Origin of the sequence: Nesterenkonia aerolata (assembly GCF_031470965.1) — a bacterium.
Classification (GTDB): Bacteria; Actinomycetota; Actinomycetes; order Actinomycetales; family Micrococcaceae; genus Nesterenkonia; species Nesterenkonia aerolata.
This window is the reverse complement of sequence record NZ_JAVKGR010000006.1, coordinates 1-55729: the sequence shown is the minus strand read 5'-3', so window position 1 is coordinate 55729 and position 55729 is coordinate 1. Positions and strand designations below refer to the sequence as shown.

Here is a 55729-nt window from a genome sequence, read left to right as displayed (position 1 = left end):
CCGGGTCCAGCGAGGGGCTCAGCCCGCCGAGGTCGTACCAGCGGCAGCCTGCGGCCAGGGCGTCCTCGATCTGACGCAGCTGCAGCGCCCGCGGGGCGTAGCGTTTCCGCTCCTCAGAGGATGAGGCCCCGTAGACGTACCAGGCGAAGCCGCCCTGCCGGACGTAGATCGCCGCAGCCAGGGGAGTGTCCTCGAGGTGGGCGAAGTAGAGCGTGCATTCGGTGTCTGCGGCGGCGTTGAGCTCGCGGTACATACGCTGGAAGTAGGAGAGCGGCCGGCCGGTGAAGTCGTCGCGCTCGGCGGTCTCCTCGTACAGCTTCTGCCAGGTGGGCAGGTCCTCCTCGGTGCCGACGGTGATCGTCAGTTCCGAACGGGTGGACTTCCGGGTCTGCCGCCGCGAGGTCTGGTCCATCCGCGCCAATACGGCCTCGACGTCGAGCGGGTTACCGCCGTCGTCGACCAACGGAATCCGAGCCTGATACTGCGGCTGCCCGGCCTCGAACTCCTCCGAAGACTTCGGCGGGGTCCAGCCGAGCTGCTCCAGCTGCGCATGGACGGCCGGGGTCTCCGCGTCCTCTTCCAGCGGGGTGAGCTCATGCATGCTCAGCTCCTCGCCCTTGGAGAGTCCGCGGCGCACGTCCTCCGCAGCCCAGCGGCGCACCACACCGGGCAGACCCATCCGGATCAGGAACGCGCCCTGAGACTTCAGGTGCTCCACCAGTGCTGGCAGCAGCGCTTCCAGAGAGATCCGCCCGGCGTCGAAGACAGGGCCTTCGGCCAGGTAGGCCAGTGACTTCGATCCCAGTACCGGCAGTTTCACCGGCAGGGGGCGGTAGAGCACCAGGGAGGCGGCGACCAGCTCGTCACCGTCGAAAGCGCCGACGGACTCACCCCGCCAGTCGGTCTTGACCTGCGGCCAACGGGGGTTCTGCAGGAACGAAGCGGTCGGATGCTGGGCGAGGAACGCCGAATGCTCCGACTCAGTCAGGGTGCGGATGGTCAGCGGCTGCGTGGGCTGGGCTGTGTTCACGGTGCCGATTCTACTGACCAGTCCGCCGACGACGGCGGTGCGGCGCGGCCCCGTCAGCTCCCGGCCCTGCGCTCGCCCTCGGCGATCCGCTCATCCAAGCTCAGCCGCACGGTCGGCCACTCGGCGTCGATGATCGAGAAGACCACCGTATCCCGCGGGACCCCGGCGAACATCTGATGGTGCCGCAGGATCCCGTCCTGCTTCGCACCCAGACGCGCCAGCGCGGCCCGGGACTGATGATTGTGGAAATGCGTGCGGAACTCGACGGCCAGGCAGCCGAGGTCCTCGAAGGCCCGGCCGAGCAGCAGACGTTTGGTGTGGGCGTTGATCCCGCTGCGCTGGGCGCTGCGCAGCAGCCAGGTGGAACCGATCTCCACCCGCGGTGTCCCGGCATCGATGTTCATATAGGTGGTCATCCCCACCGGCTGCCCGGTCACAGCATCGAAGATCGTCCACGGCGCCATCGAGCCGGCCGCCTGCAGCTCCAGACGCCGGGTGATCTCCTCCTCGACGCGATCCGGCGCCGGCACGATCGTGTACCAGGTGCGCCACAGATCATCGCCGTTCAGCGCCTCAGACAGGGCCGGGGCATGGGCGTGCGCGAGCTGGCGCAGCACCACCCGCGCAGATCGCAGCGTCACCGCGTCTGCGATACCAGTCTCCGCGATGCCAGCCTCCGTCATGCCAGCCCCCGGCCCAGACGCCGTCACTGCGCGTAAGCCCCGGTCAGCAGCACCCCACCGCCGTCGACGCCCTTGGCACCCTGGACGAAGTCCTCCCCGGCCCCGGCCACGTCCTCCTCACGGTACGCGGCCACGGTGCCCATGACCCAGGCGCTCTCACCGGACTCCTGCAGCAGCCGCACCGCCTCATCGGCACGATCCGCGGCCACCACCGCGACCATCCCGACCCCGAGGTTCAGCGTGCGCTCCAGATCCGCCTGCGGCACCCGCCCCAGCTCAGCCACAGTGCGGAACACCTGCGGCCACTCCCAGGTCGAACGGTCCACAGTGGCCAGCAGCCCGGCCGGCAGCACACGGGCCAGATTGGCCGCCAGCCCGCCCCCGGTGACGTGGCTGAAACCGCGCACTGCAGCCTCCGGTGAGATCTCAGCGGAGGCCGGGTCACCGTTGAGCTGCTCCACCAGGTGCAGGCAGGGAGCCGTGTAGAGCTTCGTCGGCTCCAGCAGCTCCTCACCCAGAGTGCGGCCGAACTCGGCGACCTCACGGTCATAGCTCCAACCGGCCTCGGACACCACCCGGCGCACCAGCGAATACCCGTTCGAGTGGATGCCCGACGACGCCATGCCGATGACGACGTCGCCCGCCCGCGCCCGCTCTGGGCCGAGCACCGCGGAAGCATCCACCACCCCGGTGGCCGCCCCGGCGACGTCATACTCCCGCTCACCCAGCAGCCCCGGATGCTCCGCGGTCTCGCCGCCGATCAGCGCGGTCCCCGTCTCGGCGCACGCCTTGGCGACACCGGAGACGATGCCGGCGATCCGGGCCGGGTCCACCTTCCCGCAGGCGATGTAGTCGGTCATGAACAGCGGCTTCGCCCCGGCGACGACGATGTCGTCGACGACCATCCCCACCAGGTCGAAGCCGATCGTGTCATGGATGTCCATCGCCTGAGCGATGGCGACCTTCGTGCCGACCCCGTCCGTGGAGGTCGCCAGCAGCGGCTTCGGCAGCCGCTTGAGCTCTGAGGCGTCGAACAGCCCGGCGAAGGAGCCGAACCCGCCCATGACCCGTGCAGAATGCGTGGCCTGGACGTGGGACTTCATCAGCTCCACCGCGCGGTCTCCCGCTTCGACGTCCACCCCTGCCGAGGCGTAGGTGATCGGGGTTCGCCCGCCGCTCTCAGTGCTCAACGCTCAGCCTCCGCCAGGGTCTTCTCAGTGGTCTCACCGGTGACAGCGGTCTCACCGGTGACAGCGGCCTCCTCGGCGGCAGCGCCGTCACCGGCGTCGGTGTTCTCGCCGGCAACCGGCCGGTCCTTCTCCAGCAGCATCTTCCCGCGCCGATCCTCAGCCGGCAGCTCGATCGGATACTGACCCGAGAAGCAGGCCGTGCACAGCGTGGAACGTGGCTGCTTCGTCGCCGCGATCATCCCGTCTTCGGAGATATAGGCCAGCGAATCAGCCCCCACTGACCGCGCGATCTGACCCATCGTCGCCCCATTGGCGATCAGCTCGGCCCGGGAGGCGAAATCGATCCCGTAGAAGCACGGCCACTGCACCGGCGGCGATGAGATCTTCACATGGATCTCCCGGGCCCCCGCCTCGCGCAGCATGCCCACAATCGCCCGTTGGGTATTGCCTCGGACGATTGAATCATCGACGACGACCACCCGCTTCCCCCGGACCACATGCTCCTGGACGTTGAGCTTCAGCCGGATCCCCAGCTGCCGCAGCGTTTGCGAGGGCTGGATGAACGTCCGCCCCACATACGAGTTCTTGATGAACCCCTGGGCGAAGGGCAGCCCGGAGGCCTCCGCATACCCCACCGCCGCCGGTGTGCCGGACTCCGGAACGGGGATGACGATGTCGGCGTCGTGAGTGTCCTCGCGGGCCAGCTGCCGGCCCATCTCCACCCGCGACTCGTAGACCGACCGGCCGTTGATGTGCGCATCCGGCCGGGAGAGGTAGACGTACTCGAAGACGCAGCGCGCCGGAGCCGACTCCGCGAACCGGCGGGAGCGGATCCCCGAAGAGTCAATCGCGATCAGCTCACCGGGCTCGATCTCCCGGATCACCGTGGCACCCACAGTGGCCAGGGCCGACTGCTCGGAGGCGACCACCCAACCGCTGGCCAGCCGGCCCAGCACCAGCGGGCGTACCCCCTGCGGATCCCGGGCAGCGTAGAGGGTGGATTCGGACATGAACACGAAGCAGAACGCGCCCTTCAGCGTGGGCAGCAGGTTCATCGCCTGCTCCTCGATGTCCTCGCCCTCCTGCTCCCGCATCAGTGCGGTGACCAGGGCCGTGTCCGTCGTATTGCCCTGCCGCATCTCCCCGTACCGGGTGCTCCCGTGGATCGCGGTCACCCGGTCCCGCAGATCCGCGGAATTGGTCAGATTCCCGTTATGGGCCAGAGCCACCGTGCCGTGCGGAGTGTCTCCGAGAGTGGGCTGGGCATTGGCCCAGTTGTTGCCGCCGGTGGTCGAATAGCGGCAGTGGGCCACTGAGATATGACCGCCTAGCGTGGTCAGCGTGGCCTCATTGAACACCTGGGAGACCAGCCCGACGTCCTTATAGACCTGGATGCGCGTGCCGTCGGAGGTGGCGATGCCGGCGGCCTCCTGACCGCGGTGCTGCAGGGCATAGAGCCCGTAGAAGGAGAGCTTGGCGACCTCCTCGCCCGGGGCCCACACACCGAAGACCCCGCATTCGTCCTGCGGGGCCGGATCCTCATCGAGCAGCGAATGGGACAGGCGACTGCGCTCAGCCATTCTCAGCGGTCCTCTCCGTCGTCGTCACGCGGTGCGGCGGACTCCACCCGGCGTGCGGTGACCTCGCGCCCGCGTCCGCGGGAGCGGCGCTCCAGCAGCAGCCACACCACGGCGCCGATCGTGACCCCGGGCAGGGAGAGCACGAAGGTCAGGTACCCGATGGAGGCTGCGATCGAATAGTCCTCCGACCGGCCGGTGCTGAAGACCACGATCGCCGAGACCACGAAGGCCAGGACGATCCCGGCCACAAGGAACGGGACGAGCTTAGGCACCGGGCGCACGGTCACCCGACGGGTCGCTTCGGGGGAGGACATGGACTCCAGTCTACTGCGTGGCGCCGGTGGCCGTGGCGGGGAGACGGCGGCCGGTCAGGCGCTGGTAGGCATCCAGATAGCGCTCGCGGGTGGCCTCCACGACTTCGGCAGGCAGCGGGGGAGGGGCGACGTCGGCGGACCGGGACCACCCGGACTCCGGGGAGGTCAGCCAATCACGGACGAACTGCTTGTCGAAGGAGGGCTGAGGGCGGCCCGGCTCCCACTGCTCGGCCGGCCAGAACCGGGAGGAATCAGGAGTCAGGACTTCATCAGCGAGGACCAGGGAGCCCTCAGCATCCAGGCCGAACTCGAGTTTGGTGTCGGCGAGGATCACCCCCGCCTCACGGCAGAGCCCCTCCGCCAGGGTGTAGACCCGCAGCGTGGCCTCGCGCAGCGCCTGCGCCCGCTCGGCCCCCACCCGGGTGCTCAGCTCCGCGAAGCTGATGTTCTCATCGTGACCCCCCTGGGCGGCCTTCGACGAAGGGGTGAAGATCGGCTCATCCAGCCGGGAGCCGTCGCGCAGCCCCTCGGGCAGTCGGATGCCCGTCACTGTGCCGTGTGCGGTGTACTCGGCGAGCCCGGAGCCGGTCAGATAGCCGCGGGCGATGCATTCGGCCTCCACCATCTCCAGGTTGCGGCAGATGACGGCGCGCCCGGCCACCGGCTCCGGTACCTCAGTGGAGATGATGTGGTGGGGGATCCCGGCGGCGGCGAGCTTCTCGAACCACCACAGGCTCAGCTGGGTGAGCACCCGTCCCTTATCCGGGATCGGGGTGGTCAGCACGTGGTCGTAGGCACTGATCCGATCCGTGGCGACCATCAGCACCACATCGTCGCCGTCCCAGGCGGAACCCGGCGCCGGGCGGTAGAGCTCACGCACCTTCCCCGAAGCCAGGTGTTCCCAGCCCGGCAGCTGGGCGGCGACGTGGATGCGCCCGGCCACCGCGGCGGCGGCGATATCGGTACGATGCTGGGCCCCGTCGAAGGTGATCCGGTTCACCCCCGCATAGGCGCGGTCAGTGGCCTGCGCCAGGGTGGCCCCGGTGCCGACCACCGCGAGCACCCGGCCCCCCGCGGTGACGATCTCATCGTCCTCTTTGGCCGGATTCGCCAGGGCGGTCCCGGCGTGGAGCACGGAGACGCCGTCGAGGGACTCAGCAGCATCGAGACCGGTGATGAGGTCACCCTTGCGCGGCGAATCGGGATAGTCCTTGGCCGCCATCACCACGTCGACGGCGTACCCTTGCGACCACTCCAGCTGCCGGTCCGCTCCCAGGCGCCCGGTAGCACAGTCGAAGAGCAGGGTCCCCAGCCCCGTGGCGAGGCGCTGGAGCACCGCCTGGGTCTCCGGGTCCCCGAAGCGAGCGTTGAACTCGACCACACGCACCCCGCGGGAGGTGACCGCCAGGCCGCAGTACAGTACCCCGACGAATGGGGTGCCGCGGCGGGCCATCTCCCTCAGTGCGGGCGCGGCGACGCGGTCCACCACGGTCTGGGTGAAGTCGCGGGTGACCCCGTCCTCGTGGGTCTCGGTGTAGCCGGTCAGCCAGTCTAGGGGAGTGTAGGCCCCCATGCCGCCGGTGTTGGGACCCTCATCGCCGTCGAAGATGCGTTTGAAGTCCTGAGCCGGGCTCAGCGGGACCAGGTTCTCCCCGTCGGCGAGGACGAAGAGGGAGACCTCAGGGCCGTCGAGGAACTCCTCGATGACCACAGTGCCGCCAGCGGCGAAGCAGGCCTGAGCGTGGGCGAGGGCGGCCTCGCGATCTGCGGTGACGACCACACCCTTGCCGGCGGCGAGCCCGTCATCCTTCACCACATAGGGGGCGCCGAAACGGTCCAGTGCTGCGGCAGCGGCCTCGGGGTCTGCGGCGTGGACTGCGCCCGCCGTGGGGACGCCGGCGGCCTCCATGACCTCCTTGGCGAATGCCTTGGAGGACTCCAGGCGCGCGGCCTCGCGGGAGGGGCCGAAGACGGGCACCCCGGCCTCGCGCACGGCGTCGGCGACCCCGGCCGCAAGCGGGGCCTCGGGGCCGATGACCACCAGGTCATAGCCCTGCTCCCGGACGAGTGCGACCACTGACTTGGGGTTCTGCGCCTCGACCTGCCTGCAGGTGACTTCCCGCGCGATCCCGGCGTTGCCTGGGGCCGCTTCGACGCGGGTGACGGACTCATCGCGCAGCAGGGCGCGGATCACAGCGTGCTCTCGGCCCCCGGGGCCCACCACAAGTACCTTCACGGTGTCAGACTACCGGGATCCCGCAGGCTGGTGGCGTTCAGCTATGGATGTGGTTCGAGCTGTCCATATGAGACAGTCCGAACCATATGCGTAGCTGAGTGGATCGCACTTCGCGGTATCGGCTCAGTCCTCAGCGTCCTGCAGCGCCTCGACGTCAGACAGCGCAGCATGCGGGGTCCCCTCGGGGATCTCCCCGTTGAGCCGCAGCCCGGTCTCGGCGTCGAAGAGATGGATGTGCTCCATCATCGGAGAGACCCGGACCCGATCCCCCTTCTGCGGAGGCCGCCGCCCGCCGACGCGGACCACCAGGTCCTGCCCGTGGCTGAGGTGCTGCGGTGTGCCGAAGATATGCGCATCAGCACCGAGCTCCTCGGTGAGCTCGACCTCCATCTCCAGGCCGTGGTCGGTCATCTCGATGTCCTCTGGGCGCACTCCGAGCACCACAGCGTCGCTGCTGGCCCGCTGCAGCGCTTCGGCCGGCGCATCGAACCGCTCATCACCGAGGAAGATCCCGCTGCCGTCATGCCGGACGCGGAAGAGGTTCATCGCCGGAGAACCGATGAACCCGGCGACGAAGAGGTTGGCCGGCTGCTCGTACAGCCGACGCGGTGTGGCCACCTGCTGCAGGACACCGTCTTTGAGTACGCAGACCCGATCCCCCATGGTCATGGCCTCGACCTGATCGTGGGTGACATAGACCGTGGTCACCCCAAGCCGACGAGTCAGCGCGGCGATCTGAGTCCTGGTCTGGACGCGGAGTTTCGCGTCGAGGTTCGACAGCGGCTCATCCATCAGGAACACCTGCGGAGAGCGCACGATCGCTCGTCCCATCGCCACGCGCTGGCGCTGTCCACCGGAGAGTGCCTTGGGCTTGCGGTCCAAGAACGGCTCAAGATCCAGCAGTTTGGCCGCCTCGCGCACCCGCGCTCGCCGTTCCTCTTTCGGTGTGCCCGCGATCTTCAGCGCAAAACCCATATTCGCCTCCACCGACATATGAGGGTAGAGGGCGTAGTTCTGGAACACCATGGCGATGTCGCGCTCCTTGGGTGAGAGGTGCGAGACGTCGTGGTCGCCGATGAGGATGCGCCCTGCGTCGATGTCCTCAAGGCCGGCGAGCATGCGTAGGGCTGTGGACTTGCCGCACCCTGAGGGGCCGACCAGCACGAGGAACTCGCCGTCTTCGATCTCCAGGTGCAGCCCGTCGATCGCCGGTCGTGCTCCTGAGGTGTAGACACGGGTTGCACTGTCGTAGGTCACAGAAGCCATGACTCGGCTGTCCTTCCGGAGCGGGGTGCGGGAAAAGGCCGCCGGCGGTGCAGAGGATTCGCCCGTGGCGCGGCACAGTCCACTAAGATACCTCCGTTGCATCTTGCCGAAAGAGATCCTCAGGTGAACACCTGGATAACAGCCATACATTCCTTGTGTGAGTCGGGATAGATAGAGGCTGTGTAACAGCTCATCATCGTGAGGATAATCACGGCTCATTTACTCGATCATTCTCTGTAGTGCGCACTCTGTTCACCCGCTGGGCACATCCCGGATGCTTCGGCGGTGTTGTCTGTGGAGGTCGCGGACGCTGCCCGACGCCAGTGCGTCGGCGAGCGTGAACACAGGCATCAGTGAGGGGTGGGAGATGACGAGGGCTACAACTGAGTCCCGCAGCGGGCAGGGCGGATCTCCCACTGAGTCCTCTGACTCTTCGGCCCTAGCTGGTTCCTCGACCACGGCAAACCACCAGCCTTCGGAGCAGGTGCCGAACCGGAACCGGTCTGCGGCCCGCCGAGCCGCCGCGCGTCGATGGTCGCTGTTCATCGCCTTCGCCGGTCCCAATATCGCCCTGATCTTGGCGTTCATCTACTACCCGCTGCTGTCCAATATGTACTACTCCACATTGGACTGGCGCCTGGGATCACGGACCGCCACCCAGATCGGGGCGCAGAACTACCTCGACTTCTTCACCTCCGACGACGGCCTCGAAGTCTGGCGCGTGACGTTGATCTTCACCGCAGCCACAGTCCTCGGGTCGATGGTCCTGGGGTTGCTGATCGCGCTGGTGCTCAATAAGAAGATCCCCGGACGTACCGTGGCACGTACCGCGGTCTTCTCGCCGTATGTGCTCTCCGGCGTGGGTGTGGCGTTGGTCTGGATCTTCATCTTCGACCCGGTGCGCGGTGTGCTCAGCCTGGCGCTGGGGCGCTTCGGCATCGATTCTCCCCAGTGGTTCAACAACCCGGACTGGTCGCTGGTCATGGTGATCCTGGTCTACGTCTGGAAGAACCTGGGATATTGCGCCGTCGTGTTCCTCGCAGGACTCCAGTCGATTCCGAAGGATCTTCTGGAAGCCGCCACGATCGATAAAGCCGGAAGCATCAGGAGATTCTTCTCCATCATCCTCCCGCTTCTCTCACCGACAGTGTTCTTCCTCTTCGTCACGAACATCATCTTCTCGATGACGAATGCCTTCGACATCCTGCGAGTCATGACTCCCACCGGAAGTGGCACCAACACCATCATTTTTGAGATATACCTGCAGTCCTTCGGGCAATATCAGCGCGCCGGCTACTCTGCGGCCATTGCTGTGGTGCTCTTCCTCACGCTGTTCCTGATCACCGTCGTCCAGATGCGATTCGTGGAGAAGAAGGTGCACTACTCATGAGCGCAGCACAGCAGACCGGTACACCACGTGCACGCCGGAAGGGACCCTTCAGCCCACAGAACCTGGCAGACACGGTGCTGACCGGCTACCTGCCGATCCTGCTGGCGCTGCTGATCATCGTGCTGCCGCTGCTGTGGATGGTCCTGTCCTCCTTCAAGCCCCCGCAGGAGATCCTCACCACCTCTCCCACGTTGCTGCCGCAGGAGCCGACGGCGGAGAGCTACGCCAATGTGGCATCCACGGTGCCGCTGATGACAGTGCTGGGCAACAGCGTCATCGTCACCGGCATCGGGTCATTCATCAAAGTGCTGCTGGCCATCACCACGGCCTACGCGCTGGTCTTCATCCGGGTGCCCGGCGCGAACATCATCTTCATCGGGATCCTGGTCGCGCTGATGGTGCCCCCGGAGGTCTCCATGCTGCCCAACTACCTGACGATCTCCTCGTTGGGCGGACGAGACACGCTCTGGGGGATCATCCTGCCCGGCCTGGGGACCGCGTTCGGGACCTTCCTGCTGCGCCAACAGTTCAAGTCGCTGCCCAAGGAGCTCATCGAGGCCGCCGACATCGACGGTGCCAGCCACTGGCGCAAACTGTGGACCATCATCGTGCCCGTCTCGGCCCCAGCGATCGCCACAGTGGCGCTGGTGACAGTGGTCAACGAATGGAACAACTTCCTCTGGCCGCTGATCATCATCGACAGCCCCTCGAAGATGACCCTTCCCGTCGGACTGAACATGCTCAACTCCGTAGAGACCCAGGCCGCCGGGTACGGCAACCTCATGGCCGGGGCTGTGCTGGTGATCGTGCCGATGCTCATCATCTTCGCCGCGCTGCAGCGCTATATCGTCGCCGGGCTGACCCAGGGCGCGGTCAAGTGACTGCCCCAGTTCCGACCCCTCACTGATCACCCACCTGATAAGGAGTACGAGGTATGACACCCGCCATCCGCACCTCCGCCCCCACTCGCCGCCGGACTGCCGGCATGACGGCGATCGCCGGTCTCAGCGCCGCCGTCCTCATGCTCACGGCCTGCGGCCCGGACACCTCCGGGGAGGAGGTCGAAACGGAGGCCGCCGAGTTCGACGACGTCGAGCCCGCGGACTCGATCACCTTCTGGACCAACCACCCGGGTGATTCGCATGAGATCGAGGCTGAGCTGATCGAACGCTTCACCGAGGAGACCGGGATCGAGGTCGACGTCGTCACCGCCGGCGCGAACTACGAGGAGGTCTCTCAGCGCTTCCAGACCGCCCAGGGCAGCGGTGACGTCGGCGATGTGGTGATCCTCTCCGACGCCACGTGGTTCCCCAACTACCTCAACGACTCCCTGGCACCGGTCGACGGGGCCCTGGAGGCCGCCGAGATCGATACCGACGGCTACCACGAGGCGCTTTACGCAGACTATGAGTACGAGGATGCCCACTACGGGGCCCCGTACGCGCGCTCGACGCCCATCTTCTACTACAACAAGGACCACTTCGCCGAGGCCGGGCTCGACGATGAAGCGCCCGAGACCTGGGAGGACGTCGCAGCCAACGGTGAGGCGATCATGGACGAGGACGTGACGAACGCCGGCTTCGTCTTCCCCGCCGAGGACGAATATCCCGGGTGGACGATGGCCAACTTGGTGTGGGCCTATGGCGGTTCCTGGTCCGATGAATGGGACTTCTCTCCGGTCTCCTCGGACGAATCCGTGGAGGCTCTGGAGTTCGCTCAGGATGCCACCGACGAGTGGGCGATGGTCTCCTCCGGTGACCCGGCCGACGACTTCGTCTCCGGTGCGGCCAGCCAGATGGTCGGTTCGACGGGGTCGCTTGCCGCGGTCCTGGAGTCCTCGGACTTCGAGGTCGGTGTCGGCTACCTTCCCGGCGGTCCGGCTGGTGAGGGTGAGACGCCGACCGGTGGGGCCGGTATGGCGATCTCGGCAGAGTCAGAGCCTGAGGAGCAGCTCGCCGCGGCGATGTTCATCGGTTTCATGACCAGCGCCGAGGCCACCGCCGACTTCTCGGAGGCGGTCGGCTACATGCCGGTGCATCAGGACGCGGATATGTCTGAACTCTATGAGGAAACCCCGGAGTTCGAGGTGGCGGTGGAACAGCTGGGGAATGCACGGGTGCAGGACAACGCTCGAGTGTTCATGCCCGGCGGAGACCTGACCCTGTCACAGTCTCTGCACAGCATCCTGACCTCTGACGTTGACGTGGCAGAGGAGATGGAGGCGCTGGAGGAGGAGTTCCAGAGCCTCTATGACTCGGACCTCAAGAGCGAGGTCGAGGACTGAGGGCGAGGAGCCACCTCACGTCACCTTCTCGGTGCCGGATCGCTAGGATTCCGTGGGCTGGTGGCGTTCAGCTATGGATGTGGTTCGGGCTGACTTATAGGGACAGCCCGAACCACATCCATAGCTGAGTGGATCGCACTTCGCGCTACCGATGATGTCTCCATCGCTTTCCACCACGGCTGTCCAGTGTTCGGTCCCGTCGGTGCTGAGCAGATGTGACATCGCCACGGTAGGGGGCTGAGTCCCCATAGACTGGGGGTATGAGTGCTGATCGCCCCGGACACACTGTGCACACTGCCGCCGCCTCGGACTCTGCGGAGCTGGCCTGGGTGACTCGTGCCGGGGTGGTCGAGTCACGGCACATCGGTTCGATGGTCATGGTCGCCCCTGATGGCAGCGTGCTGGAGGCATTCGGTGCGCCGGAACGGACGATCTTCCCGCGTTCCACGCTCAAACCTTTCCAGGCCATCGCGTCACTGCGCGCCGGCGCCCTGATCTCGCCGGAGGCGGTGGCATTGGCCTGCGGCTCGCACATCGGCACTCCGCGGCACCAGGAGGTCGCCGCCTCGGTGCTCGCAGCTGAGAAGCTCGACCCCTCCTACCTGAAGTGTCCGGCGGCCTATCCGCAGCGGGAGAAGGACATGGTCGAGCACGTCGCCGCGGGCAGGGAGAAGACCCGCCTGGCGTTCAACTGCTCTGGCAAGCACGCCGCGTTCCTCGCCGCGACCCGTACCCAGGGCTGGCGGCTGGCCACCTACGCCGAACAGCACCACCCGCTGCAGCGCACTGTGCTGCAGGTCATCGAGGAATACTGCGAGGAGACTCCTCAGGTCGTCGGTGTCGACGGCTGCGGCGCCCCTGCTCCCGCGGTGAGCCTCACCGGCTTGGCCCGCGGGTTCTCCAAGATCGCCTCGGCCACCTCCCGCCGCGACGCCGAGGTCCACGCCTTCACCGTCAACCAGGCGATGCTCGATTACGCCTGGGCCGTGCACGGCCGGGGCGAGGCGAACACTGTCGTCATGGAGGACCTCGGTGTGCTGGCCAAGCTCGGAGCCGAGGGGGTGCTGCTCCTCGGTGCCCAGGACGGCACCACCGTGGCGGTCAAGATCCTCGACGGCTCGGGCCGCGCGGCAAACCTCGTCGCGCTGAGTCTGCTGGCCGCCCGTGGGGTCATCGATGTGGAGGATCTTGCTCCGGTGCTGAAGAAGATCGTCCACCCGATCACCGGTGGAGCCGAGGGCGCCCAGGTCGGCTCGCTGCGCCTAGCCCAAGACCTGCTGGACCGGCTGTAACCCCAGGTAACGGGAGAGGCACTGATGGCTCGACGACGCATCACCCCTGCTGATGGCCGCGCCGCCGTCGAGGCGTGGGCCGGGGCTGACCAGCCTGACCGTCGCACCACAGCCACAGCGGTGCGGTTCCTATTGGAGGAGCTGGCTGAGCGTGCTCCCGGGAATTCTGTGGAGGTGCGGGTGCCACCGTTCGGGGTGACTCAGTGTGTGGAGGGGCCCGCGCATACTCGAGGGACCCCACCGAATGTGGTGGAGCTGGCTCCGGTGGTGTGGCTGGACCTGGCCACGGGTCACCAGCAGTGGCAGGAGGCGCTCGCCGCGGGGAACATCTCAGCCTCGGGCGTGCGCGCTGATCTCAGCGATCACCTGCCTCTGATGAGGGTCGAAGCCGCCGAGGGTCCGTGAAGGCTGATCGCCGTGCACGCGGTGGGGAATCGGGGGCGCTTTTTCAGTCACGCGCAGGGGTCTGTAGGGCCTGTTCAGGCCCCGGCGGTGACTGAAAAGTGGATCTCGATCTGCGGGGACAGCTTGAGCGGTCGATCTGCACGGGCGGTCCGTCGCGGTGATCTGCGCAGGCGGTCTTGACGGCCGGGATGCCCGGTACCGCCCTGAGCCAGAGGCCGAGGAGGCAGCCTCAGCCGCGCATCGTCTCCTCCCACGCCCGGTGCAGCCGGGCGTAGTACCCCTCACCGGCGGCAAGCTCCTGAGGAGAGCCGTCTTCGATGATCCGGCCGTCATCGACCACCAGGACCCGGTCGGCCACCGCCACGGTGGAGAGCCGGTGGGCGATGATCAGCGCAGTCCGTGATCCCAGCAGTCGCTGCAGCCCCTGCTGGACCAGCTGCTCGCTGGGCATGTCCAGCGAGGAGGTGGCCTCGTCCAGGATCAGCACTGTGGGATCGGCCAGGAACGCGCGGGCGAAGGACACCAGCTGCCGCTGCCCGGCAGAGAGCCTTCCCCCGCGCTTATTCACATCGGTGTCATAGCCCTCGGGCAGAGCTTCGATGAACCGATCTGCGCCGACCGCCCGAGCGGCGGCGGCGATATCCTCCGCTGAGGCGTCCGGGCGCCCCAGGGCGATGTTCTCGGCGATCGTGCCGGAGAACAGGAACGCCTCCTGGGTGACCATCGCGATATGCCGGTTCCGGTCCACCTGGGAGAGCTCGCGCAGGTCCACACCGTCCAGGCGGATGGCCCCGTCCGTGACATCATAGAACCGGGCCAGCAGCTTCACCAGGGTCGATTTCCCCGCCCCGGTACGGCCCACCACCGCCACCGTCTGCCCGGAAGGGATATGCAGATCCGTGCGGTGCAGCACCTCAGGAGAATCCGGGGTGTAGCGGAAGGTGACGCCGTCGAGATCCACGCGCCCGGTGCTCTGCGGCAGCGGCGTCGGCGCGGCCGGCTCGCGCACGCCGGGTTCCTCCTCCAGCAGCCCGGAGACCTTCTCCAGCGCGGCGGTGGCCGATTGCAGCGCGTTGTAGAACATGGCCATCATCTCCAGCGGCTGGAACACTCGACGGGTCGCCAGCACCAGCGCCACCAGCACACCGACCTCCAGCGCGCCGTCCAGCACCCGGAAGCCACCCCAGATCAGCACCGCCACCATGGTGATATTGCCGATGGCCAGCAGCGCCGGCTGCAGCACCCCGAACAGGCTCACCGAGGCCACGGTGTCACGCCGATAGTCCTCGGTCAGCCGACGGTACTGGGCCGCACGCGAATGCTCGCGCCGGAAGGCCTGCACCGCCCGGATGCCGGTCATCGTCTCCACGAAGTGCACGATCATCCGTGCCGAGGAGATCCGCGTCCGCCGGTAGGCGACCTCGGAACGGCGTTGATACCAGCGCACCACCATCGCGATGGGCACGGCCGCCACGACCAGCAGCAGCCCCGAGCGCCAGTCCAGGATGACGATGGACGCGGCCGTGAAGGACATGAACATCAGCCCCGAGACCAGCGAGTTCACCCCCTGATCGAGGAGCTCGCGCAGTGATTCCAGATCCGAGGTCTGCCGGGAGATCACCCGCCCGGAGGTGTAGTCCTCATGGAACTCCAGGCTCAGTCGCTGGGTCTTGCGGAACACCCGACGGCGCAGGGTGTAGAGCATCTGCTGCGAGACCTCCGCCGTGGTACGGGTATACACCCAGGTCAGCACCCCGGCAGCCAGCGCGCAGACGATGTAGGTCAGCCCGGGCAGCCAGAGCCCGGAGGCGTCGCCGTCGGTGGCCCGCGGAAGCCCCCAGTCGATGGCCCAGGCGATGACCAGGGGAGTGGCGGCCTGCGCGGCCTGGGCGATGGTGACGCACAGCGCGGTGATGAGCAGCTTCAGCCGCACCCCGCGGGAGAGCTCGACGAGCAGCCGCCAGGACCGCCGCCGGATGAACTGCCGCTCCGGCTTGTCCAGATCGACCTGGTCCTCTCCGGCGGTGCCGCGCAGATGCGCGAACCTGTCTTCGGCATCGGGGACCCGGCCCTCGGCGCCACCGGTGCCATCGGTGCCTCCGCTGTTCAGCGGCGTCATACCCGCTCACCTCCCCACAGGCTCTCGGCCGCGGGTTCCGGGCTCATCACCGCACGGTAGGTCTCGCTGCGTGCCAGCAGCTCAGCATGGGTGCCGACGTCGACGATGCGCCCCCGGTGGAGCATCGCCACCCGATCGGCCAGCGCCACCGTGGAGGGCCGATGCGCGACCAGCAACGTGGTCGTCTCAGCCAGCGCCTCGCGCAGCTGTGCAGTGACACGCTCTTCCGTGCGCACGTCCAGGGCCGAGAGCGGATCGTCGAGCAGCAGCACGGAGGGTTTCGCCGCGATCGCCCGGGCCAGCGCAAGCCGCTGCCGCTGCCCCCCGGACAGGCTCAACCCCTCCTCGCCCACTGCAGTCTCCGCCCCCTGCGGCAGCTCGGCGACGAACTCCGCATCGGCGATCCCCAGCGCCTCAGCCAGCAGGGTGTCGTAGCGGGAGGTCTCGTCATCGTCCGGAAGGTCCCCCGCTGAACCCTCTGCCTCCCTGAGGATATGCCGGGGATCCTCGGACTCACGGCCCCAGCCGGTCCCCAGCAGCACATTCTCCCGGACCGAGGCCGAGAAGAGCGTGGGATCTTCGAAGGCCACCGCCACCCGAGAACGCAGATCGGCGAGGTCGAACTGGCGCACGTCCACACCGTCGACCCGCACCGCTCCGGAGGTGACGTCGTAGAGCCGCGGCACCAGGTTCAGCAGCGTCGACGTCCCGCCCCCTGTCTCCGAGACCAGCGCCAGCGTCTCTCCCGGCTCCACGGTGAGGCTCAGCCCGGTGAACAGCGGTGCGGCCTCCTCCGAGCTCTCCGGAAAACGGAAGACGACGTCGTCGAACTCCACCCGGCCCTGTTCCGGGGCGGTCTGCGGGTCCGCCGGGGAGACGATCTCCGGGGTCAGATCGACGACGTCGATATGCCGGTCGATGGCGGTCTTGGTCACGAATGTCATACCCAGCAGCATGCCCAGCCCTTCAAGCGGCCCCTTCAGCACTGCCGCCGTGGCGAAGAACGCCGCCAGCGCCCCCACACTGAGCCCGCCGCCGACGGCCACCTGGTGCAGCCCCACCAGCAGGCAGAGGCCCAGTGCCAGTTCCGGCAGTCCGATCATGATCAGCTGGAAACGCGCCAGCGTGTGCGCCTTGGCGATCTCCCGGCCGCGCAGCGACTGCGCCTGCCCGAGGAAGGACCCCAGGGCGTGGTCCTCCCGGCCGAAGGCCTTGAGCACCCGGATCCCATGGACGGCCTCCTCCACGGCAGTGGCGACCTCACCGGCCTGATCCTGCGCCGAGCGGGAGAGCCGCATGTACTCGCGGCGGAACCGCGGCCCGGCGACCAGCAGCGGCACTGCGGCGACGAGGAAGATCAGCGTCAGCAGCGGGGAGAGCGAGAGCATCAGACCGAAGCCGACGAGCAGCGAGGCCGCCGAGGTCACCAGCATCACCGAACCGAAGGCGAACCACCGGCGGATGCCGTTGAGGTCGCTCACCGCACGGGACTGCAGCTGCCCCGCGCCCCAGGCGGCGTGGAACGCAGCCGGGAGCTCCTGCAGCACATCGAAGAGCCGGTTGCGCATCGCGGTCTCGGCCCCCGAGGCCGGCGGCAGGATGAAGAATCTGCGCAGATAGATCAGACCGGCCTGGGCGAGTCCGAGCACCAGCATCACCCCGCCGGCCAGCCACACCGCTGAGGTGACGGCGTCGGCATCGAGCAGCTCATCGACCAGCAGCTGCAGCACCTGCGGGATGACCAGGGCGACGACGGCGGCGAGCACCGCGCTGATGAGACCGGCAGTCCACCGCAGCCGGATCCCCTGCAGATACACGTCCAGCCGCCCCAGCGCCTGGCGCAGCGTCCGCTGGTCTTGCTGCCGGGCTCGGGGTGTGGTCTGTGATCTCGGGTGAGCGGAGATGGTGGTGTTCCTCGTGCGCGTCTCGGTGGGGGCTGGGTTGTTCAGGCTGGTCGGAAGGCCCGTTCAGTGGTGGGGCAGCAGGTCGATGACGCAGGCCTCCGGGGGACAGTTGAGCCGGAAGGGGGCACGGACGACGGTGCCGATCCCGCCGGAGACATGCAGTGCGGTCTGAGCACCGGAGGCAGGGCGCGCACCGGAGCCAGCACGCACCGTGGAGATTCCCTTGGCCTGCCTGCGGGGCAGATCGCAGTTGGTGGTCAGCGCCCGCTCACCCGGCAGGCACACCTGCCCCCCGTGGGTGTGACCAGCGAGGATGAGATCGGCCCCGGTCTCTGCGAAACGCTGCAGCACCCGCCGCACCGGCGCATGGGCCACACCGATCCGCACCCCGTTGCTCCGTGCCGTGCCTGCCGGCCACCCGGGGAAACGGTCCCGGTCGATATGCGGATCATCCACCCCGGAGAACTGCAGCAGCCGTCCGCCCACGCTCATCTGGTGAGAACGGTTGGTCAGGTCCACCCAACCCGAGGCGCTGAGCTGGGCGAAGAAACTCCGCCAGGGCAGCTGCGGCGGATCCGCGGCGAGCCGGGAGGGGCCCAGCAGGTAGGCCAACGGGTTCTTCCGCCGCGCGATGAAATAGTCGTTCGACCCCGGGACGAACACCCCGGGAAACCGGCGCAACGGCGCCAGTGCCTCCAGCACCTGCGGCACCGACTCCGGGTAGGAGAGGTTGTCCCCGGTGTTGATCACCAGGTCCGGCTCAAGCTCCGCCAAGGACTGCAGCCACTGTGCCTTGCCGCGGTCTCCCGGGACGAAATGGATGTCCGAGATGTGCAGCAGGCGCAGCGGCCTCGCTCCGGCAGGCAGCAGCTCGAGTTCGTGATGCTGCAGCCGGAAACGGCGTGCTCCGATCCACCGGCCATAGGCGAGGGCGCCAACGCCGACGCCGACCGCGGCACTCAGCCCGGCACCGAGCGCCGACGCCGTCCCCACCTGGCGCAGCAGTGCAGGCATCACGGCGTGCCGCCGTCGGCGTCTCCGCCGGGCGTGCCTTCGCCGTCGTCCTCGCCGCTGCCGTCATCGGCCTGGTCATTATCCGGGGTGTTGCCGCCTTCGCGCCCGTTTCCGCCCATGTAGCGGTCCGTGGAGTCGGGGTTCTGGAACGGCGAATTGTCCGGGCTGCGGAAATCGTCGGTGCTGTAGTCGTCGGCGATCTGGTTCATATAGTCCACCCACATCGGCATCGCGATGGTGGAGCCATAGACCTCGTCGTGCACCTGGCCGTTGATGTTCCGGTTGTTCAGGCTGGTCATATCCGCGTAGGAGCCCACCCAGCTGGCCGTGGAGAGACCCTTGGAGTATCCGATGAACCAAGTGGAGGACTGCTCGTTGTTCGTACCGGTCTTCCCGCCGACGGGGAAGTCGAAGCTGCTGCCGGAGTCCTGGGCGTTGTAGTCGGCGATGTTCGTCATCGTCTCGTTCAGCTGGGCGACGGAATCAGCTTCCATCGCCTGCTCGCACTGCGGACCGGCGACGTCGTACTCGTTGCCGTTGGCGTCGGTGACCTCAGAGATGGCCCGCGGACGGCAGTACTCGCCGTCGGCGGCGAAGGCCGCATAGGCGCTGGCCTGGGTCATCGGGGAGAGGTTCTCCGAACCCAGCACGAAGGACGGGTTCTGCGGGTTCAGCTCGGCGCCGTCGCCGGCCTGGGTGACACCCAGCCGGGTGGTGAGATCGGCGATGTCGCACAGGTCCAGCTCATAGGCCATGTTCACCGTGGCGGTGTTCACCGACCAGAAGAGACCGAAGTCCGCGGTCATCGGTCGTTTGGAGTTGTCCATGACGTTGTTGATGGACCAGCCGCCGTCATCGAGGACAGTGGCCGCGCCGTTGGGCAGGCAGGAGGCACGGAACTGCGAGCCCTGGGCGAACTGGTCGCGTCCGGCGTCGACGATCTCGTACATCGAGTGCCCGGCCTCGAGCCAGGCGGCGGCCACGTAGGGCTTCAGCGTGGAGCCTCCCTGGAAGCCGTTGCCGCCGCCGAACGCGGCATCGACGTTGAAGTTCAGCTCGGTGCTCCCCTCGCCCTCCTCGGGGGAGTATTCGGTGTTCTGGGCCATGGCTTTGATGTCGCCGGTGCCCGGCTCCACGGTGACCAGCGTGGCGGCAGCTCCGGAGACGCTGCCCGGGGTCATGGTGTCCTCGACCTCCTGCTGTGCGGCGCTCTGCAGCTCCGGGTCCAGCGTGGTGGTGATCTCCAGACCGCCGCGGTTGAGCAGCTGGTCGCGGGACTCCTGATCCGGGCCGAAGGTGTCATCGGCGAGGATCACACGGCGCACGTAGTCACAGAAGTAGGGGGCGGAGTCGGCCTCCACACATCCGGCGTATTCGGGGTGCAGATCGAGGTCCAGCGGAGCTTCGACGGCCTCGTCGTGCTCCTCCTGGGTGATGTATTCATTACGCAGCATGGCCCCGAGCACCACATTGCGGCGGGACTCGGCGGTCTCCGGGTTGTTCTCCGGGTTGTAGCCGTTGGGGTTCTGCACCATCCCGGCCAGCGTCGCGGCCTGGGGGATGTTCAGGTCAGCGGCGGAGACGCCCCAGTAGTACTGGGCGGCGGCCTCCACGCCGTAGTTCCGCCCACCGAGCAGGACGATGTTGAGGTATCCCTCGAGGATCTCCTCCTTGGTCATGTCCTCCTCCGCGGCCACGGCGAGCTTCATCTCGCGCAGCTTGTCCGCGTAGGTCTTCGAGCCGGAGATCGTCAGCCGGTCCTCCCCGCGCAGGAAGTCGGCGTTGATCAGCACGTTGTTCACGTACTGCTGGGTGATCGTGGAGGCGCCCTGTTCGCTGTCCGAGGTGACGTTGTGCACGATGGCGCGGCCCAGGCCGCGGGCGTCGACTCCGCCGTGCTCGTAGAAGCGCTCGTCCTCGATGGCGACGATGGCGTCGGTCATGTTCTCGGAGATGTCCTCGATGTCCACCGGGACACGGTTCTCGGCGTAGAAGGTCGCCAGTTCGTTGCCGTCGGCGTCATAGACGTGGGAGGGGACGCTCAGCGGCTCCTCCCGCAGTTCTGAGGGCAGCTCTTCGAGGATCTCTGTGCCGGCCGCCGCGGTGGCACCGCCGGTCGCCGCCAACGGGAAGATCAGTCCGGCTGCGAGCACCCCGCACAGCGCGCTCACACCGAGGAAGGACATGATCTTTCCGACAGTGGTCGCGGTGTCGAACAGGGGAGACTTGGATGACGCCATGAGCTACATCTTACCGGCCCCGGTCAAGCAGCCGGCGGTGGCTGTGCCGAGGCGCCCGGGCCCGGGCTATGGTGGGGACATGACTGATTCTGTGCGCCAGTGGGAGTACGCCACCATCCCGCTCATCATTCACAACACCAAAGCCATCCTCGACCAGTGGGGCGAGGACGGCTGGGAGCTGGTCACCGTGCTCCCGGGCCCCGACGGCAACGCCCCGGTGGCCTATCTGAAGCGTCCCAAGGCCTGAGGGGAGCGCGACGATGACCTCTGAGATCCCTCAGTCTTCTGCGTCCTCCGCAGTGGAGTCCCGGCTCGCCGAGCTCGGCCTCGTCGTCCCGGACCTCGTGCCCCCGGTGGCCTCCTACCAGCCGGTGGTCCAGGCCGACGGCGTCGTCTACACCGCCGGTCAGCTGCCGCTGGTCAACGGTGAGCTGCCGCTGACCGGGAAGGTCGGGGCTGAGGTGAGTGAGGAGCAGGCCGTGGAGCTGGCCCGCCGATGCGCCCTGAACTGCCTGGCCGCGCTCAAGCACGCCATCGGAGACTTGGATCGGATCACCCGGGTGGTGAAGGTCGGCGGGTTCGTCGCCTCTGACCCCGGTTACTTCGGTCAGCCGAAGGTCCTCAACGGTGCCTCGGAGCTGCTGGGGCAGGCCTTCGGCGAGGCCGGGCTGCATGCCCGCTCGGCGGTCGGCGTGGCGGTGCTGCCGCTGAACGCGCCGGTCGAGGTCGACCTGATCGCCCACGTCCGCTGAGCCGACGATGAGTTCTGACTTCATCCCGGTCATCGTCGGGACCGATATCAACACCTACCTCACCGGTGTCTGCTTCCATCAGGAGTACGGCATCCGTCCGTATCTGCTCGGCCGGGACACGATGGGGGTCACCCAGTACAGTGCGATCTTCGAGCGGATCCGCTATGACGCCGGCATCGAGGATCCTGATGGGCTGGTCGCCGCACTGCGCGCCTACGCCGAGGAGATCCCGCATGAGGGCCGGCCGCTGGTGCTGGTGGGGACCTCGGACAAATACGTCCGGCTGATCGTGGAGAACCGCGACCGGCTCGAGGACCTCTACCGGATGAACGTGCCGAGCCCTGAGATCAACGCCGCTCTGCAGGACAAGCATCAGTTCTATGCGCTGGCCGAGAAGCACGGGCTGCCGATCCCGGAGACCCATTTCCACCGAGCCGGGGATCCGCTGGATGTGGAGATCTCGCGGTACCCGGTGATCGTCAAGCCCAGCAACGGCATCGAGTACTTCCGGAACCCGTTCCCGGGCCAGGAGAAGGTCTACCGGGTCGATGATGATGAGCAGCTCCGCGCCGTCGTCGAGCGTATCGCTGCTGGTGGATACCGGGACCAGCTCATCATCCAGGACTTCATCCCCGGTGATGACACCGCCATCTGGGACTCGGTGCTGTACCTGAACTCCGCGGGGCGCGCGGAGTTCGTCACGTTCGGGCAGGTGGCTCTGCAGGAGCACACCGCCACGGCTGTGGGCAACTACACCGCCATCGTGTCCCGCCATGACCGGCCCATGATGGAGCAGCTAGTCGGGTTCCTCGAGGAGATCGGCTACACCGGCTTCGCCAATGCGGACCTGAAATGGGACTACCGCGACGGTGAGTACAAGGTGCTGGAGTTCAACACGCGGCAGGGCCGCTCCAGCTACTACGCCACCCAGCTGGGCCATAACCTGGCGCGCTACCTGGTCGACGACGTCGTCCATGCGCGGCGGAAGGAATTGAGCTACGTCGACGGTGAGGTGCTCTTCACCGTGGTGCCGCGCTATATCCTGCGCCGCTACGTCACCGATGAGACGGTGGCAGCCGATGTGCGGCGGCTCATCCGGTCTGGACGGTGGATGAACCCGCTGTGGTACCGCGGGGACAAGCACCTCAAGCGCCGGGCCTTCTTGCTGATGCGCGGCTACCGGTACGCGAAGAAGTACCGGGAGTCCACGTGGATCCGTGAGGGCGACGCCGACGCGCCGCCCTCACGTGACTGAGCGGTGAGGGCGGCGCGTCAGCGGGAGCGCTGGCGGATCCGCTGGATGTCGAGGATGACCACGGCGCGGGCCTCCAAGCGCAGCCAGCCGCGCTGAACGAACTCGGCCAGGGCCTTGTTCACCGTCTCGCGGGAGGCGCCGACCAGCTGAGCCAGCTCCTCCTGAGTGAGCTCGTGTGCCACCAGTACGCCGTCGGGTGCCGGGCGGCCGAAGCGGTCGGCCAGGTCCAGCAGGGCCTTGGCCACGCGCCCGGGGACATCGGAGAAGACCAGGTCCGCCAGGGACTCGTTGGTGCGGGTCAGTCGCTTGGCCAGCGCCTGCAGCAGCTGCACGGAGACCTCCGGGCTGGAGGCGATCACCTGGCGCAGGCTGTCGTGCTTGAGCCCGGCCAGCCGTGTCTCGGAGACGGCGGTGGCCGTGGCGGTGCGCGGTGCCGGGTTGAACAGTGCCATCTCACCGAAGATCTCGCCCGGGCCGAGGACGGCCAGCAGGTTCTCACGGCCGTCCGGGGTGGTGCGGCCCAGCTTGATCTTGCCGGAGACGATGAAGTAGAGCTGGTCGCCCTGGTCGCCCTCGTGGAAGATCGAGGCCCCGCGTGAGAGGTCCACCTCCGTCAGTTCACCGGTCAGCGCGGCGAAGACATCGTCATCGACAGTCGCGAACAGTGGGGCGCGACGCAGCACTTCAAGATCCATGGTCTACCGTTAATCCTCTCCGCGAGAACGATGGCACTCGCTGATCTCGAAAATATCAGCTCAGATGTGAACCAGGAAACGTTGAGGCTCAACTGAAGAGCAGTGTGCCATCCTGGAACATCCCCACTCCGCCGTGCGCCTCGGGCCGCACATGACCTGAAGAGGACGACGCTGATGGACTTCCCCGTGATTGACGTCGTGCTGGTGGTGACCCTGCTGCTCTTCTTCGTCGCCGGTGCGCGGATGGGTCTGTGGGTGACCGTGGGCAGCCTGGCCGGGTTCGTCATCGGCGCGGCGGCGGCGTTCTTCGCGATCCCCATCGTGGCTTCCTGGGTGGATGATCCGAGGTGGCGCATGCTGGCCGTGATCGCCGCGGCGCTGGTGCTGGTCTTCACCGGTCAGGGGGTCGGCGCGGCGGTCGGCAGAGAGATTCACCGTCTGTTCCGTTCACCGGCGCTGCGGACCCTGGGGTCGCTGATCGGCGGCGCGGTCAATGCGGCGGTGGCCGCCGTGGTCATCCTCGCGCTGTCCTTCTCCGTGAGCGCGCTGGGCAGCCCCACGCTGAACCAGCAGACCGAGGAGTCCCGGGTGCTCGACGGGATCAGCGCAGCGGTGCCCGATCCCGCGGAGGCGTGGTTCGCGCAGCTGCGCACGGTGGTGATGCAGGTCGACATCCCGGAGCTGGCCGAGCCGTTGGTCCCGCACACCGATTCTTCGCCTGCGGAGCATGATCTCACCGCGGCGGCGGAGGAGTCCGCACAGGCCGTCGCCCGGATCACCGGTGTGGCCGAGCAGTGCGATCAGACCCAGTCCGGCTCCGGTTTCCTCATCTCGTCCACGCGGGTGGTCACCAACGCCCATGTGGTCGCCGGGGTGGAGAGCCCGACGGTCGAGCTGCCCTCGGGGGAGCGGGCCACCGGGCGGATCGTGCATTTCGATACGGAGCGTGACCTGGCGCTGCTGGCCGTGGATGAGGTCTCCACTGCTCCGGTGTCAGTGGGCGATCCGCTGGACGCCGGGGATGCGGCCTTCGTGATGGGCTACCCGGGTGGTGGACCGTTCTCGGCCGGGCCGGCGGAGGTTCAGGCGCGCGGCGAGTCCTCGGTCAATGACATCTACGGAGACGGGGCTTCGGTCCATGAGATCTACCAGCTCAGCGCTGATGTGCGGCAGGGCAACTCCGGCGGACCGGTGGTGGACCCGGACGGCGACGTCGTCGGGGTGGTCTTCGCCAAGGCGATGGAGGGTGAGGATGTGGGCTTCGCGCTGACCGCCCAGGAGGCTGGGCAGGTGCTGACTGCGCCTGAGGGCTTCGGTGAGACGGTCTCCTCGGGGCAGTGTGTGGAGCGCTGAGGGACGCTACACACCGTGAGGGCGGGACACCTGCTGAGTGCCGGCTGCCGGGATGTGCCTGAAGCCTGTGGTGGCCGTGTTCCCGGCTCAGTCCGCGGTGAAGCCAGTGGCGAGCACGTCGATCGCGTAACGGTACCCGCGGATCCCGGCCCCGGCGATGACGGCGAGCGCATGGGCGGAGACGTAGGAGTGATGCCGGAACGCCTCGCGGCTGTGCACATTGGACAGATGCACTTCGACCACTGGCAGGCCCACCGCGCGCAGGGCGTCGGCGATGGCCACTGAGGTGTGGGTGTAGGCCGCCGGATTGATGACGATGCCGTCCGCGGTGCCCGCGGCCGCCTGGATCGCGTCTACGAGCGCACCCTCATGGTTGGACTGCATGACCTCGACGTCGAGGCCCTTCTCGGCACCGGATTCATGGCACAGGGCGACGACGTCGTCGTAGGTGTCTGAGCCGTAGACGCCGGGTTCCCGGGTACCCAGCAGGTTGAGGTTGGGGCCGTTGACCACCAGCACCCGTCGTCGCTGCTGCGTCTGTGCGGTTGCCTGTGCCACCACAGCACCTCCTCGCTCGCGGTCTCCTGCCTGCCTCACCCTATCCCCAACACCCCACCCACCCCGTTGACTCTGGAGTTGGTGCCCTTCTCACGCCGAAAAAGCGCTCAAAAGGGCACCAACTCCAGAGTCAACACGTGGGGGAGGGGAGAGGGTGGTGAGGTTCAGGCCTGGCCGTGCTTGGCGCGCATGTCTTCGGCGATCTGCTGCATCACGCTCGGGTCAGCGAGTGTGGAGGCGTCACCGGCCTCACGGCCTTCGGCGACATCCTTGAGCAGGCGGCGCATGATCTTCCCGGAGCGCGTCTTCGGCAGCTCCGGCACCACCAGCACATTGCGTGGCTTCGCGATCGCCCCGATGTCCTTGCCCACGTGGGCACGCAGCTCCTGCTCCACCTCGTCGCCGTCAGCGCCTTCAGCATCGCCGGTGAGGATGACGAACGCGACCACGGCCTCACCGGTGGTGGCGTCCTTCGCCCCGACGACGGCGGCCTCGGCCACCTTCGGATGCGCCACCAGCGAGGACTCGATCTCCGTGGTGGAGAGCCGGTGGCCGGAGACGTTCATGACGTCGTCCACGCGGCCCATCAGCCAGATGTCGCCGTCCTCGTCGGTGCGGGCGCCGTCACCGGCGAAGTACATGTTCCCGAACCGAGACCAGTACGTGTCCTGATAGCGCTCCGGGTTCTTCCAGATGCCGCGCAGCATGGCCGGCCACGGCTCGAGCACGACTAGCAGACCGGCCTCGCCGTCGCCGAGGCGCTCACCCATCTCATCGACCACACCGATGTCGATCCCCGGCACCGCCTTCTGCGCCGAGCCCGGCTTCAGGTGAGTCACCCCGGGCAGCGGGGCGATCATGTGGGCACCGGTCTCGGTCTGCCACCAGGTATCGACGATCGGTGCCGGGTGCTCCTTAGGCTCCTGGCCCGGCCCGTTGTTCGCGCCGATGACCTCCCGGTACCACATCCAGGCCTCGGGGTTGATCGCCTCACCCACGGTGCCGAGCACGCGCAGGCTGGAGAGGTCGTACTGGTCGGGGATCTCGCGGCCCCACTTCATGCAGGTGCGGATCAGCGTCGGCGCGGTGTAGAACTGGGTGACCCCGTAGCGCTGCACCATCTCCCAGAGCCGGCCCTTGTGCGGGGAGTCCGGAGTGCCCTCGTAGACGACCTGCGTCGCCCCGTTCACCATCGGCCCGTAGACGATGTAGGAGTGCCCGGTGACCCAGCCGACGTCGGCGGTGCACCAGTACACATCGGATTCGGGCTTCAGATCGAAGCTGTCCCGGTGGGTGACTGCGGTCTGGGTGAGGTAGCCGCCGGTGGTGTGCAGGATGCCCTTGGGCTTGCCGGTGGTGCCGGAGGTGTAGAGGATGAACAGCGGGTGCTCGGAGTCGTGGGCCTCGTAGGCGTGCTCGGTGGACTGCTGGGGCACCAGGTCATGCCACCAGGTGTCGATGGCGTTGACGGCGACGTCCTCGCCGTTGCGCCGGACCACGACGACGTTCTCCACTGTGTGACCGGGTGCGGAGAGGGCCTCGTCCACCTGAGGCTTCAGCGGTGAGGGCTTGCCGCGGCGGTAGGAGCCGTCGGCGGTGACCACGAGCTTGGCTTCGGCGTCGTCGATGCGGGAGCGCAGCGCGTCGGAGGAGAAGCCGCCGAAGACCACCGAGTGGATCGCCCCGATCCGGGCGCAGGCGAGCATGGTCACGATGGTCTCGGGAATCATGGGCATGTAGATGGCCACACGGTCACCCTTGGTCACGCCGAGGGACTCGAAGGCGTTGGCCGCGCGGGCGACCTCATCGGCCATGTCCTGGTAGGTCAGGGTGCGGGTGTCTCCGGGTTCACCTTCGAAGTGGATGGCCACCCGATCCCCGTGGCCGGCTTCGACGTGGCGGTCCACTGCGTTGTAGGCGGCGTTGACCTTGCCTCCGACGAACCACTTGGCGAACGGCGCCTCGGACCAGTCCAGAGTCTCGCTGAAGTCGGTGTCCCAGCTGAGCACCTGCCGGGCCTGATCCGCCCAGTAGCCCAGGCGGTCGGCGTCGGCGGCCTCGTAGCGTGCGGCGGTGGCCACGGCGTCGGCGGCGAACTCCTCACTGGGTGGGAACGTCCGGTCCTCCTTCATCATGGAGTCGAGCTTGTTCTCGGACGCGGGCGTCGGGGTCATGCGTTTCCTCCTCGAGGTGCTCGGGCGACGGCCACGGGGCGCGGCAGACGCCCCTGTGTCTGCGCTCACACTATCTCGCTCGCGCAGTCGATGGCGAGTCAGCCGTGAGTGCTCCGGCGGTGCTCAGTCGGTGCTCAGCGCGGACTTCTCGGTACCATGACGGCCATGATGATCGAGGAGACGCCACTGGCGCGCACCCGCCGGGCGCGCAAGATCGACCGGGTGCTGGGGCAGACCTACCCCTATGCCGTGGCGGAGCTCGACTTCGAGAACCCCTTCGAGCTGCTGGTGGCCACAGTCCTCTCCGCCCAGACCACCGATGTGCGGGTCAACCAGACCACACCGGAGCTGTTCCGTCGGTGGCCCGACGCCCACGCGATGGCTGTGGCTGATGAGCGCGAACTCTCCGAGGTCATCCGCCCCACCGGGTTCTACCGCTCCAAAGCGAAGTCCCTGCTGGGACTCTCGCACGCCCTGTCCGAAGACCACGACGGCGAGGTTCCCGGCACTGTCGAGGAGCTGGTCAGACTGCCCGGTGTCGGGCGGAAGACGGCCTTCGTGGTGCTCGGCAATGCGTTCGGCCGTCCGGGGCTGACAGTGGACACCCATTTCGGCCGGCTGGCCCGTCGTCTGGGGTTCACCGAGCAGGAGGATCCGGTGAAGGTGGAGCGTGAGGTCGGGGAGCTGTTCGAGCCGAAGCAGTGGACGATGCTCTCGCACCGGCTGATCTTCCACGGCCGCCGGATCTGCCACGCCAAACGTCCGGCCTGCGGTGCCTGCCCGATCGCGCGCTGGTGCCCGTCCTATGGTGCCGGGGAGACTGATCCGGAGCGTGCGCGTGCGCTGTTGAAGTATGAGCTGGCACCGGGCCGGGAAGACCTGTTGGAGAAGATGCGCGCGGGATGGACTCGCCGGCAGCTGCGTGAGGAAGGGTACAGCCTCAGTGCCTGAGTATTCGACGCCGGATTCCCCGCCGCCAGGTCCTCCGTCTTCCGGCTCTGCGGCGGGTCAGCTGCCTACTGATGCCGAGGCCCTGGCCCAGGTGCTCTCTTCGGTGCATCGCAGCGCCGGCGACTATGTGCAGCATCATCCGGATCACGCCGGACGCGGCGGCTGGTGGGCCTCGGAGCCGATCGTCAGCGCCGTCCAGCAGGTTCCGGCTCGGATGCGGTCGGCGCCGACGGACCGCCGCGCTGCCGTGCTGTCACTGTTCTCGGCGCCTTCTGCCCAGGCCGGGCCCTCGGTGCTGCTCACCGAGCGGGCCGCGCATCTGGGCTCGCATCCGGGGCAGATCTCCTTTCCCGGGGGTCGGGTGGAGGCCGATGACGCCGACGAGTCTGCTGCGGCGGTGCGCGAAGCCCACGAGGAGGTGGCCTTGGACCCGGCGCGGCTGCAGCTGCTCGGTCCGTTGCCCCCGGCGCCGATCCCGGTGAGCGGCTTCATGGTCACGCCGGTGCTCGCGGTGGCGGGAGACACCGGAGAGCTGGTCCCGGAGGCTGGGGAGGTGGCGCGTATCCTCCAGCTGCCGCTTGATGAGCTGCGGGCTCCGGAGAACCGCCGGATGTCGGCGCTGCGGCGTGACGGAGTGGTGGTCCGCAGCCCGGCGTTCGTGGTTGATGACGTGTTGGTCTGGGGCTTCACGGCGCTGCTGCTGGATCGGCTGATCAGCCGGAGCGGGTGGGAGATTCCCTGGGATCCGGATCATGAGGTGGACCCGCGCACCTGGCAGGACATCCCCTGAGCTGAGGGGGTCGGTCTCTTCCACAGCCACGGTTCAGCCGGTGCGGCGCGCCCGGGCCGTCCACAGATGGCTGTCCGTCAGTAGGTTTCCAGGTGCGCGGCCGAGCACAGTGGGGTGATGCGGACCCCGAGCCTTGAGGATGACGACCACGGCAGCTTCGCCCTGGTCACCGACGATCTCGCATTGAGCGAGGAGATCGCGGTGCTCGCCGCCGTCGTGGGCGGCCGACTGCATCACTACCGCCAGTGGAGTCAGGTGCCGACTGCGGATTCCAGTGGTCAGGAGTGGGCCGCGCTGCTCTGCGGTCCCGATGCCGCTCCGGGCGCCTCCCTGACCAGTCATCAGCTCAGGGCCCCGGTGGTGATGGTCGGTGAAGGGGCCGAAGCCGGGGGACGGCTCTGGCAGGCTGCCGCCGAGGTGCCGGGCGTTACTGCAGTGCCGCTGCCGGAGGGGGAGTCCTGGCTCCGTGAGCATCTCGCCGCGCGGCTGACCGATCAGGTGCCGGGACGCGCGGCAGCTTTCCTCGGCGCCTGCGGCGGTGCAGGCACGACGACGCTGGCCTATCTGGTCGCCGCGGAGTCTGCCGCGCGGGGCCATCGGACGCTGCTGCTCGACGCCGATCCGCGCCCTGGCGGGGGTCTTGGCACGATGACCGCGCTCAGGCAGCGCAGAGGGGCAGGCAGCGGTTCCGCGCGGGGTGGGCGGCGGGCTTCGGGCCGGGCTTCGCGGCAGGCACCGTCCCGGCCGATACAGTCTCGGGCAGAGGGGCTGACCTGGGATGATCTCGGTGCCGCGGAGGGGGACATCTCTGCGGCTCAGCTGCAGACTGCGGCCGTGCCGCTCGATGGTTTCGGTCTGATCAGCGGCGGGGTTCACTCGCCTGCCCCTGCGACGGCGGAGGCGGTGCTGCTGGCTGCGCGTCGAGCCGCCGACGTCGTGGTTGTGGACCTCGGCCGACGCCGTGAGCTGTGCGGTCTCGGCCGCGGTCGGTGGGATCTCGGCGGGGTCGTTGCTGCACCTGATGCCCGGGGGCTTCACGGTGCGGAGGCGATGGCGGAGGGCCTGGACCCCGGGACGTGGGGGTTGGCGATCAGTGGTGGGCGCCGTGGTGATCCTGTGCTGGAGCAGTTCCGCAGTGCAGCGGGCCTTGAGGTGCTCTTCATGATTCCGGAGCTGCGGTGGTTGCGTCGGGCTGACACGTTGCGCGTGGCCTATGAGCTGCTCCGCACCCGCAGCGGTGCCCGTGCGGTGGGGGAGCTGGTGGATCAGATGGTGGCGGCGGAGACCGCATATGGGGCAGGGTTCCGGTTGAGCGGTGCCGCGGGGCCTCTGGTGCGCGGGGGTGGTCTGCGTGGCTGAGCGGCGACTGCGGCAGGAGCTCTCGGAGCCGGTGTTGGACAGACTCCGTGAAGAGCTGACCTCCTCCGCCGAGCCCATCACTGCGGCGAGGATCGCCGAGACGGTCCGCAGCTGTGGTCTGGCGTTGGGATCGGGGACCACTCAGCAGCTGGTCCGCAGCCTGCGTGACGAACTTGTCGGGCTGGGGCCGCTGCAGCGTTTCGTCGATGCCCCGGGGATCACCGATGTGCTGGTGGACCCGTACCGGCGGCTCTGGACCGATGGCGCCGAGGGCCTTGTGGACACCGGCGTGCGGTTACGTGATGAGACCCAGGTCCGAGGCCTCGCGCGGCGTCTGATCTCGGCCTCCGGTGGGCGGCTCGATGAGGGAAATCCGTGTGCTGATGGCCGGTTGGGGGATTGCCGGATTCATGCCGTCATCCCGCCGGTGGCCGTGGGCGGCACGATGATCTCGGTGCGTGTGTCTCGGTCTTCGACGGCGTCGCTGGAGGATCTGGCACGTCAGTGGGATGACTCCCAGGCCTGGTTGGAGCTGATTCGGGGGATCGTCGATGCACGGTTGAACGTGCTGATCAGCGGGGCGACGGGCAGTGGGAAGACGAGTCTGCTGGCGGCGATGCTGGCCCGCTGCACTGCCGAGGAGCGGGTGGTGATCGTGGAGGACACGGCAGAGCTGCGCCCTGATCACCCCCATACAGTGCATCTGCAGGGTCGGCAGGGCAATGTGGAGGGCGCCGGGCGCATCGATATGGGGCATCTGGTGCGTCAGACCTTGCGGATGCGCCCGGATCGGCTGATCGTCGGGGAGTGCCGCGGTGCCGAGCTGCGTGACTTTCTCACTGCGATGAACACCGGGCATCAGGGTGCCGGCGGCACGGTCCACGCGAACTCTCCGGAGGCTGTGCCTGCCCGGCTCGTCGCGATGGGTGCGCTGGCGGGGCTGGCTCCGGAGGCGGTGGCGCTGCAGGCCTCAGCGGCGGTCGACGTCGTGGTGCATGTGGCGCGTTTCGGTGACCGACGTATGCCGGTGGCGGCCTCGGCGGTGCGCCATCATGACGGCCGTCTCACCACGGTGCCGGTGTTTCACCGTGAGGCATCAGGCGCTGCCCAGCGTGGCCCGGGGTGGCGGGAGTTCGCCGCGCGGGCGGCGTTGGGCGGTGAGTCAGGGGCTGAACCCGGCCCTGAACCTAACCCTGAACCTGGCCGTCAGTCCGGTGTTCAACCCGGCGTTCAGCCCGGTGCCCAGCCTGTTGTTGAAAGGGCAGTGCGATGACGTTCACATGGTTGCTGCTGTTGTGCGCAGTGCTTCTCGGCGTGGGGCTGTTGAGCTGGTCGGTGTCCTCGTCTCTGCGGGTTTCGGGAGGCTCGACGCCCCGGCTGTGGTCCTCCCTCCAGATGGTCCGCCGACGTCTTGAGACGCGGTTGAGCGCGGAGATGATCCGGCGGGATACCGCCCAGCTGTTGCGGCAGCTCTCTGCGCTGCTGCAGTCCGGCCGTGGCGTCGGTCAGGCGTGGGGAGATCTTCACGGGCATTGGAGCCGCCGGGCGCCGGATCATCCCATCGTGCGGCTCTGTGCTCATGCAGCTGCCGGGGATCGGGCTGGGCGCGGAGCCGAGGAGGGGTTGGCCACGTTTCTGCGTGTGCAGGGCGATCACCCACCGCGGCTCCTTGCGGAACTCTTGGCGCCGCCACCCTCTACACAGGCGTTCTCCACACAGCCGTTTGCCGCACCGTCGCACCAGCTGAGGGTTGGGGGAAGCCCATCGCGCGCCTTACATCCCTCGGATTCTGGTACTGCTGCGGGAGTGGGGGAGGAGCAGCTGATGTCTGCTGCGGCCTGCCGGGAGTTGGAGGGGACGGTGCATCGGCTCACCGGGGTCGCTGCGCTGTCCTCGCAGACAGGTGCCCCGCTGTCTCGGTTGGTCGAGCAGATCGCCGCCGCAGCCGATGACGCCGCCGCCCTGCACGCTCAGGTGCGCACGGCAGTGGCCGGACCACGGGTGACGCAGATGATTCTGGCGTTGTTGCCGCTGGGCGGGGCGGCGATCGGTCAGCTCATCGGTGCTGATGCGGCGGCGGTACTGTTCGGCTCAGTGTTCGGATGGTTCTGCCTGGTGGCGGGTGTGACGTTGATGGGACTGGGCTGGTGGTGGAGCAGCAGGATGATTGCACAGGTGGTGGACCGTGTCTGAGTCGATTCCTCAGCAGCTTCCCGGCAGTTCCGGGATGACGGCGCAGGGAGCTGAGCCTGAACCGGTTGATGCGGCCATGCTCTTGGATCTCACCGGTGCGCTGCTCAGCGCAGGAGTCGGGGTGGAGGCCGCCCTGGACCGTCTCTCCCAGACTGTTCCGGGTGCTGAGCCGCTCGCCGGCGTGCATCGTGCCCTGACGGCCGGTGCCTCCTGGGATGCCGCATGGGCCGGACTCGATGCCCAGGGGTCGGCTGCAGATGCCCTCTATGCGTTCGGAGACCAGCTGGCTTTCGCCTATTCCACCGGGGCTCCCACCTCTGAATTGTTGGAGGTCGGGGCTCGGCAGCTGCGTGAGGAGCGTCGTCATGCGGCAGAACGCGCGGCGGCCCAGCTCGGTGTGAAGATGGTGCTGCCGCTGGGCGCCTGCTACCTGCCGGCATTCGTCCTCATCGGTGTGGTCCCGGTGGCCCTGGGTCTGTTGCCGACGGCATTGGGTGTGGTGATCTGAGGGTGGTCGATGTCGCCGGGTCTCCCGCAGATATGTACGCAGGTCGAGTCTCACACGGGGCTTCAGGTCCAGAGAGCTTGGATCTCCGTGGCGGCTGCACCGGGACCGTCGACGTCGCGGAGTGCTGTGGCCATCTCCGCGGCTCGCTCGCGCATCCGGTCGTCAGCGAGAGCCTCGGCGATGAGGGCGGGCCAATCTACCCGACGTGCGCTTCGAGGGCTGATCAGCCGTGCTGATCCATAGTCCACACAGCGCTGGATGTTGAACCGCTGCTCGGCCTGCACGGGGATCCCGAGGAACGGCCACCCCTGCACGCTGGAAGTCTGCACGGTGCCCTCCCCGCCGTGGGTTACTGCCAGATCCACGGCATGGCCCAAGCGGTCAGCCGGCAGCCACCCGGTGACGTGCACGTTCTTGGGCACCTCTCTGACGTCCTCGGGCTTCAGGTGCTGGGCCACCGGGGCGAGTATGTGGCACGGTGCCTCACCGAGGCCTCGCAGTAGGGTCAGCACGAGGTCCCGGCCGCCGGAGGAACCCATAGCGACGTACACCAGCGGCTCCGGTGCCGCGGCCAGCTCCCGGATCAGCCCCGGCACCTCGCCCGGAAGCGAGGCGAAGATCGGGCCGACCACACGGTAGGACTCCGGCAGCGACACCCCTTCCGGCAAGAGATGCTCCGGTGTCGTGATCAGGTTCAGATCCGCATCCAGGACGTGGAGCGCCGTCTTCGGCAGCCTCACCCCGTGGCCTCGCGCCACTTTCGGAAAAGAGCGGGGCACCAGCGGGATGCGCGGCATCACCCTACGCACCGTCCCGGCGACGACGGCGTCGGCAAGTCTCTCCGAACGGGTTCGCCGGGGCAGCAACCCCGTGCTGCGCATCCCGGTCACATGCGGCTCGGAATAGGCGAAGGGTTTCACATAGACCAAGGGGACTCCCTCGGCGCGAGCCGAGATCAGTTGGCTCATCGTCGTACCTATCACCACCGCAGAGGCACCCAGCCGACGTATCAGGTCCCGCTCAGCGGCCACCCGCTGGGCCAGCATCGTCTCGGTGAACGGGTGCCGCAGTCCACGCCCCTGATCCAGGGCCAGCAGCTGCTCCGCCTGGCTTTCGGTCAGCTCCGGCTCGAGCATGGTCAGCGTGAATCCGGCCTCGGTGATCACCGTGGCATACCGGTGGGCATAGCCCATGAAATGACACTGGACCCCCTCCGGCATCCGGCGTGCGACCTCGACGCTCCGTGTCACCTCTGCCAGGTTGAACGTCTCCGGGGCGAAAAGCACCGTGCGTCCCGACGGCCCGGCCGTTCCGGAGGCGAGCTGCGCGTCAGTCATGCTCGAAGCCTACGGTTGACGGCTCGGCATCTGAAGATCCCAGGCCGGCTCGTCGCCTTCATCATGCCCCTCACCGCGTAGCACTTGGTGGCCCGGCCCGCGAGACGGCACGGGCCGGCAGCTCAGGCCGAGGAATCCCCTCCGGGACGAAGGCGATGCGCTCGCCGACGTCCACACTGACCTCCACGGTAAGTTCTGTGTCATAGTCACCACCGGCGGTGCAGCTGAGCATCTCTGCTCCGCCACGGTGCGCTGTCTCCTCGGCCGCCTGGCAGGGGCTCCCCGGGGCCAGACCGCGCGCGACGTCGGCGGCCGCCAGCGCGGAGAGATCAGCGGTCCGTGCGGCCTGTGCGGCAGCGCCGTAGGCCGCACCCAGCACATGAACCAGCCCCAAGAGCAGGACCAGCACGGAGATCAGCCCCAGGGCTAGCACAGTCCCGGACCCGTGATCGTCGTCGAATATCCGCCGCACAGCCCTCACCGCCCTCCACTGGGCAGCACCCGCTCAGTACGGACCGCCGCCTCGGCGGATCGGGTCGCTGAGATTTCGACTATGCCCCACAGCCGCACCGGGCGGGTTCCGGAGACACGGACGTACTCGCCGTCGTCGGTGACGTTGAAGGATGCATCCCCCGAAAGCCCCCGCTGGGCGCTTTCTACCGCGTGCGCGGGATCCTCTCCGCGGACGATCTCCCGGGCGGCAGCCCGGACCCCCTCTTCCAAGGAGACCTGCCCCGCGGCGTGGACACCCAGCCCCAACACCAGCGCCAGCACCATCAGCACCGCCGGCAGCGCAAGCGCGAACTCTGCGCTGACGGAACCGTCCTCCCGTGCGGACCCGTGATGCGGGGCCGGGCATCCCACCTGATCGGACATGCTGATCAGGAGGCCGCGTTCAGGGCCGTCTCCACCAGTGAGGACAGCATCGACTGCACCTCACCGGAGGAGAGCACGGCCACCAGAAGACCCGCGAACCCCACGGCGGCCACCGTGTGTCATCTGTGACGGGTCTATTTAGTACCAGGTGTTGCCAGCGCTTGACATCCCGTGCTAAGCTGGTCGCACGTCATTTGGTGAACTACCAAGGGCGACCGAAACCGAATAATCGAGTGTTGTCACTAAAAGATGGCTGCGTCGGTCGGGAGAAACGCCCCGGCCACTGACCTGGAAGATGCAGGGCAGTAAACGGCGGTAAGTAGAACATATCTGGGTATCCGGCTGGCCCAGACGTAATCGGGTCTGCGAAGCACTCCTCTTCACGAGGAGACAGCTGTGTCCATTTCCGCCGACAACAACTGGTTGCTTCTGAGGGATGTCGCCGAATCCCGCACCTACGGAGCCTATTCGACGCTCCGCAACTACATCGACCAGGGTCGCGTCCGCGCCAAGAAGGTCGCCGGCCGGATCAAGGTCTACGAGCCGGATCTGAAGGCTCTCGAGGAGGCCAGGTCTCCGAAGTCTGAGAAGGCCTACGCCCGAGCTGAGAGCGCTATCCGGCGCGTGGTCGACTCTGCCCCTGCCCTGACTGACGAGCAGCGCGAGCGGCTGGCCGTACTGGTCCGCGGCGGCAGCGCCAACGCCTCCAAGGAGCTCGCCTCCGCCGGGGGTGATGCAGGTGCGTGAAGCAGTGGCAGCGAACGATGACAACCAGATCGATGACGACGACTTCAACTCCTTCGCCACGCGCCTGACCCCTCTGCACGAGGTCGGTTACCTGACCATCGAGAAGGCGATGGGCTCGGACGACTTCGCCGATGAGATGGCCGAGACTGCCAAGCTGGGCCGCAGCGTTCACAAGCAGGCAGGCCTCTACCTCTTTGACGAGGTCAACCGCGGGATCGCCAAGGAGAACGCCCGCCGGAACTCCCCGGCTATGAAAGAGAGCGCGCTGCTGGCCGCTGGCTGGGTGAAGGCACCCGGCGGCGGCTACCTGCCCTTCCGCGGAGCCGCTGGTGACCCCCTGCCGCTGGGTCAGGCGCTGAAGGCCGCCGGCGTGAAGATCAAGGAGCTGGCTCAGATCGACAAGCTCGACGAGGCCATGACGATCCAGATCCTCACCGAGCTGGAGACGATCATCAAGATCGACCACACCGGTCAGGGTCGTGCGGACAAGGCTGCACTGGCTGTCTACGAGCCCGAGACCGGGCTCTACAGGGCCGATGAAGTGGTGATCGAGAACCTGATCCAGCGGGTGAACCCATCCATCAACGGCAGGGAACTCGCCTCTGCGGTCAGCCGTCTGCGTGCCTCCGCGCCGCTGAAGGCGAAGACCCGGGTCGTCCGCTACATCCCGGTCAACAACGGAGTCTTCGACCACACCGAGCAGGAGCTCCTGGAGTTCTCGGCCGACTTCGTGTTCCTCAACAAGTGCCCCGTGGACTACGACCCCCATGCGGAGTCGCCGGTCATCATCCAGCCCGACGGCACCCGCTGGGAGTTCGACGAGTGGTTGGGTGAGTTGGCCACTGACATCGAGACCGGCGAGGAGCTGGAGGGTGTGCGCGAGCTGCTCTGGGAGGTGCTCTCGGCAGTGGTGCGCCCCGGCGTGCGGTTCAACAAGGCTGCCTTCCTGTTCAGCCGCAAGGGCAACAACGGCAAGGGAACCTTCTGCGATGTGGCGCGCTCCCTGAAGGGAGAGCGCGGGCACACTTCGATCCCGCTGAGCGAGTTTGAGAAGCCCTTCTCGCTGACTCCGCTCATGGAGGCCGATGCAGTGATCACCGACGAGAACCCGGTGGGTGCGTTCGCCCGTGACCTGTCGAAGTTCAAGACCGTGGTCACCGGCGATGTGTTCACCCTCGAACGCAAGCACAAGGACGGCTACGAGGCCCGCTTCGACGGAATGATGATCCAGTGCATCAACGATCTGCCGAAGACCAAGGACAAGTCTGAGTCCCTGGCTCGGCGTCAGCTGTTCATCCCGTTCAAGAACCACTTCGGCGGCGACGGGGTGGAGCGCAAGTACATCAAGTCCGACTACCTGCAGCGCCCCGATGTGCTGCGGTACGTGCTGCGCCGATGCCTGCAGATGACTCATACCGAGTTCTCGAACCCGCCGGCCTGCCGCGAGCTGATGGCCGAGGCACAGGAGGCGAACAATCACGTGGTGGCCTTCTTCAACGAGAAGCACGAGGAGTTCGCCTGGGAGCGGGTGCCGGTGATCTTCGCCTACGACGTCTTCAAGAAGTGGTACCGCGATACCAACCCCGGCGGTGAGCCCATGAGCCGGGCGACCTTCGCCCAGGAGCTGCTGGCGTGTGCGGACGGCCACCCGGAGTGGCGCCCGCTCAGCGGCAAGGTCCGTGTCACCCAGGACATGCAGCGCTACGAGCCGCTCATCCACCGTTTGGGACTGAGCAAGGACCCAGACGGCACATCGAGCCGATGGGGCTTCGCAGCAGGCAGCCACAGCGTGGCTCATCCGCAGCAGTACACCGGCGCTATCGAGCGAGTTGTCGCGCGGTACAGCGACGACGACACGAAGCCGGGTGCGGGTGCGGTGAAGCTTGCGGCGGCTGAGGCTCCGAGTGCAGAGGGGGTCTGGGACTGATGCGCCGATCCCCCGAAGCACAGGAGCTGCTGAACAGCTACATGCGCTGGACGGACGTGAAGAAGTTCGTCCTCGCCCTGGCACTGCACGCAGAGCCGGCGACGCCGGAGGAGGTCGAGAGCTTCCTCAAGGAGAAGGCGCCGCCTGAGGTCTTCGTCCTGCTGGCGGAGATGACGCTCGATCCTGCATCTCCGAACGATCCGATGGTGGCGCTGGTCGTGGGCCTGCTGCTGCAGAAGCGGCTGCCGCTCACTCCACCCACCACCTGAGATCCCCCGGATGACGTGGTCGGGTCCGAACGGGCCCGGCCACCGATGGGGGCAGCATCGATCTACGACAAGGAAGTGATGACTGTGGAGAACACGTTGAATGAGACCGCCGAGAGGATCTGTACGAGGGACACCGTCTGGGAGGACGCCTGCAGGGTGAGCCTGGAGCTGGCGAAGTGGCACCGCAACACATGCCAGGACTGCACCTCCAAGACTGTGAGTCGGGAGGGGCGCCGGATTCGCAGTGACATGGAGCCTGACCCTGAGGGTGGTCTGGACATGATTTCTCTGCGTGATGGGTTTGGTTGGAGGGCCCACGATTACTTCTCATTCTGTAAGTGGGTCTTGGGCCGAGACGAGCTTCACGAGTTCGACGCCGCCTTCCCGGAGCCGGGAACGCACCGGGACGGGGCGGCGGAAGATTGGGTCACCATTGAGAATGAGAAGTGGGCCATTCTTAGCCGGGCACAGTGCGAAGTTGCCATCTGCGACGAATCCGTGGAGGGGTGGCTCAACTTCCTCGTGGAGTCAGGGAAGGCGTGCCGCGCGCTCGACTTCGAATTTAAGTTCGTCGAGTGCGAGCGGCACGCTGAGGAGAGCCGTCGGCAGTTGGACGAGGAGGTCCGCAGGCGACCCTGCCCTCGCTGCGGGGCTCCCGGCTGCAGGCTCGACTGCAGGCCGAAGGCCTGGTGTTGGCGTGAGGGTGACGAAGAGCCGCGTGACCACTTCTATGAACGGGAGTGCGACGGGGAGTGTGATGGCCGCTTCTTCCCCGGGGAGTGTTACGGCTGTTTCGAGGACGGACTGTGCCCTACCTACGTCAGCCCCCTATGCGTTGAGGGCAACGTCCCCTCCCTGGAGGTGAAGGAGTATGAGGGGTGCCGCCGCTACACCGGGAGTGATGGTTCCACGATCACCTTCGGGGAGTGTGTGGGATGCTTCTACGACACGTGCGCTGCCTACCTCGCCCGTCGTCCGAAGTATGGACAAGGCTGCCTCTACGAGAGCGATTTCTACTACGAGCTGGTTCGCGTCGGAACCATCTGCTGCGGTCTCTGTCAGACCGCAGGGTGTGAGGGTGATTGCGACGAATCTTATGAAGCCGCCATTCTGGCGCGCGACATCAAGTTCCTGGATGCGCTGCGTGGGTGGGAGACCGAGGCCGATCGTTGGCGCAGGGCTTGCGATCCCGAATCTGACCCCAAATACGAAGCGTGGCGGCATCTCTCCCCCCGAGAGCTGACCGACAAGGTCATCGAGCTGGAGGAGAAGCGGAAGGCTCTGATCAAGCACCCAGACCCCGAGACTCAGCCGCCACTGCTGTCCGACGAGGAGATCCAGCGTCGGCTGGCCCCGTACTCCGCCCCCGCTCCGGCGTAGGAGCGACATCTAGACCCGGGCTCTGACATCAGAGCCACATCTCGTATCCCCATCGAAGAGAGAGGAGCCCACCGTGGCTGCGAAGTTCAACCCCAAGGCACGCGCAGAGGAGATCGCCCGTCAGCTCAAGGAGGCTGAGGAGGCCAAGGCCGCCTACGACGCCGCGATCGACAAGGCCGTGAAGGACGCCGGCCGGACTCGCGCAGAGTTCGTCGAGATGGCCTACGAGTACTTCGGCATCGAGCCGGTGAAGGTCGAGCGCCGGGACAAGGAGACCAAGGAGCCGCTGCGTGATGATGAGGGCAACATCGTGATGGTCTCCACCGACCGTGACGAGTCCAAGCGGATCGAGCAGCTGGCCGAGAAGTTCGAGGAGATGGTCAAGGTCTACGAGGCCAGCCTTCAGTCGAAGCCTCACGCCGCCTGAGGCGAAGCTCAGATCGAAGAGCCCCGTCGCGGATCGTGAAGATCCCGGCGGGGTTTCTTCGTGCTTGGGGGCGAAGCAGGATCTGTGCAAGATCCATACAAGATCACGACAGAGATTCGACAGGATCGCAGCACGACAGTCTGACGACAGGATCGCTGCAGAATTACGACAAGATCCGCGCACGATCCGTGCAGCGGCTTCGAGCGGCTACAGAGATACTGCAGGATCTCGACAACATCTCCGCAGAGATGCGACAGCGCTTCGAGCGTCTACAGGATTACTACAAGATCCATGCAGAATCTCGACAAAGTCGTGATCCTGCGGCCTCACCGGCCGAAACGACGCCGAACAGGCGGGGTTCGGGCGGTGCTGGAGCCCGCAAAGCGGGCGCCATTGCCCCATGCGATGCAGCACTGTAGCGCGCATAGCGGAAGGCCCACTGCACGCCGGAGCCCGAAGGGCGCAGGCGCTGCATGGGCCTGGAGCTGGGATTTATCCCCCGAGCCGGAGGAGGCCGAAGGCCTCCGAAGGCGGATGGACCAGCACCCGTACTCCGGCCGCAGGCCGGGGAGGCGAGCGAAGCGAGCCTTATATGTACTACGGGTGGAACTGGTCCTCGGGTTCGTTTCGCCCAGATTCTGTGCCAGGCGGCAGGGAATCTGGGCGAAACATCTGCTTGTTCAGCAGCGTGGTGACATAGTAAACTGGTAGAGACCAGTTAGACGATGCGCACGATGTGAACAAGCAGGAAGGAGGTTGCTATGGCGGCACAGGCTCAGCGGCGCAAGCCGACGAAGTATGGCCGGCATCGCAACCTCCGTCTTGGTGTCGACGAGGAGAACGCCGTGGCCGCGATGCGTGAAGCGCTGGCAGAGGTCCGCGGCGTGGCGTTCGACGATGTCGACTGGGCTGAAGCAGTGCGCATCCTGCTCGTGGAGAACGAGAAGGCTGCGCGCGTTATGGCCGGCCAGCCGGAAGCTCTGGCGACGGCTGGGGCGGCCTCAGTGGCTGTGCCGGATGAGGTGTGGGAGTCGCTGACCGACTGCCGCAACCGGACCAGCCACTCGCAGGGATCGCTCTACACCATCATGAAGAAGCTGAACTTCGGCGATGCTGTCACCAAGCAGCAGGTCGCTGAGGCTGCTCGTGACGTGAAGGAGTCCAAGGAAGCCATCCTCCGCATGGAGGAGCTCCTGATCGAGTTCGTCGAGTCTGAGCGGGCAGTCTGATGGCTACTGTCACCGCACAGTCGACTCGACGCTCGGGAGCCTCGGCCAACTACGCGGGCAAGGACGCCGTGGCCATCTCGGCGGTCAATGCCCCGTCGAACCCCATCATGTTCGAGAAGCGGCTCTCAGAGATCCGCGCCGCGCACGGAAAGGATGGCGTCCGACCGATGCACGTTCTCGACGAGGCCGGCAAGAAGGTCCGCGACGAGAACGGTGAGCCGGTGCTCGCCCGCGACGACCGCGGCCAGATCATGTACGAGTCGGAGTACGTGCAGGCATATCCGATTGTGCAGAGCTTCGGACTCGATGAGCTGGACCCGGATGATCCGGCGTCGTGGGACGAAGCTCAGCGACGTGGCCGGGCACTTGCCGAGAGGATCGGTGATGGCCGCCCCGCACTGATCGCCACCGAGGTCAACGGCCGGACCGGATGCGTTCACAACCACATCATCATCGGAGCGGTGCATCCTGAGACGGGAAGGTCGCTGCGCTCTGACGCTGTGACTCACTCCAGGCTGTCCATCACCCACGACAAGGTGCTGGAGGAGCTCGGCGTCGAGCAGCGTGAGGATATGCGCGAACTCACCCGCCAGGCTGAGGAGCGCATGGCCGAGGCTCGGCAGCAGGTCATCGACACCGCTGAGAAGGATCTGAGTCCGAACCAGCTGCGCAAGAGGATCGAGGCCGCGGAGAAGCAGGTGAAGCTCGAACGTACCGACGATGCGCCGACACCTCGGCAGAAGCAGCAGGACCGACTCCAGCGAGAGTTCGAGCGTTATCAGCTCAATGAGCAGACCCGAGATGCGGCAGCGGACATCGGAGCCCCGGGCCCGAAAGAGAGGTTCAGCGAGATTGAGCTGAAGGGTCGGGTGCGCGAGACGCTGGCCGATCAGCGTGCGACGGACTGGCAGCGGCTGGATCAGGTCGGGCGCGAACGCGGTGTGACGATCACGAAGTACACCAAGCGCTCTCACGACGTGAGCTTCGGGATGATGCTGGCCGACGAGGACGGCGTCATCCAGGAGCCGTCCAACGCTCATCGCCGCAAGGGTTCACGCCTGGGCGAGGGCTACAGAGTCGAAGACGTGGAGGCTGCCCTCGAGCGCAACCGCGAGCTGGCGAAGCCGGTGAGCGGGCCGGGTGCGGGGCACCAGCGGGCCATGCAGCGTATCGGCGAGGAGGCTCAGCGTGAGGCTGAGCAGATGCTCCAGCAGTGGGCCAAGGAGAGCAAACCGACGCCGACGCCAGCAGAGACTCCTGTGGTGGAGACGCCGGCCGAGCCTGCCATTGAGGAGTCTCCGACCCAGCGAGCAGAGCGCGAACGACGGGAGCTGCGAGAGGCAGCCGCTGAGGCTGCCGAGCGTGAGGCCAAGGACCTCGAAGAGTTCCGCGCCCAGCAGGCCGAGTGGGACCGAGAGAGCCGGCAGTGGTTCGACAGCCTCATGGCGAAGGCGCCGAAGGAGCCGGAGACTCCCGAGGTTGAGACGCCGCAGGTCCCGCAGGCTGAGGCTGAAGAGCCTCGCGTGGATGCTGTCGAGGCGGAGCGGCCTCAGGCCGGGGACAGCAAGTGGTCCAAGCTCAAGGAGCGCGACAACGAGCGCACGGCACCGGAGCCGGTCGAGCAGGCTGTGGCCCCCATGCCCCGGGAGCCCGGCCAGGAGGAGGGTCTCCGCGCTCTCAAGGGCGGGGATCTCAGGGACCGTGAGGTGCTGGCTGTGGCTACCGAGCTCGAGGATGGCTCAGCGAACGTCGACTACCAGCTGCGTCACGACGATCCGGTTGCGAAGGATCAGCGCGGTCTGCATCTGATCGCCAAGGACGGCAAGGCCGTTCGGGCGAAGCTCTCAGCGGAGAAGTACCAGAAGCTGCAACGGCTGGCCGGGGACAACCGCACTGAGGCCGAAGGTAAGCAGGTCTACGCCCTGCAGGCGGATCTGCGGCCACGCGATGCTGGCTACGTCCCCAGCTACGACAGTGCGAAGGCATCCGAGCACAAGGTCGGTGCCGACGTGCTGGGCAAGCAGCGTGCGGCCGAGGATCGGGCTCGTGAGCAGAGCCCCGAGCGCAGCAGGGAGGCGTATCAGCAGGCTCGCCAGAGGCTGGTCGCCAAGGAGTCCTCACTGCAGAAGAGCTCCGAGCGTGAGTCTCGTGGGCTGGAGAGGTGATGAGCATGGCGATGAGTGCCGAGACGAAGCGCCGGCTGTACGTGAAGCACGGGATCGGCCCGGGGAAGGAGGAGATCCAAGCCAGGCCGAAGACCGATGCGGATCGGATCAGGGAGCTGGAGCGCGAGGTGGAGAGCCTCAAGCGACTGGTTCATGGCGAGCACCGGATCAGGGCCGGCAAGCGCAGACCGTTTGGAGATAACTGGCTCTTCGTAATTGAGGGTGTGGATCAGTGATTCCAGGACACGGCGTGGCGCTGCCCGGATAGACGTCGAGGTCTTCCGATGATGGAAGTTCTCGCACACTCCATCCGAAAGACCTCGACGTGTCCAAGCCTACTTTCTCATCTCCTGACCTCACGACATTCTGCCGACTCGACTCCCTCGACCTCAATTACGAAGAGCCCGCAAACTCGGCGTGTCCTGGCACACCGCGAACTCCGCGATCCTCGCGCAGGGACATCGACTGCTGATCGACGACCCGACCCGGTTCGACGGGGTCAGCGTCATTGGTGTCGACGAACACGTCTGGCGGCACACCAGGCACGGTGACAAGTACGTCACCGTCATCATCGACCTCACTCCCATCAGCCAGAAAGCAGGCCCGGCACGCCTGCTCGACATGGTGCCCGGACGGTCGAAACAGGTGTTCAAGCAATGGTTGAAAGCCCGACCGAAAGACTGGCGTGATGGCATCGACGTCGTCGCGATGGACGGATTCTCCGGCTTCAAAACAGCCTCCGTTGAGGAACTGCCCGAGGCTGTCGAAGTCATGGACCCGTTCCACGTCGTCAAACTCGCCGGTGATGCCCTCGACGAGGTACGCCGCCGCATTCAGCAGGAGACCACCGGGCATCGCGGACGAGCAACAGACCCGTTGTATCGGGCGCGCAGGACTCTGCACACCGGTGCTGATCTGCTCACGGCCAAACAGCAGGAGAGGATCGTAAGCCTCTTCGCCGACGCCAACTTCACCGCCGTCGAAGTCACCTGGGCCGTCTATCAAGACATTGTGAGCGCCTACCGAACCAACGACGGCAACGAGGGCACAAAGCTCTTACAATCAGTCATCGACGATCTGACGACGAATCTGCCGACAGGACTGGTCGAGCTCAAACGGTTAGGACGGACTCTGAAGCGTCGAGCTGCTGATATCCTGGCGTTCTTCACCCGACCGGGAACGTCGAACGGGCCTACTGAAGCGATCAATGGCAGGCTCGAACATCTACGCGGGTCAGCGCTGGGGTTCCGCAACCTCACGCACTACATCGCGAGATGTCTGCTCGAGTCCGGTGGCTTCAGACCAGTTCTACACTCTCAATTACGATGAGCCGGTTTAGTGCTACTCCGTCATGTTGAGTACGTCGATCGGTACGGTGTCTTGGGGATGGAATAAGTCGAGATCGACAGTCACCAAAACACCCGGATCGTCACGGCACCAGCGTGAGCATCAGATACGCAACAGGCTTGGTGACCTGCGGGTGATCAGATTCGAGGAGAACACGTTCGGTAAGGCTTGCGTGTTCCGTGCGGACCATATATAGCACGGTCATCGCCCTGCGGGCGCCCCCATTGTCGACGCTACCGGTCTGTCCCACAGGAGACGGTGGCCTTCCACGCACATGCCACTGGCGATCCGACGTCCCCATCCCACGGTTTTGCTCGCACCCGGTGATCGCACCCAGGAACACGTGCGAGATTGTCTCGTGCTCCGAGGAGGGCTGACATACTGCGGGAGTATGTCGCTGCGGGTTTCTGTTAAGCTCGTGGCACTCTAGACGTTGGCTAGCACCTTCGATACAGTGTTCAACGACACGGGGTGCCCGAGAATGGGCTGAGATTACACCCGAGAACCTGATCGAATTAGCATTCGCGAAGGGATGTCAGTGCTCTGATGGGTCACATCTTTCGGCTCCGGTGGAGTGGGTGAACGCCAGGCCTCATTCTTGTCGCACGACCGTGTTCTGATCTCTTCTAGTCGCTTCTACACAACGTCGGAAAGGACGAGAGGACACTATGAGCCAACGATTCAGTCAAGAACTTCTCGAGACCAACCGGGAGACCTGGGAGCAAGCCATTAACCACCGGTTTGTGACCGAGCTTTTTGAAGGCTCTGTTGATGATGAGGTCATGGCCGGGTATCTGGACCAAGACTACCGCTTTTTTGAAGCCTTCTTGCAACTGCTTGGTGCCGCTATTACCACCGCAGATCGCCTCGAAGCACGGTTGCGCTACGCCAGTTTCGCTGGGGAGATGGCTAACAGCGAGGACACCTACTTCCAGCGGGCCTTCGAGGCTTTGGGTGTGAGCGATGAGCTCCGCGCTGCTACTCCGGACACCCCGAGTGCAGCCGGATTCTGCGATCTGATGCGAGAGGCTGCCGCGTCTCAAAACTACAGTGCCGTTGTGGCGGTCTTGATGGTCACCGAATGTCTCTACCGGGACTGGGCGGCCAAAGCCCCGCAGAACCGGCCCGAAAGCTTTATCTATCACGAGTGGATCACCCTGCACGATAACGCCGATTTCCTGGACTTTGCGACGTTTCTGGAACAAGAGGCGGACCGCTCTGGGGCCCAGGATGCCCAGACTGCTCACGACTACTTCCGTCGGGCGGTGGAGCTAGAACTCGCTTTCTTTAATGACACCTACACATACCCGCTGAACGGAATTCACGCATGACCTTGTTCCACGACCTTAAAGAGGCCAATCTTGAGGTATGGCAGTCCTATACCCGCCACGAATTTATCCGCAAACTCGCTGATGAGTCCCTGGAATTGGCAGCGTTCCAGCGCTATTTGATTCAGGACTACCACTTTTTGATTCACTTTGCCCGAGCCTACGGTCTAGCCGTGTACAAACAGACCACCTTGGAAGGTATTCAGCACTCCATGGACGGGCTCAAGAATATTGTCTGGGAGACCGGGTTACATACCTCGATGACCGCTGAATGGGGTATTAGCCCAGAGGAGCTCAACGCCACGCCCGAGGATCTGGGCACGGTGGCATACACCCGCTATGTGATTGACACCGCGGTGACTGGCACCCTGCTTGATTTGTACGTGTCGCTGTCTCCGTGCCTGATTGGATACGCCGAGATTGGCGCCGAAATCGCCCACGTATTGGAAGATAATCCAGACCACCCATATCGGCAATGGATCGAAACATATATCGACCCGCAGTTCGTTAAGGCCTCGGAAGAAGAAATCAAGAACCTCGACACGCTTGCCGGTGAGGGGCCGTTGTCTGAACAACGCTTTGCCGAGCTGTCACGGATCTTTGCCACGGCCTCGCGTCTCGAGGCAGAGTTCTGGCAACAAGCGCTGTGAACAACACTGTGACGCTTAGGCTCGCATGGCCATGTGATGGACAGGTCCGTGTCCGGTCTGCGGAGCGTAGGAGAGTTCCCATTCTGCTCCAGCGGCCAGGGCACGGGTCAAGTCGGTCTGCCCTTGACCAATGGCTGAAGACAGCGTGCACCCGGTGCCGTGGGTATTGCGGGTCGTGACGCGGGGAACCTTCAAGGAGTGCGCCGCACCGTCAATGACCACGACGTCGGTGATTTCTGGATCGTTATGGTCCAAGTGTCCGCCTTTGACTATGACCGCTCGTGGCCCGTGCTGGGCAAGAGCATGGGCTTGCCGGGCCATGTGCTCGAGTGTTTCGGCAGGTGATTCACCATGTCCAGAGCGGCATCATCGTCGGAGAGCGTGTCACCGCTGGTGGCCACCAGCACCGGGTCCAGCACGATCACACCAAACCTTGTGTGAGGCTCGGCAATGATTTTCGCGGTGGCTTCCACCGTTGCGGCAGAGCCGAGCATCCCAATTTTGGTGGCATCAACCGGAAGATCATCGAGCACCGAGGCGATCTGGGTCCGGAGGCCCTCCTGATCTGATCGCGTTCAGTTGTGGTGGCGGTGACGGGATAAGAGCCCTAGCGGCCAGATAACTGCTCATGCCACGGGTGTGACCCGGGGTGGTGAGCCCAGCAATCAGCAGCCGATACATGGATAGGTGATCGACAGTGGCACAGACCGAAACCCCGCTTCAGCAGCGGATGCGCCAGCAGCAGGGCGATGCGGAGTTCTCTCGCAACGTGAAGTCTCAGGCCGAGCAGCACCGGCTGATGGAGCAGCTCAACGAGCAGCAGCGTCAGCAGGAGCGCGACCAGGAGCGCCAGCTCCAGGAACAGGAGCAGGAAGCTGCCCAGCGCGAGGCCGCGGAGCAGGAGCGGCTGGCCCAGGAGGCCCGCGAGGAGCAGCAGCGTGAGCAGGAGATCGCAGAGCGCGAGGCTGCCGAGATGGACGCTCGTGAGACTGAGCAGGCCGAGCGGGACTCCCGGGAGGCCTCAGAGCGTGAGGAGCAGGAGCAGTCTCTGGAGCGCGAGGAGCAGTCCCAGCAGCAGGAGCAGGAGCGTCAGCCCTCCTCCCGCGAACTGTTCGCCAAGCAGGCCGAGCGTTCGCGCCAGGTCTCGCAGAGCCGAGGCATCGGCCGGTGAGCGGCAGATCCTCCTCGAATGAGAAAACCCCCGGAGATCTGGTCTCCGGGGGTTACTCGTGTGCGGTGAGGATCACTCCTCGAAGAAGTCGTTCGAAGCGGTCATGGACGGATGCTCACGGCGATGTTGGTGGTCTCTGCGTCGATCTCGTCGTGGTCCTCGGCGAAGCTCTCGAGGTGATCCTCAGCCTCCCAGGCGAGGTCGAGACGGTCGCTGCTGGAAATGCCGAGGTCATCGGAGTACAAGGTGAACTGGACTCGGTTGTCAGCTTCTCGGTATTCAGTCTCGATGTCGTCAGCGGTGATGCTGTAGCCCTGGTCGCCGAAGAAGCTCACCAGCTCCTCAACTCCCTCTCCTTCCAGCAGCTGAGCGTCCGCAACGGAGTCTTCTTCGTCCCGGACCTCCTGCTGCTGGTCGAGCCACTGCTGGTGACCCTCATCGTCCATGGGGAAGCTGTGGCTGTCAGGAGCGCCAGTGGCAAGATGATCTTCGTACACAGCGAGTCCAGCCTCAGCAAGCTCCTCCTCATCGAAGTGCTCGTCGTAGACGTGGTAGGCGAGGTCTCGGGCGAGGTCCTCATCAGGAAGCTCGCCGCTGCTGTCGACGGCGTAGATGTGGAGGCCAGCGATGGGGCCGTCAGCTTCAACATCCCGCAGTGTCTCTACGCCGATCGTGTCCAGGGTCTCGGGCTCTGTGCCAAGCCGCTCGTGCTCGGTGACGAGCTCCATATCCGCGTCGTTGTCCTCGATCCAGGTCTCGACGGTGTCGCGGATGTCCTCTTCGAGCTCAGCGTGTTTCTCGTCCTCTTCGGAGCCCTCCTCTTCAGCCTCCTCCTCGGTGCCGTTCTCTTCCGTCTCCTCGGCTTGGTTCTCCGGCTCCTGGGCCTCGGTCTCCTGGTCCCCGTTGTCATCGCCGCAGGCAGTCAGTGCCAGCAGTGCTGCCAGGGACAGGCCGGTGATGGTCTTGGTGGTCTTCATGGGTTTAGTTCCTCTCGGTTCGGCTCGAGTCAGCGAGCGACCCAGTTACCGTTGGAGTCGTACTCCCAGCCGTCCACGCCGGGGGCGTAGAGGGTGATGTTGCCCTCGGAGTCGATGCTGGCCTCAACCTGGGCGAAGGTGTTCTCGCCGGTGGTGAAGCTCATGCGGGTCCAGCTGTCAGGAGCGTTGCTGGCAGCTTCGTCGTAGAGCTGCTGGTAGCCCTCGACGACCTCGCCGTCGTCGTCTAGGGCATCATCGGGTGCGTTGATGGCATCCTCGATGGTCATGTCCTCGACTTCAACGGTGGGGAAGCGCAGGGTGATGACTCCGTCGCAGTCGAGGTTGTAGGTGAAGGTGCTGTAGTCCTCGGAGAATCGTTCCTCATTAAGGGCATCCTTGGACTCACGACCCAGCAACATGGAGTAGGTCTCGACCTCGGGGCGCTGCTGCAGGTAGAGGCCCTCGTTCTTCCCCTCAAGCTCGGCCAGAGTCTGGATGTCCCAACCACTATCCTTGTGAGCGAGAGCGGAGCCGGTGGTCCCGGAGAAGTTCGCAGCCATGAAGCCGGTGCTGGCGATGCGGCTGTCCTCCGGCTGATCGGGAACGTTCTCGGAGTAGACGTGGGTGGCCTCCATGGCGCACTTGCCCGGCTCGTCGCGCTCTGCGGCTCGCAGGGTCACAGAGTCCAGAGTCCGGCTCTCCGCGTACTCCGGGTCGCTCTCCAGCAGCTCGTCGGGGACCTGGATGGTCACCTCGTCGTAGGGACCGTGGTTGGACTCGGTCATGGGGGCTTCGAAGTCGAAGACTTCGGCGGCGGTCTCTTCGCTGTCGTCTGTGTTGTCCTCGCTGCCGTTGCTGGTGTCGTTGTCGCCGTCGCCGCAGGCGGTCAGCGCCAGCAGTGCGGCTAGGGACAGGCCGGTGATGGCTTTGGGCGTGTAGTTCATAGTCATGGGCGCTCGCTCCTCCGCTGTAGTTACGTCTTGTATTCGGCTATCAGCAGTCCCGCTATACCAGGACCTGTATACCAGGCCGTACATAAAGGGTGTTGTTCTACAGGCCCGCTCCTGAATATTGATACGTGAACGAAATGTGGACCCGAGACCAGGCTGTGCGCCTCGGCAAGGTGGTCACGCGCCTGCGCCTGGACCGGAACCTCACCCAGGAGAAGCTGGCCCACGCGGCTGGAATGACCAAGAACCAGGTTCAGTTGATCGAGGCTGGTCGTGCCTCTGGTCGCAAGGGTGAGGCCGGCGCGGCCAACCCCCGCCTCTCCACGCTGGCCGGTCTGGCTGAAGCCCTGGGGGTCACAGTCTCCGAGCTGCTGGCTGAGGCCGGGCTCTAGGTTGGGGTCTGAGACAGACTCATCATCGCCAGAGCCTGTCGGCTGAGCATCAGAGCCTCCTGAGCTCGCTGGTTGGTGAGATGCCAGCTGCGCCGAGCCGCACGCAGGTGCTGCGGCACCGGGCCGACCAGGGGTGCGGTGGCGTGTAGGCGGGCCAGCCCGCTCTGCAGTGCGACAAGATCAGGCTGAATACGGTCCATGGCTTCAGAGACAGTGTCCCGGGCGTCTTCCACGTGAGCCTCCCTTCTAGAGAACAACTCTTCGCAGAACACACCCGAGGCGCCGCCTCCGGCGGCTTCGACAACTACGCAAGCTCCCAGATGCCCGGAAGCTCCACCTCGATTCCCTTCTGTCCGTAGAGCAGCAGCCGGCCCACGGTGACATCGCGGGGCAGCAGGTCTGTGGGGTGAGTCCTGGGGGCTCGCTCGTAGGAGGCGGATTTGCGCTGATCGGCCCCGATGGAATCCCGGAGCACGTCTTCTTCGCCGTCCCACCATGCAGCAGCCTCCAGCAGCTCCTTCTCGGGAGCACCGCGGAGGATCAGATGGGCCGGGAAGACCTCACGCAGGACTTCGGCGCCCTTCTCACCCCAGCGCAGCTTCATCTGCCGGGTGCTCTGCACGGCGATCATGCAGGCGATGCCGAGGCCGCGGGCCTCCGTTACATAGGTCGGCAGCTTCGGTAGATAGCAGGTGTTGACCGCCTCATCGACGGCCAGCAGCACGCGGTCCAGGCCGCGTTCAATCCCCTTGCGCCAGTGCCGGATGATCGTCTCCACCGCTCCGACTGCCGCTCCTGCGGCCACGCCGTCGGCCGGTGCCACCACAGCCAGTGTGGGTTCACCGGGGCCTTCGAGCATGGAGGGGCTGAACGGGATCACGTCCTGACCCTTGCCGGTGACGTTGTTGAGCAGCCACGGGGTGAAGCCGGCCTTCATCGTCGCGGTCAGCGAGTCCTTCAGCTTCGCGTCCATCCCGGCCACGGCCAGCAGATCAGGTGCGTGGCTGGAGGTGTTCTGGATCAGGTCCAGTGCCGCGGGCCACGACGGAGAGTTGTCGCCCTCCTCCGCCTCAGCCTTGGCAGCGGCGCGGACAGCCCACGAGATCCCCTCGCCGGAGGCCTTGCCGGCCAACAGCAGTGCGGCCATCGGCTGGGCGGCGAGGGTCTGCCAGAACGCGTCATTGCCGCCGCCGACATCACCCGAGTCGCTGGCTCCGAGCGCCCCGACCTTCATCAACAGAGAAGCCATGGCCAGGGCGTCGTCGTCACCCTCGATCAGGGCGCAGGGGTCGGAGACCACCATCTGGTAGTCCACTCCCTGCAGCCACTCGAAGCTCGGATCGAGCTCACCAGCAAGGTCCATGATGTAGACCGGGCCGCGTTTGTGGATGCCCTTCTCCACCAGCAGCTTGGCCAGGTCAGTCTTGGAAGAGACCACCACACGCGGCCCGCGCCAGAGCAGCGCTCCGACCGAGAGCACCCGGGCGGATTTGCCGGAGCCGGTCGGGCCCGAGATCAAGATGTGGGGTGCGGTGGTTGCCGGCTTGCCGGTGCCGGGTGTGCACCCTCCGTAGGGGGTCTGCTGGGTCCATTCCTTCGGGGAGTCAGTCTTCTTCTTCACGGCGATCAGCTCCTCCTGTAGCGGGACTTCTCGGCCTCGATGTCCTCGGCGATGCGATCCCGGAAGGCTTGGTCCTGCTCGAGCAGGTCCAGACCTGCGGCGATGAGCACGCGGGCGAATGGGCCATGCCCGATCTCATAGGTGAGAGCCGTAGCTCGCAGGCGCTGTCGAGACTCGGGCTCCATCGAGATGATCTGGCGGGCACCCAGGTTGTCGGGCCTCATATACCTCTCCTTACTGACTAGTAGATCGTTAGTCTCTAGTGTAGTAGAATACTAGACAACAAGTGAACTGCTATTAGAGAGGTGAGGCCGATGAACGGCGGGATGTGGAAGCTGATCGGAATGCTGGTCGTCTTCGGCACGGTGTTCGTGGCCGGGATCATGCTCGGCGGCTCCTGGGGAACGTCCATGGCTGAGGACGAGTGCGACTGCGAGCAGGTCGAGGAGTCCGAAGAGGGCGCAGGATGAGGCAGCGCTGGCAGCTTGAGCGCGGCAAGTGGCTGCGCACCAACGACTTCGCCTGGACGCTGAGCGATCAGCGTCAGGCCAACAAGCTGCTGCGCCGGGCCGCGGCCCTGGAGCGCAAGGAGTCGGGCTCGGCTGAGTCCTCCTTCCAGAAGGCAGAGATCCAGTGGTTCCCGGTGCGGTTCGTCGCCCACGGTGAGGATGCCAAGGAGAAGCTCGCACGCATCGCCACCCTGGTGTTCCTGGTGGCTCCGGTGCTGGTGCTGCTGGCCGGCCCGGCGATCCTGCTGAGCAAGCTCATCTACGCGGTGCTGTGGCTGGGTGCTCCGAAGATCGGCCCCTGGGCGCTGTGGAGCTGGAAGCAGGTGGCCTGGCAGTGGTTGGGCGCAGCGGCTGTGGTCGGCGTCGGCGGCTACCTGCTGATGGGACTGTTCGGCCTGCGTCAGCAGTGGCTGTATCTGGAGCCGAGGTTCCCGCTGGTGTTCATCGACTATTGGGCGCTGGCGCCGCAGTACATCTGGCTCCAGCTCACGCTGGCGCTGGCGCTGATGACCTGGGTCATCCGATGCACCGGCTGGCCCGGGGTGAAGTGGCCGAACCGAGGCGGGAAGAGGCCCGGGATGCCGGAGGCACCCACCACCGCGAAGTTCGAGGTCCCTCAGGCGCCGAAGCCTGTGGCTCGCGTGGAGGATCCCGACGACGAGGACTACGACGAGCTCGTCACCGAGGACGACACAGACCCGGAGCCGGTGAATACGGCTCATGAAGCAAGTGATGGCACACCGAAGCTGGTCGCTCCGCAGGCCAGCGAGGACTGGAAGAAGGAGGCCAGCGATGGCTGAGGAGCACAAGACTGAGGCGCGTGAGCACATCGACGTGCATGTGAACACCCGGATGGACTCGGGCCCGGACAACCACCTCTGGACGGTGATCGGCACCCTGCTGGCCTGCGGGGCACTGGGGATGCTCGGCTGGGCGATCTCCGAGTCGGGCTACCGGGAGCTGGCGGCGACGGGCCTGACGATGTTCGCCTTCCAGCTGATCTCGATGATGTTCAAGGTCGGGTTGATCCGAATCCCGGACCAGGCCACCGGCAACTTCAAGGAGACCTCCGGGTTCATCAAGACCGCAATCCGGGAGTTCTACGAGTGGCAGGCCCGCTCCCCGGTCTGGAGGCTGGCTGCTCTGGCGCTGGCCTTCACCCTGGGCTTCCTCATCGTGCGCTGGGGCATCTCCACGGCCCTGGGGATCTTCTCCAACGTCTGGATCGCCGGGGCGGCAGCAGCGTTCCTGGCCTCGCTGATCGTGGCCCCGCGGTTGTGGGGCAACATCACCCGCAACCTGAAGAACGTCACCTCGAAGAAGGAGGCCTGAACTATGGGCACCAAGCGGATCACAGCAGCAGTGCTGGTGGCAGGCCTGGGCCTGACCGCCTGCGCCTACGACGGCGGCGAGGAGACCGAAGAGACCGCAGCTCCAGCACCCGAAGAGACTGAGGGCGGATCTCCTGAGAGTGAGACCCCCAGCTCTGACGAGCAGGAAGAGGAGTCCTCGAGCGAGGAGGAAGAGATCGACCCCGAAGACGAAGAGGAGAGCCTGCAGGCGGAGCTGGAGGCTGGCCTCCTCGAAGAGGCTGTCGAGGCATTCGTCCCCGAGGAGGGCGACACCTACGCGCAGAGCTGGCTAATGATCACCCCGCGCGTGAGCCTGTGGACGGTGGTCGAGGACGAGCACGGCAACCCGGTGGAGATCGATGTCACGAAGTACAACTGCACCGGCGAAGCGATCGTCGAGGGCGCTGGCGAACTCGAGCACGTGGAGGAGAATATCTATCGCGCACATTGGGAGGACGACAGCGACGCGCGGTTCGAGGGCGAGGGCAACCCCCGGCGAGAGGGTATCACACCCTCCTCGCGGATGACCCTCGATGAGGAGGTGCTGTCGTTCGGAGGCGGATCGGAGTTCGATCAGAGCGCTGACATCGAGGCTGAGATCGAGGATCACATCTTCCAGTGCAGGCTCATCGGCGAGATGGTGCTGCCGTGAGGAGCTGGATCAGAAAAAAGAATACCCCCGCCTCAGATCTGAGGCGGGGGTATTCTTTTTCTGTGCGGGCTTAGCGACGGTTGATCTCGGCTTCGCGGCGCATGGCCGCATCTTCGTAGTGAGCCTCGGCGCCATAGCGGCGTTCGGCCTCGGCCATGTCTGCCTTGGCCTGCCGGTAGCGAACCTCATCCATACCCCAGGCACGGGCTTCGGAGAGTTCTTCCTCGGTCAGCGGTTCGTCGTGCTCGGCCATGCTGTTGCTCCTTGATCTGGAACGTAGACCTACAGTCCAGTGCCAGCCTTCACTGCGGCGGCGAAGACAGCAGTCAGCGTTCCCTCGGTGACATTCTTGGCGGAGGCCTTGATCTGCTCAAGCGCAGATTTCTTTGAGGAGCCCTCCGGGGCTTCCTCGATCTGCTGGTCCAAGGCCTCAAGGAAGGCCCCGGCCGCAGCGTTCTCGCTCGGCCATACTCCAGCGGCTCGCAGACCCTTCGGGGTCACGCCTTTGACGATCCAGTCGATGGCTCCGGCGCCGGCCGCTGAGATGTCGTTGGCGACCAGGTGCTCTTGTGAGAGTTTGCCGATGGTGCGGTTTACCTCGTCCCGCTCTAGGCCGGATGCCTCGACAATCTCATCCAGCGTCGTCGGAGAGCCGGGGTTCTTGGACTCGAGGAGCGAGACGGTAGCTTCAAGTACGGGAACCTCGATGGTCTCCCAGGTGGACGTGAGCGCCATGGTGACGACCTCTCTGTGCTGCGTGTCAACGGACGCTTTCAGCGTAGGCGCGACCTCTGACATGACACCGTGACAGGGTCAGTCTGATTCCTGCTTTAGCGGCCATTCGCGGTTGAGTGTGGAGGTGTCGTGAGTCAAGGGGCTCGCGCCCTT

56 protein-coding genes, 2 pseudogenes and 1 riboswitch (1 of these 59 cut by a window edge) are annotated in these 55729 nt (G+C 66.1%); of the genes and pseudogenes, 32 read left to right on the top strand and 26 right to left on the bottom strand.

The window, feature by feature from the left end:
* The 7 genes from RIL96_RS06810 to RIL96_RS06780 all read right to left on the bottom strand — a co-directional run.
* On the bottom strand, window positions 1-1030 hold the 5' portion of the coding sequence (locus tag RIL96_RS06810) for a lipid II:glycine glycyltransferase FemX (RefSeq protein ID WP_310548260.1). It extends 134 nt beyond the left edge of the window; only the first 1030 of its 1164 coding nucleotides appear in the window; its start codon is at window positions 1028-1030; the stop codon falls past the left edge of the window.
* Between the two features lie 53 nt (window positions 1031-1083).
* A complete protein-coding gene (locus RIL96_RS06805; protein WP_310548259.1) occupies window positions 1084-1671 on the bottom strand; it encodes a GNAT family N-acetyltransferase in 588 nt (195 codons plus the stop codon).
* A gap of 65 nt (window positions 1672-1736) precedes the next feature.
* On the bottom strand, window positions 1737-2903 hold the full coding sequence (gene purM, locus RIL96_RS06800; RefSeq protein WP_310548258.1) for a phosphoribosylformylglycinamidine cyclo-ligase: 1167 nt from the start codon (window positions 2901-2903) through the stop codon (window positions 1737-1739).
* Window positions 2900-4483: an amidophosphoribosyltransferase gene (purF, locus tag RIL96_RS06795; RefSeq protein WP_310548257.1), complete on the bottom strand. Its 1584-nt coding sequence runs from the start codon at window positions 4481-4483 to the stop codon at window positions 2900-2902. Before purF ends, purM begins: the two co-directional genes overlap by 4 nt.
* A gap of 2 nt (window positions 4484-4485) precedes the next feature.
* Window positions 4486-4797 carry a hypothetical protein gene (locus tag RIL96_RS06790; RefSeq protein WP_310548256.1) on the bottom strand — a complete coding sequence of 104 codons (312 nt, stop codon included), beginning with the start codon at window positions 4795-4797 and terminating at the stop codon, window positions 4486-4488.
* A 10-nt stretch (window positions 4798-4807) separates the two neighbouring features.
* Window positions 4808-7033: a phosphoribosylamine--glycine ligase gene (gene purD / locus RIL96_RS06785; protein WP_310548255.1), complete on the bottom strand. Its 2226-nt coding sequence runs from the start codon at window positions 7031-7033 to the stop codon at window positions 4808-4810.
* A gap of 123 nt (window positions 7034-7156) precedes the next feature.
* Window positions 7157-8299 carry an ABC transporter ATP-binding protein gene (locus tag RIL96_RS06780; protein ID WP_310548254.1) on the bottom strand — a complete coding sequence of 381 codons (1143 nt, stop codon included), beginning with the start codon at window positions 8297-8299 and terminating at the stop codon, window positions 7157-7159.
* A gap of 367 nt (window positions 8300-8666) precedes the next feature.
* On the opposite strand from RIL96_RS06780, the gene RIL96_RS06775 reads away from it, so the two are divergent.
* The 5 genes from RIL96_RS06775 (at window position 8667) to RIL96_RS06755 (ending at window position 13670) form a co-directional block, all read left to right on the top strand.
* Window positions 8667-9689 carry a carbohydrate ABC transporter permease gene (locus tag RIL96_RS06775; RefSeq protein ID WP_310548253.1) on the top strand — a complete coding sequence of 341 codons (1023 nt, stop codon included), beginning with the start codon at window positions 8667-8669 and terminating at the stop codon, window positions 9687-9689.
* Complete coding sequence (locus RIL96_RS06770) at window positions 9686-10570, top strand: carbohydrate ABC transporter permease (RefSeq protein WP_310548252.1); 885 nt, start codon at window positions 9686-9688, stop codon at window positions 10568-10570. Before RIL96_RS06775 ends, RIL96_RS06770 begins: the two co-directional genes overlap by 4 nt.
* A 53-nt stretch (window positions 10571-10623) precedes the next feature.
* Window positions 10624-11973, top strand: coding sequence for an ABC transporter substrate-binding protein (locus RIL96_RS06765; RefSeq protein WP_310548251.1), 1350 nt, complete (start codon window positions 10624-10626; stop codon window positions 11971-11973).
* Between the two features lie 260 nt (window positions 11974-12233).
* The gene (locus RIL96_RS06760; protein WP_310548250.1) at window positions 12234-13265 is read left to right on the top strand and encodes an asparaginase; all 1032 of its coding nucleotides are present in this window, start codon (window positions 12234-12236) and stop codon (window positions 13263-13265) included.
* A 24-nt stretch (window positions 13266-13289) separates the two neighbouring features.
* Entirely contained in the window at window positions 13290-13670 is a 381-nt protein-coding gene (locus tag RIL96_RS06755) for a sterol carrier family protein (RefSeq protein ID WP_310548249.1), read from the top strand.
* Window positions 13671-13899: 229 nt separating this feature from the next.
* On the opposite strand, the gene RIL96_RS06750 is transcribed toward RIL96_RS06755, so the two are convergent.
* The 4 genes from RIL96_RS06750 to RIL96_RS06735 form a co-directional block, all read right to left on the bottom strand.
* The gene (locus RIL96_RS06750) at window positions 13900-15789 is read right to left on the bottom strand and encodes an ABC transporter ATP-binding protein (protein WP_310548248.1); all 1890 of its coding nucleotides are present in this window, start codon (window positions 15787-15789) and stop codon (window positions 13900-13902) included.
* Window positions 15786-17606 carry an ABC transporter ATP-binding protein gene (locus RIL96_RS06745; RefSeq protein WP_310548247.1) on the bottom strand — a complete coding sequence of 607 codons (1821 nt, stop codon included), beginning with the start codon at window positions 17604-17606 and terminating at the stop codon, window positions 15786-15788. Before RIL96_RS06745 ends, RIL96_RS06750 begins: the two co-directional genes overlap by 4 nt.
* Window positions 17607-17756: 150 nt before the next feature.
* On the bottom strand, window positions 17757-18707 hold the full coding sequence (locus tag RIL96_RS06740) for a metallophosphoesterase (RefSeq protein WP_310548246.1): 951 nt from the start codon (window positions 18705-18707) through the stop codon (window positions 17757-17759).
* Window positions 18707-20947: a transglycosylase domain-containing protein gene (locus RIL96_RS06735; RefSeq protein ID WP_310548245.1), complete on the bottom strand. Its 2241-nt coding sequence runs from the start codon at window positions 20945-20947 to the stop codon at window positions 18707-18709. The genes RIL96_RS06740 and RIL96_RS06735 overlap by 1 nt, the downstream gene beginning before the upstream one ends.
* 79 nt (window positions 20948-21026) lie before the next feature.
* Here RIL96_RS06735 and sp36 point away from each other — a divergent pair, with 79 nt between their 5' ends.
* The 3 genes from sp36 to RIL96_RS06720 are packed head-to-tail and all read left to right on the top strand — an operon-like array spanning window position 21027 to window position 22954.
* Window positions 21027-21194, top strand: a complete 168-nt coding sequence (sp36, locus tag RIL96_RS06730; protein WP_310548244.1) for a Sp36 family protein — start codon at window positions 21027-21029, stop codon at window positions 21192-21194.
* Window positions 21195-21207: 13 nt separating this feature from the next.
* On the top strand, window positions 21208-21699 hold the full coding sequence (locus RIL96_RS06725) for a RidA family protein (RefSeq protein ID WP_310548243.1): 492 nt from the start codon (window positions 21208-21210) through the stop codon (window positions 21697-21699).
* 7 nt (window positions 21700-21706) lie between these two features.
* Window positions 21707-22954 (top strand): carboxylate--amine ligase, encoded by a 1248-nt coding sequence (locus RIL96_RS06720; protein ID WP_310548242.1) that lies wholly within the window; start codon window positions 21707-21709, stop codon window positions 22952-22954.
* A gap of 17 nt (window positions 22955-22971) precedes the next feature.
* Here RIL96_RS06720 and RIL96_RS06715 read toward each other — a convergent pair whose 3' ends face one another.
* A complete protein-coding gene (locus RIL96_RS06715) occupies window positions 22972-23649 on the bottom strand; it encodes a Crp/Fnr family transcriptional regulator (protein ID WP_310548241.1) in 678 nt (225 codons plus the stop codon).
* Between the two features lie 174 nt (window positions 23650-23823).
* On the opposite strand from RIL96_RS06715, the gene RIL96_RS06710 reads away from it, so the two are divergent.
* On the top strand, window positions 23824-25002 hold the full coding sequence (locus tag RIL96_RS06710) for a MarP family serine protease (protein ID WP_310548240.1): 1179 nt from the start codon (window positions 23824-23826) through the stop codon (window positions 25000-25002).
* 87 nt (window positions 25003-25089) lie between these two features.
* Here RIL96_RS06710 and aroQ read toward each other — a convergent pair whose 3' ends face one another.
* Window positions 25090-25560 carry a type II 3-dehydroquinate dehydratase gene (aroQ, locus tag RIL96_RS06705; RefSeq protein WP_310548239.1) on the bottom strand — a complete coding sequence of 157 codons (471 nt, stop codon included), beginning with the start codon at window positions 25558-25560 and terminating at the stop codon, window positions 25090-25092.
* Between the two features lie 164 nt (window positions 25561-25724).
* Window positions 25725-27734, bottom strand: coding sequence for an acetate--CoA ligase (gene acs / locus RIL96_RS06700; protein WP_374761859.1), 2010 nt, complete (start codon window positions 27732-27734; stop codon window positions 25725-25727).
* A gap of 156 nt (window positions 27735-27890) precedes the next feature.
* On the opposite strand from acs, the gene nth reads away from it, so the two are divergent.
* The 6 genes from nth (at window position 27891) to RIL96_RS06670 (ending at window position 33535) form a co-directional block, all read left to right on the top strand.
* Entirely contained in the window at window positions 27891-28685 is a 795-nt protein-coding gene (nth, locus tag RIL96_RS06695) for an endonuclease III (RefSeq protein WP_310548238.1), read from the top strand.
* A complete protein-coding gene (locus RIL96_RS06690; RefSeq protein WP_310548237.1) occupies window positions 28678-29475 on the top strand; it encodes an NUDIX hydrolase in 798 nt (265 codons plus the stop codon). Before nth ends, RIL96_RS06690 begins: the two co-directional genes overlap by 8 nt.
* Window positions 29476-29592: 117 nt before the next feature.
* A complete protein-coding gene (locus tag RIL96_RS06685; protein WP_310548236.1) occupies window positions 29593-30834 on the top strand; it encodes a CpaE-like family protein in 1242 nt (413 codons plus the stop codon).
* Window positions 30827-32107, top strand: coding sequence for a TadA family conjugal transfer-associated ATPase (locus tag RIL96_RS06680; RefSeq protein WP_310548235.1), 1281 nt, complete (start codon window positions 30827-30829; stop codon window positions 32105-32107). Before RIL96_RS06685 ends, RIL96_RS06680 begins: the two co-directional genes overlap by 8 nt.
* Window positions 32104-33027 carry a type II secretion system F family protein gene (locus tag RIL96_RS06675; RefSeq protein WP_310548234.1) on the top strand — a complete coding sequence of 308 codons (924 nt, stop codon included), beginning with the start codon at window positions 32104-32106 and terminating at the stop codon, window positions 33025-33027. Before RIL96_RS06680 ends, RIL96_RS06675 begins: the two co-directional genes overlap by 4 nt.
* On the top strand, window positions 33020-33535 hold the full coding sequence (locus RIL96_RS06670; protein ID WP_310548233.1) for a type II secretion system F family protein: 516 nt from the start codon (window positions 33020-33022) through the stop codon (window positions 33533-33535). The genes RIL96_RS06675 and RIL96_RS06670 overlap by 8 nt, the downstream gene beginning before the upstream one ends.
* A 62-nt stretch (window positions 33536-33597) precedes the next feature.
* On the opposite strand, the gene RIL96_RS06665 is transcribed toward RIL96_RS06670, so the two are convergent.
* From RIL96_RS06665 to RIL96_RS06650, 4 genes are all read right to left on the bottom strand, one after another.
* The gene (locus RIL96_RS06665) at window positions 33598-34872 is read right to left on the bottom strand and encodes a glycosyltransferase (protein ID WP_310548232.1); all 1275 of its coding nucleotides are present in this window, start codon (window positions 34870-34872) and stop codon (window positions 33598-33600) included.
* A gap of 70 nt (window positions 34873-34942) precedes the next feature.
* The gene (locus RIL96_RS06660; RefSeq protein ID WP_310548231.1) at window positions 34943-35353 is read right to left on the bottom strand and encodes an Rv3654c family TadE-like protein; all 411 of its coding nucleotides are present in this window, start codon (window positions 35351-35353) and stop codon (window positions 34943-34945) included.
* The gene (locus RIL96_RS06655; RefSeq protein WP_310548230.1) at window positions 35350-35748 is read right to left on the bottom strand and encodes a TadE/TadG family type IV pilus assembly protein; all 399 of its coding nucleotides are present in this window, start codon (window positions 35746-35748) and stop codon (window positions 35350-35352) included. The genes RIL96_RS06660 and RIL96_RS06655 overlap by 4 nt, the downstream gene beginning before the upstream one ends.
* 5 nt (window positions 35749-35753) lie before the next feature.
* Entirely contained in the window at window positions 35754-35861 is a 108-nt protein-coding gene (locus RIL96_RS06650; protein WP_310548229.1) for a DUF4244 domain-containing protein, read from the bottom strand.
* A 283-nt stretch (window positions 35862-36144) separates the two neighbouring features.
* Between RIL96_RS06650 and RIL96_RS06645 the strand changes: the two genes are divergently transcribed.
* From RIL96_RS06645 to RIL96_RS06595, 11 genes and pseudogenes are all read left to right on the top strand, one after another.
* Window positions 36145-36495 carry a DNA-binding protein gene (locus RIL96_RS06645; protein WP_310548228.1) on the top strand — a complete coding sequence of 117 codons (351 nt, stop codon included), beginning with the start codon at window positions 36145-36147 and terminating at the stop codon, window positions 36493-36495.
* A 4-nt stretch (window positions 36496-36499) separates the two neighbouring features.
* Window positions 36500-38422 (top strand): DNA primase family protein, encoded by a 1923-nt coding sequence (locus RIL96_RS06640; RefSeq protein ID WP_310548227.1) that lies wholly within the window; start codon window positions 36500-36502, stop codon window positions 38420-38422.
* Window positions 38422-38691: a hypothetical protein gene (locus RIL96_RS06635; RefSeq protein ID WP_310548226.1), complete on the top strand. Its 270-nt coding sequence runs from the start codon at window positions 38422-38424 to the stop codon at window positions 38689-38691. The genes RIL96_RS06640 and RIL96_RS06635 overlap by 1 nt, the downstream gene beginning before the upstream one ends.
* 78 nt (window positions 38692-38769) lie before the next feature.
* Complete coding sequence (locus RIL96_RS06630) at window positions 38770-40071, top strand: hypothetical protein (protein ID WP_310548225.1); 1302 nt, start codon at window positions 38770-38772, stop codon at window positions 40069-40071.
* Window positions 40072-40144: 73 nt separating this feature from the next.
* A complete protein-coding gene (locus tag RIL96_RS06625; RefSeq protein ID WP_310548224.1) occupies window positions 40145-40498 on the top strand; it encodes a hypothetical protein in 354 nt (117 codons plus the stop codon).
* Window positions 40499-41259: 761 nt separating this feature from the next.
* A complete protein-coding gene (locus RIL96_RS06620) occupies window positions 41260-41727 on the top strand; it encodes a hypothetical protein (protein ID WP_310548223.1) in 468 nt (155 codons plus the stop codon).
* Entirely contained in the window at window positions 41727-43892 is a 2166-nt protein-coding gene (locus RIL96_RS06615; RefSeq protein WP_310548222.1) for a relaxase/mobilization nuclease domain-containing protein, read from the top strand. The genes RIL96_RS06620 and RIL96_RS06615 overlap by 1 nt, the downstream gene beginning before the upstream one ends.
* Before the next feature lie 11 nt (window positions 43893-43903).
* Window positions 43904-44128, top strand: a complete 225-nt coding sequence (locus RIL96_RS06610) for a hypothetical protein (protein WP_310548221.1) — start codon at window positions 43904-43906, stop codon at window positions 44126-44128.
* 160 nt (window positions 44129-44288) lie between these two features.
* Window positions 44289-45221, top strand: a pseudogene (locus RIL96_RS06605) (ISL3 family transposase); the annotation flags it as partial.
* A 475-nt stretch (window positions 45222-45696) separates the two neighbouring features.
* Window positions 45697-45789: riboswitch (TPP riboswitch) on the top strand.
* A gap of 118 nt (window positions 45790-45907) precedes the next feature.
* Window positions 45908-46570, top strand: coding sequence for a TenA family protein (locus RIL96_RS06600; RefSeq protein ID WP_210050980.1), 663 nt, complete (start codon window positions 45908-45910; stop codon window positions 46568-46570).
* Window positions 46567-47217 carry a TenA family protein gene (locus RIL96_RS06595; RefSeq protein WP_210050970.1) on the top strand — a complete coding sequence of 217 codons (651 nt, stop codon included), beginning with the start codon at window positions 46567-46569 and terminating at the stop codon, window positions 47215-47217. The genes RIL96_RS06600 and RIL96_RS06595 overlap by 4 nt, the downstream gene beginning before the upstream one ends.
* 15 nt (window positions 47218-47232) lie before the next feature.
* Here RIL96_RS06595 and thiD read toward each other — a convergent pair.
* A pseudogene (thiD, locus tag RIL96_RS13345) lies at window positions 47233-47750 on the bottom strand (bifunctional hydroxymethylpyrimidine kinase/phosphomethylpyrimidine kinase).
* Between the two features lie 164 nt (window positions 47751-47914).
* Here thiD and RIL96_RS06585 point away from each other — a divergent pair.
* Complete coding sequence (locus RIL96_RS06585; protein WP_310548220.1) at window positions 47915-48388, top strand: hypothetical protein; 474 nt, start codon at window positions 47915-47917, stop codon at window positions 48386-48388.
* Between the two features lie 101 nt (window positions 48389-48489).
* Here the strand turns inward: RIL96_RS06585 and RIL96_RS06580 are convergent, their stop codons facing one another.
* A complete protein-coding gene (locus tag RIL96_RS06580) occupies window positions 48490-49365 on the bottom strand; it encodes a hypothetical protein (protein ID WP_310548219.1) in 876 nt (291 codons plus the stop codon).
* A gap of 29 nt (window positions 49366-49394) precedes the next feature.
* Complete coding sequence (locus tag RIL96_RS06575; protein WP_310548218.1) at window positions 49395-50315, bottom strand: hypothetical protein; 921 nt, start codon at window positions 50313-50315, stop codon at window positions 49395-49397.
* Between the two features lie 137 nt (window positions 50316-50452).
* Between RIL96_RS06575 and RIL96_RS06570 the strand changes: the two genes are divergently transcribed.
* On the top strand, window positions 50453-50707 hold the full coding sequence (locus RIL96_RS06570; protein WP_310548217.1) for a helix-turn-helix domain-containing protein: 255 nt from the start codon (window positions 50453-50455) through the stop codon (window positions 50705-50707).
* Here RIL96_RS06570 and RIL96_RS06565 read toward each other — a convergent pair.
* From RIL96_RS06565 to RIL96_RS06555, 3 genes are all read right to left on the bottom strand, one after another.
* Window positions 50704-50940, bottom strand: coding sequence for a hypothetical protein (locus RIL96_RS06565; RefSeq protein ID WP_310548216.1), 237 nt, complete (start codon window positions 50938-50940; stop codon window positions 50704-50706). The genes RIL96_RS06570 and RIL96_RS06565 overlap by 4 nt on opposite strands.
* 71 nt (window positions 50941-51011) lie before the next feature.
* The gene (locus RIL96_RS06560) at window positions 51012-52328 is read right to left on the bottom strand and encodes a type IV secretory system conjugative DNA transfer family protein (RefSeq protein WP_310548215.1); all 1317 of its coding nucleotides are present in this window, start codon (window positions 52326-52328) and stop codon (window positions 51012-51014) included.
* A gap of 5 nt (window positions 52329-52333) precedes the next feature.
* On the bottom strand, window positions 52334-52552 hold the full coding sequence (locus RIL96_RS06555) for a hypothetical protein (RefSeq protein WP_310548214.1): 219 nt from the start codon (window positions 52550-52552) through the stop codon (window positions 52334-52336).
* Between the two features lie 90 nt (window positions 52553-52642).
* Here RIL96_RS06555 and RIL96_RS06550 point away from each other — a divergent pair, with 90 nt between their 5' ends.
* The 4 genes from RIL96_RS06550 to RIL96_RS06535 are packed head-to-tail and all read left to right on the top strand — an operon-like array spanning window position 52643 to window position 54841.
* Window positions 52643-52798: a hypothetical protein gene (locus RIL96_RS06550; protein ID WP_310548213.1), complete on the top strand. Its 156-nt coding sequence runs from the start codon at window positions 52643-52645 to the stop codon at window positions 52796-52798.
* Entirely contained in the window at window positions 52795-53637 is an 843-nt protein-coding gene (locus tag RIL96_RS06545; protein WP_310548212.1) for a hypothetical protein, read from the top strand. Before RIL96_RS06550 ends, RIL96_RS06545 begins: the two co-directional genes overlap by 4 nt.
* Entirely contained in the window at window positions 53630-54169 is a 540-nt protein-coding gene (locus RIL96_RS06540) for a hypothetical protein (RefSeq protein WP_310548211.1), read from the top strand. The genes RIL96_RS06545 and RIL96_RS06540 overlap by 8 nt, the downstream gene beginning before the upstream one ends.
* A 3-nt stretch (window positions 54170-54172) precedes the next feature.
* Window positions 54173-54841 carry a hypothetical protein gene (locus RIL96_RS06535; protein WP_310548210.1) on the top strand — a complete coding sequence of 223 codons (669 nt, stop codon included), beginning with the start codon at window positions 54173-54175 and terminating at the stop codon, window positions 54839-54841.
* A 70-nt stretch (window positions 54842-54911) separates the two neighbouring features.
* Here RIL96_RS06535 and RIL96_RS06530 read toward each other — a convergent pair whose 3' ends face one another.
* Window positions 54912-55094 carry a hypothetical protein gene (locus tag RIL96_RS06530; protein ID WP_310548209.1) on the bottom strand — a complete coding sequence of 61 codons (183 nt, stop codon included), beginning with the start codon at window positions 55092-55094 and terminating at the stop codon, window positions 54912-54914.
* 29 nt (window positions 55095-55123) lie between these two features.
* Entirely contained in the window at window positions 55124-55576 is a 453-nt protein-coding gene (locus tag RIL96_RS06525) for a hypothetical protein (protein WP_310548208.1), read from the bottom strand.
* Window positions 55577-55729: the final 153 nt, after the last annotated feature.

Coding starts and splice junctions, on each gene's coding strand:
- purF (WP_310548257.1), bottom strand. CDS start 4,483: ATGGCTGAGCGCAGTCGCCTGTCCCATTCGCTGCTCGATGAGGATCCG.
- RIL96_RS06790 (WP_310548256.1), bottom strand. CDS start 4,797: ATGTCCTCCCCCGAAGCGACCCGTCGGGTGACCGTGCGCCCGGTGCCT.
- RIL96_RS06780 (WP_310548254.1), bottom strand. CDS start 8,299: ATGGCTTCTGTGACCTACGACAGTGCAACCCGTGTCTACACCTCAGGA.
- RIL96_RS06775 (WP_310548253.1), top strand. CDS start 8,667: ATGACGAGGGCTACAACTGAGTCCCGCAGCGGGCAGGGCGGATCTCCC.
- RIL96_RS06770 (WP_310548252.1), top strand. CDS start 9,686: ATGAGCGCAGCACAGCAGACCGGTACACCACGTGCACGCCGGAAGGGA.
- RIL96_RS06765 (WP_310548251.1), top strand. CDS start 10,624: ATGACACCCGCCATCCGCACCTCCGCCCCCACTCGCCGCCGGACTGCC.
- RIL96_RS06760 (WP_310548250.1), top strand. CDS start 12,234: ATGAGTGCTGATCGCCCCGGACACACTGTGCACACTGCCGCCGCCTCG.
- RIL96_RS06755 (WP_310548249.1), top strand. CDS start 13,290: ATGGCTCGACGACGCATCACCCCTGCTGATGGCCGCGCCGCCGTCGAG.
- RIL96_RS06750 (WP_310548248.1), bottom strand. CDS start 15,789: ATGACGCCGCTGAACAGCGGAGGCACCGATGGCACCGGTGGCGCCGAG.
- RIL96_RS06740 (WP_310548246.1), bottom strand. CDS start 18,707: ATGCCTGCACTGCTGCGCCAGGTGGGGACGGCGTCGGCGCTCGGTGCC.
- RIL96_RS06735 (WP_310548245.1), bottom strand. CDS start 20,947: ATGGCGTCATCCAAGTCTCCCCTGTTCGACACCGCGACCACTGTCGGA.
- sp36 (WP_310548244.1), top strand. CDS start 21,027: ATGACTGATTCTGTGCGCCAGTGGGAGTACGCCACCATCCCGCTCATC.
- RIL96_RS06725 (WP_310548243.1), top strand. CDS start 21,208: ATGACCTCTGAGATCCCTCAGTCTTCTGCGTCCTCCGCAGTGGAGTCC.
- RIL96_RS06720 (WP_310548242.1), top strand. CDS start 21,707: ATGAGTTCTGACTTCATCCCGGTCATCGTCGGGACCGATATCAACACC.
- RIL96_RS06715 (WP_310548241.1), bottom strand. CDS start 23,649: ATGGATCTTGAAGTGCTGCGTCGCGCCCCACTGTTCGCGACTGTCGAT.
- RIL96_RS06710 (WP_310548240.1), top strand. CDS start 23,824: ATGGACTTCCCCGTGATTGACGTCGTGCTGGTGGTGACCCTGCTGCTC.
- acs (WP_374761859.1), bottom strand. CDS start 27,734: ATGACCCCGACGCCCGCGTCCGAGAACAAGCTCGACTCCATGATGAAG.
- nth (WP_310548238.1), top strand. CDS start 27,891: ATGACGGCCATGATGATCGAGGAGACGCCACTGGCGCGCACCCGCCGG.
- RIL96_RS06685 (WP_310548236.1), top strand. CDS start 29,593: ATGCGGACCCCGAGCCTTGAGGATGACGACCACGGCAGCTTCGCCCTG.
- RIL96_RS06675 (WP_310548234.1), top strand. CDS start 32,104: ATGACGTTCACATGGTTGCTGCTGTTGTGCGCAGTGCTTCTCGGCGTG.
- RIL96_RS06665 (WP_310548232.1), bottom strand. CDS start 34,872: ATGACTGACGCGCAGCTCGCCTCCGGAACGGCCGGGCCGTCGGGACGC.
- RIL96_RS06655 (WP_310548230.1), bottom strand. CDS start 35,748: ATGTCCGATCAGGTGGGATGCCCGGCCCCGCATCACGGGTCCGCACGG.
- RIL96_RS06635 (WP_310548226.1), top strand. CDS start 38,422: ATGCGCCGATCCCCCGAAGCACAGGAGCTGCTGAACAGCTACATGCGC.
- RIL96_RS06630 (WP_310548225.1), top strand. CDS start 38,770: ATGACTGTGGAGAACACGTTGAATGAGACCGCCGAGAGGATCTGTACG.
- RIL96_RS06620 (WP_310548223.1), top strand. CDS start 41,260: ATGGCGGCACAGGCTCAGCGGCGCAAGCCGACGAAGTATGGCCGGCAT.
- RIL96_RS06615 (WP_310548222.1), top strand. CDS start 41,727: ATGGCTACTGTCACCGCACAGTCGACTCGACGCTCGGGAGCCTCGGCC.
- RIL96_RS06610 (WP_310548221.1), top strand. CDS start 43,904: ATGAGTGCCGAGACGAAGCGCCGGCTGTACGTGAAGCACGGGATCGGC.
- RIL96_RS06600 (WP_210050980.1), top strand. CDS start 45,908: ATGAGCCAACGATTCAGTCAAGAACTTCTCGAGACCAACCGGGAGACC.
- RIL96_RS06595 (WP_210050970.1), top strand. CDS start 46,567: ATGACCTTGTTCCACGACCTTAAAGAGGCCAATCTTGAGGTATGGCAG.
- RIL96_RS06580 (WP_310548219.1), bottom strand. CDS start 49,365: ATGAAGACCACCAAGACCATCACCGGCCTGTCCCTGGCAGCACTGCTG.
- RIL96_RS06575 (WP_310548218.1), bottom strand. CDS start 50,315: ATGACTATGAACTACACGCCCAAAGCCATCACCGGCCTGTCCCTAGCC.
- RIL96_RS06570 (WP_310548217.1), top strand. CDS start 50,453: ATGTGGACCCGAGACCAGGCTGTGCGCCTCGGCAAGGTGGTCACGCGC.
- RIL96_RS06555 (WP_310548214.1), bottom strand. CDS start 52,552: ATGAGGCCCGACAACCTGGGTGCCCGCCAGATCATCTCGATGGAGCCC.
- RIL96_RS06550 (WP_310548213.1), top strand. CDS start 52,643: ATGAACGGCGGGATGTGGAAGCTGATCGGAATGCTGGTCGTCTTCGGC.
- RIL96_RS06545 (WP_310548212.1), top strand. CDS start 52,795: ATGAGGCAGCGCTGGCAGCTTGAGCGCGGCAAGTGGCTGCGCACCAAC.
- RIL96_RS06540 (WP_310548211.1), top strand. CDS start 53,630: ATGGCTGAGGAGCACAAGACTGAGGCGCGTGAGCACATCGACGTGCAT.
- RIL96_RS06535 (WP_310548210.1), top strand. CDS start 54,173: ATGGGCACCAAGCGGATCACAGCAGCAGTGCTGGTGGCAGGCCTGGGC.
- RIL96_RS06530 (WP_310548209.1), bottom strand. CDS start 55,094: ATGGCCGAGCACGACGAACCGCTGACCGAGGAAGAACTCTCCGAAGCC.
- RIL96_RS06525 (WP_310548208.1), bottom strand. CDS start 55,576: ATGGCGCTCACGTCCACCTGGGAGACCATCGAGGTTCCCGTACTTGAA.